The following is a 54,564-nucleotide window of genomic DNA, read 5'->3' on the forward strand; positions in this document are numbered from 1 at the left end:
TACCGCGCTGCGCCGCAAGGACTCGAACCGCTTGTGACCTGGATCGATCATTACGGTGTCTTCTGGCGCGAGCGCCTCCAGAACCTGCGTGACCTCTTGAAGGAGATCGACCCGTGAGTGCAGCCGCGCTGAAAGCCGAAACCAAAGATATCGTGATGGACGAGGTGCTCCCTCACGCGCCGGAGACGGTCTGGAAGGTGCTGACATCTGCCCAGCTGATCGCACGCTGGCTGATGCCGCCGACCGGCTTCGAGGCTGTCGAAGGCAATGTCTTCACCTACCAGACCAAGCCGGGCGGCCACTGGGACGGCGTCATCCATTGCCGCGTTCTGGAAGTCGTCCCTAACAGGCGTCTGGTCTACGCCTGGAAGGGCGGCGACGAGCGTAACGTTGGCTACGGCGCGCCGCTCGACACTGTCGTGACCTGGTCCCTCACCCCCGTCGAAGCCGGCACGCGCATTCAGCTGGTTCATGCCGGCTTCGTCATGCCGAGGAACGACAGTGCTTACACCGTCATGAGTGGCGGCTGGAAGAAGGTGATCCGGCAGCTCGACGAAATCAGCGGCGAAGACAGTTGAGGAGTTATTGCGATGACCAAGCCCTATACCGGCGGCTGCGCCTGCGGCGCGATCCGCTATTCAGTCGTCGGCGAGCCCATGTTCTCCAATCATTGCCAATGCCGGGACTGCCAGCGCGAAAGCGGCACCGGCCACGGCTCCTACGCCACCTTCCCGCGCGCCGGCGTCACGGTGACGGGCAAGGCCAAGACATGGGACATGACCGGCGACAGCGGCAACGTGAAGACGCGCGCCTTCTGCCCTGAATGCGGCGTCGCTGTCTACATGACCTTCAAGGTCATGCCCGACATCTTCACCATCCGCGCCGCCAGCCTCGACGAGCCCACCCGCTACAAGCCGCAAGCGGTCACCTACGCGGTGCGTGCGTATGACTGGGATCCTCTCGATTCCGGCCTGACGAAATTCGAGAGGATGCCGCCCGGTTGAGGCGCTCGAACACGCTTTAGCCAAAGTCGAGCACCATGCGGCCGTCGATCTTGCCAGCCTTCATCCGCTCGAACACGTCGTTGATTTGCGAAAGCGGCACTTTCGTCACCTCGGCTTTCACCTTGCCGTCGGCAGCGAACGCAATGGCCTCGTCGAGATCCCTGCGGGTCCCGACGATGGAGCCGCGCACGGTGATGCGCTTGAGCACGACATCGAAGATCGGCGTCGGGAATTCGCCCGGCGGCAGGCCGACGAGGCTGACGGTGCCCTTCCGCCGCACCAGCTTCAACGCCTGCGCGAACGCGGCAGTCGACACCGCCGTGACCAGCACGCCGTGAGCCCCGCCGCCGGTCGCCGTCAGCACCTTGTCCACGGCGTCTTTTGCGAGCGCGTTGACCGCAAGATCGGCGCCAGCCTCGCGCGCGAGCTTCAGCTTGTCCTCGGCGATATCGACGGCCGCGACCTTGAGCCCCATCGCCTTGGCGTACTGGATCGCGACATGGCCGAGCCCACCGACGCCCGAGATCGCAACCCACTCCCCGGGTCGCGCGTCCGTCTCCTTCAATCCCTTGTAGGTGGTGACGCCGGCGCAGAGGATCGGCGCCACGGCCGCGAAGTCGATCGTGGCCGGCAGCCTTGCCGCGAAGGCCGCCGAGGCGATGACATATTCGGCAAAGCCGCCGTTCACGCTGTAGCCGGTGTTGTGCTGATGCTCGCACAGCGTCTCCCAGCCGGTCTCGCAATATTCGCAACTCATGCAGGCGTCGTGCAGCCAGGCGACGCCGACGGCATCGCCGACCTTCAGATTTTTGACGCCGGGCCCGAGCGCCGCGACGATGCCGGCGGCTTCATGGCCGGGAATGAACGGCGGCACCGGCTTGACCGGCCAGTCGCCCGAAGCGGCGTGCAGGTCGGTGTGGCAAACGCCGCAGGCCTTTACCTTGACCAGGACTTCACCGGGACCGGGCTGCGGTACCGGTACATCCTCAATCACCAGCGGCTTGCCGAATTGTTTGACAACAGCGGCTTTCATGGTCGGCATTGCTCTGCTCCATTGCATGACGCAAGCAGACTAGCAATGCCGCACAGCTCTCACTTGATTGGAGTCAAACAACGCAGGTTTATTGGTCGCGTGGCGGAGCGCAGAGCGCGCGCGGCAGCGAAGAGCGCGCCTGGCAGCGAAGAGCGCACCTGGCGTCAGCTATGGAACTTCAATCCGTCGACGATCTTATCGATCAGCTTCCGCTCGGCGCGCATTGCGATGCCGACGAGATTGAGATCGCCGCGCGCGACCGCCCTCACGACCTCGCGATTGGCGGCATCATGCGTGGTCTTGAACATGTCCTCGGTATAGACCGCCGGCCTGACGTTGCGCGTGAGCGCACGATCGAGTGCGCGCGACAACGCCGGGCCATCCGCACCATAGATCAGGATCGGCTGGCCGATCAGCGCAAGATACTTCGTGCTTGAAGCGTCCTCGTAGGCCTCGCCGATGCACTCCGGAAAGGCAGCCGCGACGCCGCTTGTCAGGAATGACGCAACATTGAGCTTCTGCCAGGCCTGGAGGTCGTTGCGAATGACAACGGCAATCTTGGTATCGAACTGCATGAATTCTCCCGCGCACATCCAAACATCTGGCAAGCGCCTGGAAAGAAAAGAAAATCCCGAGCGCTGCGACTGGTGATGAAATGTAACGCGAATTCTCCGAGCGATCACAGCGCAGAAATTTCAATGCGGGATGCGATCGGCTATGCTTCTCTCCGCCGGTCAAGTCGGATATACGTCGATGCCCTGTCACTGAACTGACATAAAGCTACCAATGTCCGAAACCGGCGCCATCAAGCGAGCACTCGAACCGGTGCGGCGTCTCGCCGGGTCAAACGATCAGCACGTTGCAATCAAGAACGCCGCGGCTTCCGCTGCGGAACAAAAACCTGGTTCCAAAATCTCCGACATCGAGCCCCCGCGCAGTGGACCACGTCCCGCCGGCCTGCCCGCCGAGGATATCGGCGCCGAAGCGACGACGCCGGATGTCTCTTCGCCCCGCGATGTTGCGCCTCACGCGAGCGAAATCGAACTCAAGCTGCTCGTGGCTTCCGATCGTCTGGCGGATTTCAACAATGCGCCGATCATCGCAGCGAATGCGCGCAACAAGGGGACGCGCAAGCATCTCAAGGCTGTCTACTACGATACGCCCAAGCGCGCGCTTCGGCGTGACGGATTCAGCTTCAGGGTGCGCCAAAGCGGCACGCGATTCACGCAGACCGTGAAAACGGAATCCAGCAACGATCCGCTGCGACGTGGCGAGTGGGAGGCAGCCGTGCCGTCGATGGCGCCCGACATCGCGCTGGCCATGCCGCTGGTGTCGGACAAGCTGCGCACTGAGCTGGAGCGTCACCCGGTCGAAGCCGTCTTCGGCAGCGACATCCACCGGCATCAGCGCCTCGTCGACTTGCCGTCGGGCACGGTCGAACTCGCCTTTGATCATGGCCATCTGACCGCAGGCGATCGCTCGTTGCCGGTCAGCGAGATCGAGCTGGAGCTCAAGAGCGGCAGCCCGTCCGCGATCTGGGAGCTCGCACTGCGGCTCGCCGAGCATGGTTCCGTGAAACCGTCGATCCGGACAAAATCGGCGCGCGGATTTGACCTCGCGGCCGATGCGCCGCCGCGGACCCCGAAGCCGCCGAAGCTTCGTCTCGATCCATCGATCTCGCTCGACGAAGCCTTCGCCGAGATCCTGCGATCCTGTCTGTTGCATTTGCTCCAGTCGTTGCCCCTAGCCGAGGACGGTCGCGACCCCGAGGGGATGCACCAGCTTCGCGTCGCGCTGCGCCGCCTGCGCTCCGCGCTCGACCTGATGCGGTCGGTGGTATCGCTTGCCAAGCTCGACCTGATGCGCGCTGAAGCAAAATGGCTTGCGGGATGTCTCGCCGGCGCGCGTGACTGGGACGTGTTCCGGCAGGAGACGTTGCGAACCGTCGCGGACGGCTGTCCGTCGGTCACCGGCTTCGACACGCTCGGCGCGCTCGCAGACGAACGTCGCGCAGCCTGTTACGATGCGGCCCGCCTCGCCCTCGCCGACCGACGCTGCCAGTATTTCGTGATCGGGCTCGGCGCCTTTATCGAAGCGCGCGGCTGGCGCAGCGACGTTGCTCCCGAAGGCCTGGCGCAACTGGCGGAGCCGGCGATCAACTTCGCACGCAACATCCTGTCGGCGCAGCATGCCAAGGTGCTGAAGCGCGGCCGCAGATTCAAATCGCTGACGACCGAGCAACGGCACCGCGTCCGCCTCGCCGCGAAGAAGCTGCGCTACTTCGCCGACTTCCTGCTGCCGCTCTGCGGGCACGGCAAATCCGCAAAGCGCTTCTCGCGCAAGCTCGCGGATCTCCAGCAGGAGCTCGGAATCTACAACGACATGGCGACGACGTCGTCGCTGCTCGCCGACGTCAATGCCGGCGCGATCGGCAGCAGCATGGCCGCGGCGGCGATCACGGGCTGGCAGGCCCATGCGACGGTCGGCGTCAAAGCGCGGCTGCTAAAGGCCTGGTCGGAATTCGCTGGGGCCAAGGTGCCCTGGTCAGTGGACGCGGCGGAGCAGCCGATCAAGCTGGTGCGAACCAGCGCGGGCTGGCTGCGCTAACGGCAGTTCGATCCTTGATTAGCCTTTGGCGTCGCACGCCCAGGCCCGGATCACGCATTCCTTGCCGCCATATTTGTAGCATTCGCGGGTCGCGGCATTGAGCGAGGCCGAGATCTTCGGCTTCACGGCGTAGCCATAGGCGCCACAGGGATTGGTCATGTCGACTGACATGGCCGCACAGGCCCGCCTCATCGTCACTGTCGTGCATTCGCCCTTGCACTGCTTTTGAGCGGCGGCACGGGCCTCGTGCTCGGCGCCGTAATCATAGGCCTGGCCATACGCGCCGCACTTGCCAACGGCAAGGGCGCCGGCCGCATGAGCCTCGGTTATATGACGGGCGCCGGCGACACAGACCGACAGCGCAAAGAAAAACATCGCGCAACGGCGCGCGACGACGGTCGTAACCATGGAAAAAACCCCTCACCCCCAAGGCAAGCGGCGGCAACTCTAAGCGGCGGTCGTTTCCAGATGGTGAATGGGTGGTTGAAGCCATGACGGAATAGTGACGCTGCATAACACACTTTATAGTTGTAATTTTTCATAGCGTTATTTAAGGTCGTATAGCGTCAAGCAGAGAGGCAGGGGAAACGTTCATGCGTCCAATCAATTCAATGCTGTTCGGAATCGTTGCGGCGGCCTGTCTGATCGGGCCCCTGCCTGCGCGTGCGCAGTCGGTGAACTGGACCTGGACCAACCAGTATGGCTCGACCCTGGCCATCACCAGCTTCAACCAGAACACGGGCGCGATCGCGGGGACCTACACCAACAACGCGGCGAGCAGTTGCGATGAAGGCAAGCCGCAGGGCGTGACCGGCTGGCTGGCCTACGGCAATACGGGCACCGCGATCAGCTTCTCGGTGAATTACCTCGGCTGCGGGTCGACCACCGTCTGGACCGGACAGCTCAACAACTCGGCCGGATTCCAGGGACTGTGGTATCTGTCCCTCGGCGAGGCCGTCGCATGGAACGGCATCAGCGCGGGCGCCGACACCTTCACCTTCAGCAGCGGCGACAAGACCCTGCTGACGAAGAGCGGCGTCGATCTGAAGGCCGCCAGCGAGAAGCTGTCGAACACCAAGAAATAGGCAAGCAAGGACCCGTAGGGTGGATTAGCGAAGCGTAATCCACCAATGTGTCATCGCAGAAAAGGAAGTGGCGGGTTACGCCAGCGGACCGCGCTTCGCGCAGCCGCTGTCTAACCCACACTACGAAGTTACAGCACCTTCAACCGCGCCTTGCCGCTTCCAGAGCCTGCGGCGTGTCGATGTCGAGGAAGGCACTCTCGCCGTCGACGGGCACTTCCGCGACCGCCTCGGTGTGTTTTGCGATCAAATGCCGCGCGCCGACGTCGCCGTCGAGCGTCATCAATTCCTTGAAGAAGCGACGCGACCACAGCACGGGATTGCCGCGGCGGCCTTCGCTGACGGGCACGACGATCAGATTGCCACGATCAGGCGCAAAGCTGTCGATCAGGCGATCGATCAGGCCGGCATCGATCAGCGGCATGTCGCCGAGGCAAATTACGGCGCCGTCGCTGGCGTCGGGCACGGCCGCAATGCCTGCTTTCACGGAGCTCGCGATGCCGCCGGCGAAATCAGGGTTCTTGACGAACCTTACGTTTAGGCCTTGCAGCGCCTGCTCGACCAGCTCTGTCTGATGTCCGGTGACGACGATCACCTCGGATGCTTTGGAGGCCAGCGCCTGTTCGGTGGCGATCCGCACCAGCTTCTTGCCGTCGAGCTCGGCGAGCAGCTTGTTCGGCCCGCCCATGCGGGTGGAGCGTCCGGCCGCGAGCACGATGGCCGCGACCTGGCTGTTGCCCTCGATCTCGGGTTTGGCGCGCGGCTGCGGCCGCGTCACGATCTCCATCAGCAGGCCGCCGACTCCCATGCCCATCAGCTCGGAGCGTGTCACCTTGATGCCGGCGAGCAGACGCATCAGCACCCAGTCGAATCCGTTCTCCACCGGCGAGCGCGCGCAGCCCGGCGCGCCCAGCACCGGCACGCTGCCGGCGCGCGCGATCAGCAGCAGATTGCCGGGATCAACCGGCATGCCGAAATGTTCGATCTCGCCGCCGATTCCGGTGACGGCAGCCGGAATCACATCGCGGCGGTCGGCAATTGCGGAAGCACCAAACACGATCACGAGCTCGGCGCCAAGCGCGAGCAATTCCTTGATCGCCGCCGACAGCGCACGCTCATCGTGCGGAACCCGCCGTTCGGCGACGATGCTGGCACCGGCCGGCGCGAGGCGCTCGGCGGTGACGCGCAAGGTCTTGTCGACCACCTTGGACGACAAGCCCGGCAGCAGCGTCGAGACCACGCCGACACGCTTGATGACATAGGGCGCGATTTTCAGCACGTCCTTGCCGGCCGCCTTCACCGCGGCATCGCGCAAGCTGCCTTCGACACCGAACGGGATGATCTTCACCGTGCCGACCATCTCGCCTTCGACCACCGGCTTGTAGGCGGGGAGCGTGGCAAAGGTGATGGCCTCGTCGACATTGTTGATGCGGTCGACCGCGGCGCGGTCGATGACCAGCACGCCCGGCCGCGCGGCGAACAAATTGGCGCGGCCGGTAAAGGCGCGCTCGACATGGATGCCCTCGCCCCCGATGGCAAGCGCGATGCTGGCGGCCGCGACGTCCTCGGAAACGTCGCCTTCCTCCATGCGCACCACCACGATGTCCTTGATGCCGGCGCGCTCCAGCTGTTCGACCTCGGCAGGCCCGATCGTCGTGCCTTTCTTCAGCACCAGCGGTCCCTGGCGCAGGGTGTGGACGGTCACCCCGCCGATCGCATCCCTGGGGCTCGCGGGGCCGAACTTCATGCCGCTTCTTCTTTTTCCTTGGGTGGCAGCCGCAGCACCGCCGTGATCTCGGCCATGATCGCCACCGCGATCTCGGAGGGCGAGACCGCGCCGATCGCAAGGCCAATGGGCGCGTGGATGCGCGCGATGTCGCTTTCCTTGGCGCCCTGCGCCCGCAGCCGGTCAGCGCGCTTGGCATGCGTCTTTCGCGAGCCCAGCGCGCCGATATAGAAGCAGTTGCGCTCAAACGCATGCAGCAGCGCGGGATCGTCGATCTTGGGATCATGCGTCACTGCGACGAAGGCGGTGTAGGCATCGACATTGAGCGGCGGCAGCGCGGTCTCGGGCCATTCGGCGACCAGCGGAATGTCGGGGAAGCGCTCGGGGCTGGCAAAGGCCGTGCGCGGATCGACAACGGTGACGTCATAACCGAGCGAGCGCGCCAGCGGCGCCAGCGCCTGGCTGATATGGACCGCGCCAATGATGACGAGCTTTGCGGTCGGCGCGTAGACGTTGAGGAACAGTTTTTTACCGCCGGCCTCGACATTGGCGCTCTTGCCCATGCGAAGCTGCTTGTCCAATTCAGTACGCAGAGGGTCCTTGGCGAAGTCGGCCGCCTTCACCAGGCGCTGCTCGCCGCTCTCGGTGTCGGTCACCAAAATCACCGGCCGGCGCGCGGCGCGCTCGGCATTGAGTTCGTGCAGAATTGAGAGCTTCACGGTCAGCCGACCTTCTCGACGAAGACGCGGATGGTGCCGCCGCAGGACAGACCGACATTCCAGGCGGTCTCGTCGGCGACGCCGAACTCCAGCATCTTCGGCTTGCCGCTCTCGATCACATCCATGGCCTCGGTGACCACGGCGCCCTCGACGCAGCCGCCGGAGACGGAGCCCAGGAACGTGCCCTCGTCATTGATGACAAGGCTCGAGCCCGCCGGGCGCGGGGCCGAACCCCAGGTTTCGACAACGGTGGCCAGCGCGACGCCGCGCCCGGCCTTCTGCCAGTCCTCCGCCGCCTTCAGGATGTCCTCGTCGCGATCGAGCATGGCTAGCCTCTCAAGCTGCGGAGCGGATCAGGCTGCGGTGATGCGGCGGCAGCGGCCGGGAGAGCGTCGTGATCAGCTCCTGGATCGAGCTCAAATTATGTACCGGGCGGAATTCGTCAACGTGCGGGAGCATCATTTTGATGCCCTGGGCCTTGGCCTCGAAGCCCCCGAACCGAAGCAGCGGGTTGAGCCAGATCAGCCGCCGGCAGGAGCGGTGCAGCCGGTCCATCTCGAAGGCCAGCTTGGAATCTGCCTCCCGCTCCAGCCCGTCGGAGATCAGCAGGACGATCGCGCCCTGGCTCAGCACCCGCCGTGCCCATAATTTGTTGAAGTTGTGCAGCGAGGCCGAGATCCTCGTGCCGCCGGCCCAGTCCTCGACTGCCGCCGAGCAGCTCGCCAGCGCCTCGTCGGGATCGCGCTGGCGCAGCGCGCGTGTCACATTGGTCAGGCGGGTGCCGAACAGGAACACCGAGACGCGCTTGCGCGCATCGCCGATGGCATGCAGGAAATGCAGGAACAGGCGGGTGTACTCGCTCATCGAGCCGGAGATGTCGAGCAGGGCCACGATCGGGGCCGGTTTCTCGATCCGCCCGAGGCGATGGATGTCGATGATATCGCCGCCGGTGCGCAACGACGCCCGCAGCGTTCGGCGCATGTCGAGCCGCAGGCCACGCGGATCGGGCAGATAGCGGCGCGTCAAAAGCTCCGCCTGCGGCAGGTGCATCATGTCGATGGCGCGGAGCGCCTCTGCGATCTCGGCCGCACTCATTTGCGCAAAATCCTTCTTCTGAAGGATCTCCTTGTCGGAGACCGACAGGCGCAGATCCTGCTCCTGGTGCTGCGGCGTCTCGGTCATGCGCGGCTGCGACATCGCCTCCTGGACGCGGCGCGAGCCGGCCTGGGGCTTCTTCTTGGCCTGCTCCGGCAGCGGCACCGAATCGAGCAGGTGCTTCCACTCTTCCGAGGCGCGGAAAAACAGGTTGAAAGCCTGCTTGAAGATCAGCGCATGCTCATGGCGCTTGACGAAGATCGCCTCCAGCGTGGTGAAGACGTCGGCGCGGTTGCCGATGTCGATCACCTGCAGCGCGCTCATGGCATCGATCACCGCGCCGGGGCCGACCGGCATTCCGGCCGCGCGCAGCGCGCGCGCAAAGCCGACGATGTTGTCGGCGAACTGCTCGGTCTGCTCCGGGGCAAGGTGGTTGATGGCCATGCTGGTACTCATCTTCTCGTCATTCCGGGGCGCGAGTGAAACCAGAGAACCCGGAATCTCGAGGTTCCGGGTTCGATGCTTCGCATCGCCCCGGAACGACGACGACTAATTCTCGCTCGTCGCTTCCTTCAGCACCTTCTGCAGGGTGTCGCCCTGCATCCGGGTGATGTCGTCCTGGTATTTGAGCAGCGCGCCCAGCGTGTCGCCGACCACTTGCGGGGTCAGCGAGCGGGCATCGAGCTCGGACAAGGCGGTGGCCCAGTCGATGGTCTCGGCGACACCGGGCGACTTGTAGAAATCCTGGTTGCGCAGCGCCTGCACGAAGCGGACGACCTGCTGCGACAGCTTGACCGAGATACCGGGCACGCGCGTCTTGACGATCGCAAGCTCGCGCTCCGCAGCGGGATAGTCGACCCAGTGATAGAGACAGCGCCGCTTCAGCGCATCGTGAATTTCGCGGGTGCGATTGGAGGTGATGATGACGATCGGCGGATGCGGCGCCTTCACGGTGCCGAATTCGGGGATCGTCACCTGGAAGTCGCTGAGGATTTCCAGGAGATACGCCTCGAACGCCTCATCGGCGCGGTCGAGCTCGTCGATCAGCAGCACCGGCGGTCCGGCAACGTCAGGCTCCAGCGCCTGCAGCAGCGGCCGCTTGATCATGTAGCGGTCGGCGAAGATGTCGCTCGACAGCTGCTCGCGATCGGTGTCGCCGGCGGCTTCCGCCATCCGGATCGCGATCATCTGCGCGGCGCTGTTCCACTCATAGACCGCGGAGGAGACGTCGAGGCCCTCGTAGCACTGCAGGCGGATCAGCTTCCGCCCCAGCGCCGCCGAGAGCACTTTTGCGATCTCGGTCTTGCCGACGCCGGCCTCGCCTTCCAGGAACAGCGGCCGGCCCATGCGCAGCGACAGATACGTCACCGTCGCCAGCGACCGCTCGGCCAGATAGCCGCGCGAGGTCAAGAGTTCGAGCATCGCATCGACCGATGCCGGCAGGGTCGCTGAAGTCATGAAAGTGCCAGTCTCGTTAGGCCCTCGCTAACGGGCAAGTCTCGGGCCAAGGCGTGAGGTCCACTCACTCCTTGGCATTGGCCGCGTCGACGGCGCGCCGTGTCAGCACGCCGATCAGATGCGCGCGGTATTCGGCGCTGCCGTGGATGTCGCTGTTGAGCCCTTCCGCCGGCACGTCGATGCCTTCAAGCACCTTGGACGAGAACCGCTTTTTCAGCGCTTCCTCGAATGCATCGACGCGGAACACACCGTCCGAACCAGCACCGGTGACGGCGACGCGCACATCCGACGGACGCCGCGCCACGAACACGCCGACCAGCGCGTAGCGCGAGGCCTGGTTGCGGAACTTGATATAGGCAGCCTTCTTCGGCAGCGGGAACATTACCTTGGTGATGATCTCGTCGGCTTCCAGCGCGGTCGAGAACAGGCCCTGGAAAAACTCCTCGGCCTTGAGGCGGCGCTTGTTGGTGACGATGGTGGCGCCGAGCGCGAGCACAGCGGCCGGATAGTCCGCGGTCGGATCGTTATTGGCGAGCGAACCGCCGATCGTGCCCTTGTGGCGCACCGCGGGATCGCCGATCTGGCCGGCGAGATTGGCGAGCGCCGGAATGGCTTCACCGACGACAGCCGAGGTCGCGACCTCGGCATGCCTGGCGGTGGCGCCGATCACCAGCGAACGGCCCTTCGTCTCGATCGTGTTCAGCCCCTCGATATGGGAGAGGTCGACCAGATGCGGCGGGCTTGCGAGCCGCTGCTTCATGACCGGAATCAGCGTGTGACCGCCGGCGATCAGCTTGGCGTCCTCGTTCTTCACCAGGAGATTGGCGGCCTGCCGGACGGTGCCGGGGCGGTGGTATTTGAATTCGTACATGGGGGTATCCTGGGGGTGTCCTGATCGCGGAGAGCGCGCGGTTACGCGAGATCGGATTTCGCCATCGCCTTCGCGCCGGCGGCGATCGAGGCGACGATATTCTGGTAGCCGGTGCAGCGGCAGAGATTGCCTTCCAGCTCTTCCCGGATGGTATGGTCGTCGAGCTCGTGGCCCTTGCGATGGACGATGTCGATCGCGGTCATGATCATGCCGGGCGTGCAGAAGCCGCATTGCAGGCCATGGTGCTCGCGGAAGGCTTCCTGCATCGGATGCAGCGGCGCGCCGTCGGCGGCCAATCCCTCGATCGTCTTGACCTCGTGGCCGTCGGCCATCACGGCGAGCGTCGTGCAGGACTTCACGGCCTTGCCGTCGAGATGCACGACGCAGGCGCCGCACTGCGAGGTGTCGCAGCCGACATGTGTGCCGGTCAGGCGCAGATTCTCGCGCAGGAACTGCACGAGGAGCGTCCGCGGGTCGACATTGCCGGTAACAGGATTGCCGTTCACGATGAGGGAGATTTTTGCCATAAGCACTCTCTGTCAGCGCCCCGACGGGTCCCGTCGAAGCGGTTCTTTCTTATAATTATTCCAACCCATCATATGGGCCATTATGGCCGGGGGCAACATTGCCCCAAGCGCAAGGTGCCATGACGGAAAGCGAGGGCGATCAGCCCTGTACCGCCTTGGCGAAATTCGCGAAAAACTCGTCGGCCAGCTTCTTGGCGGTGCCGTTGATCAGGCGCTGCCCGAGCTGCGCCAACTTGCCGCCGATCTGCGCCTCGACGTCATAGGAGAGCAGCGTGCCGCCATCCTTCTCCGCGAGCTTCACTGCGGCGCCGCCCTTGGCAAAGCCGGCCACCCCGCCCTCGCCCTCGCCCGAGATCTTGTAGCCGTTCGGCGGGTCGAGATCGGAGAGCATCACCTTGCCCTTGAAGCGCGCCGAGACCGGACCGACCTTCATTTTTGCCGTTGCACGGAAGCCGCCGTCCTCGGTCTTCTCCAGCTCCTCGCAGCCGGGGATGCAGGCCTTCAGCACCGCGGGATCGTTGAGCTTCTCCCATACGGCCTCGCGCGGCGCCGCAAGCTGGACTTCGCCGTTCATTGTCATGGCCATGGGGCGCCTCCGGGGTCGCAAAAGGTGGGATGCTCAAGTAACGCAGGGAGACCGCAAAGAAAAGGGTCACCCATGGTCACGTGGAATGCATATTCGCACCTGCAAAAAGTCTTGTGCCGATCGTCAGGGATTGGCAGAGCCTGATCATGATGATTAGGTCTCTTTACCGGACTTGCGCAACATGAGCACAGCCCTCTCCCCCCTGCTTGCGCCGATGCTGTCGAGCGCAGCCATGCGCGCCGTCTGCGACGACCGGACCACGCTGCAGAACATGCTCGATTTCGAGGCAGCCCTGGCCCGGGCCGAGGCCGCCACCGGTGTGATTCCCGCATCCGCAGTGGGCCCGATCGAAACGGCCTGCAAGGCCGATGCCTTCGACATGACCGCGCTGGCCATGGCTGCGACCCGGTCGGGCAATCTCGCGATCCCGCTGGTCAAGATGCTGACCGCCAATGTCGGCAAGGCTGACGTGGAGGCCGCGCGCTATGTGCATTGGGGCGCGACCAGCCAGGACGTCATCGACACCGCGACCATGCTGGGCTTGCGCGCCGCCATCGATGCGCTGGATGCCGACCTCGGCCGCGCCATCAAGGGCTTCGCCGCACTCGCGCGCGCCCATCGCAACACCGCGATGGTGGCGCGGACCTGGCTCCAGCACGCCCTGCCGATGCCGTTCGGATTGAAGGCCGCTGAATATGCCTCGAGCCTCGCCCGTGCCCGCTGCCGTCTGCGGCGGCTCCGCCGCGAGGGTCTCGCCCTGCAATTCGGCGGCGCCGCCGGCACGCTCGCAGCCCTCGGCGACAACGGCCTCGCAGTCGCCGAACGATTGGCGCAGGAGCTCAGCCTGCCGCTGCCCGAGGCGCCCTGGCACACCCATCGCGACCGCATTGCCGAAGCTGCATCAGCCTTCGCGATCCTCGCCGGAAGCTGCGGCAAGATCGCGCGCGACGTCTCGCTGATGATGCAGACCGATGTCGGCGAAGCCTTCGAGCCCGCCGGCGAAGGCCGCGGCGGCTCCTCGACCATGCCGCACAAGCGCAACCCGGTCGCGGCCGCAAGCGCGCTCGGCTGCGCGACCATCGCCCCGCAGCTCACCGCTACGATTCTGGCCGCGCAAGTGCAGGACCACGAGCGCAGCGCCGGGCCCTGGCATGCGGAATGGCCGACACTGCCGCAATTGATGCTCGTCACCTCGGGCGCGCTCGCCGCGATCGTCGACATCGCCGAAGGCCTCGAGGTCGATGCCGCGCGCATGCGCAGCAATCTCGATACAACGCACGGGCTGATCATGGCGGAAGCCGTCACCTTTGCGCTCGCCGACAAGATCGGCAAGAGTGATGCGCATCATCTGATCGAGGTCGCGAGCAAGCGCGCGGTCGCCGAGAAGAAGCACCTGCGCGACATCCTCTCCGCCGATTCGCAGGTCACCGCGCATCTGACGCCGGAGAAAATTGCGGCATTGTTCGAGCCGATGGCCTATCAAGGTGCGTCACAGGCCCTGATCGATCGCCTGCTCGCTTCGTTGGATCTCTCCTGATGTCATTGCCAGGCTTGACCCGGCAATCCATCATCCAGGATAGATTCACCTTCTAGATGGATGCGCGGGTCAAGCCCGCGCATGACAAGGAACATGCAATGCCCATGATCGATGCCGACGGTTGCCTGATCAACGTCTCTGTCGAGGGCCGTGACGGCGGGCCGACCCTGATGCTCTCCAACTCGCTCGGCTGCACGCTGCAGATGTGGGAGCCGCAGATGAAGGCGCTGACGCAGGTGTTCCGCGTCATCCGCTACGACCGCCGCGGTCATGGCAAGTCCAACGTCCCGCCCGCCCCCTATACGATGGAGCGCTTCGGCCGCGACGTGCTCGCGATCCTCGACGACCTCAACATCGAGAAGGTACATTGGTGCGGCCTGTCGATGGGCGGCATGGTCGGGCAATGGCTCGGCGCCAACGCGCCGGAAAGATTCGGCAAGATCATCCTCGCCAACACCACCTGCTACTATGCCGAGCCGACCAGATGGCTGGAGCGCATCGACGCCGTGAAGAAGGGCGGCATCGCGGCGGTCGCCGATGGCGTGATCGCGGGCTGGCTGACGCAGGATTTCCGCGAGCGCGAGCCCGAGATCACCGCCAGGATGAAGGCGATGCTGCTTGCGACCCCGGTCGAAGGGTATCTGGCCTGCTGCGAGGCGCTGTCGACGCTCGACCAGCGCGCGCTGCTGCCCAAGATCAAGAGCCCGACGCTGGTGATCGCCGGCCGCCACGATCAGGCCACTCCGATCTCCGCGGGCGAGCTGATCCGCTCGAGCATTCCAGGCGCCAGCATGACCATCATCGACGCCGCCCACATTTCCAATGTCGAGCAGCCGCACGCGTTCACCGACGCGGTGGTGGGATTCTTGACGCAACGGTAGTTGTTATCACCGTCATTCCGGGGCGCCGCGAAGAGGCGAACCCGGAATCTCGAGATTCCGGGTTCGATGCTTCGCATCGCCCCGGAATGACTGATCCGGAGGAAACAGCATGGACGACCAGAAGCGCCGCGATGCCGGCATGACCGTACGCCGCAAGGTGCTGGGCAATGCCTGGGTCGACAAATCGATCGCGAACCGCAACGCCTTCAACACCGATTTCCAGGACATGATCACGCGCTATGCCTGGGGCGAGATCTGGACCCGGCCGCATTTCGACGAGCGGACGCGGCGCGTGCTTGTCATCGGCACCATGGTCGCGCTCGGACAATGGGATGAATTCCGCCTGCACGTGCGCGCGGCGCTGGCCGAGGGCGGCTTCACCCCCGACGACATCAAGGAAATCCTGCTGCAGCAGGCGATCTATTGCGGCGTCCCGGCGGCGAACCACGCCGTCAAGGAAGCCTCAGCGATTGTGCAGGAGCTCGGCCTTATCAAAGGCTAGCGCCGCGGTATCCGGAACGGCAACCGTCTTCGGCGCTCCGTCCGGCCGCTCGATCAGCAGCACGATCGCGGCGCCAAGCAGCAGCAGCAGCTCCGTGGCGTGCAACCGAAGGGCGGCCATCTCGCCGACCTTGGAGGCCATGACCATGCTTGCGAACGAGATCAGGCTGCCGATTGCGAGCGCAATGCCGAGCGCCTCGTCGCTGGCCCCGCTCCTGCGGGTGCGCGGAATGACCAGAAGCGCAAGACAGATCGCAAAGAACGCCACCACGGTCAGCCGTCCCAGCGCCAGCAACCAGGCGGCGCGCACCGTGCTCAGGCCGGACATCTGCAGCTGGTCGCTGAGGAACAGCGCCACCGCGACGCTCGGCCGCTCGTAGAGACCATGCACCGGCGCGACCATGATGTTGAAGGCGACCATCGTCCAGGCCGGGATGAAATAAGCCGCCAGCAGCGCGCCGTTGACCGAGCTGATCCGCCAATTTTTGAACATGCCGCTTCCCGCTTCGTCTACTCGCCTTCGTGGTAAGGCCTTGCCGGGAGCTAACTCGCACCGGACTGCGGCGGCAATTTAAACTCTTTGTTTACCTTAACTGGCCTGTTGACAGGCCGTTGTTCCGGGATGGTGCGTGAGCACCAGACCTCAGGTGCGCAATTGCGCACCGGGGAACCTCGAGATTGCGGGCTCGGCTGTTCGAGCGCCCCGGAATGACGCCAGACAAAAAAAAAGGCCCCGCCTCTCGGCGGGACCACGTTGCGCTACTCCCAGGGGGTCAATCCAGTCTGTTGTCCTGCTTGCCGCCCTGCTGCTGGCCGGGCTTGTCGCCCTGGCGCATCGGATCGTGCTGCTGCTGCTGTCCGGGTTTCTGGCCGCCGCCCTGCTGCTGCCCTGGTTGCTGGCCCGGGCGCTGCTGGCCGGGGCTTTGATTCTGCTGGCCCGGATTCTGGTTCTGCTGCTTCGTCATGGGGGAAAGCTCCCTTGTTGGACGTCAGTTGGGAGATAACCGCCGGTGTTGATTTTGGTTGCCTTGCGGAACCCGGTTCCTCGCAGGTGCGGAACCGGGAGCCGGCATCCGAAGCCGAAATCAACTCTGTACAAGCGCTTGTGCCAGGGCATCCCCAGTTGCGGCCGCCAGTTCCCTCCTGTTACAAAACGGGAAGAAGACGGGGCTGCCGGGGCCCGAGAAGAAACCAAGCACTCTCTCGAATAGCTCCCTTTCAACGTCAGGTTCGGTAACGGCAGCCCATGGATTACTTCGCCCAGCAGCTCATCAACGGCCTCGTGCTCGGTTCCATCTACGGTCTGATCGCGATCGGCTACACGATGGTCTACGGCATCGTCGGCATGATCAATTTCGCCCATGGCGACATCTTCATGATCGGCGGCTTCATCGCACTGATCACTTTCCTGCTCCTGGTCTCGCTCGGTCTGACTGCGATCCCGCTGATCCTGCTGCTCGTCCTGCTGGTCGCGATGGCGGTCACCGCACTCTATGGCTGGACGGTCGAGCGCATCGCTTATCGGCCGCTGCGGCACTCCTTCCGGCTCGCACCGATGCTGTCGGCGATCGGCATGTCCTTCGTGCTGACGAACTATTCGCAAGTCGCGCAGGGCGCCCGCGTCAAGCCCGTGCCGCCGATCATCACGGGCGGCTACACGCTGCATGAAGGCGCCGAGGGGTTTGCGGTGCAGCTCTCCAACATGCAGATCATGGTCGTGCTGGTCACCATCGTGCTGCTGGCCATGTTCACCTGGCTCGTCTCGCGGACACGGCTCGGCCGCGACATGCGGGCCTGCGAGCAGGACCAGACCATGGCGGCGCTGCTCGGCGTCGACGTCGATCGAACCATTTCCATGACTTTCGTGATCGGCGCGGCGCTCGCCTCGGTCGCGGGTATGATGTACCTGCTCTATTACGGCCAGGTCGATTTCAACATGGGCTTCGTCGCGGGCATCAAGGCCTTCACCGCGGCCGTGCTGGGCGGCATCGGCTCGCTGCCCGGCGCGGTGCTGGGCGGGCTCGCGATCGGCCTGATCGAGACCTTCTGGTCGGCCTATTTCTCGGTGGAGTACAAGGACGTCGCCGCCTTCTCGATCCTGATCATCGTCCTGATCTTCATGCCGACCGGCTTGCTTGGCCGGCCCGAAGTCGAAAAAGTCTGACGGGCCCTCGCGTGACAGCTCTTTCAACCGAAACTATGCAGGCCAGCCGCACGGCGGGCATTCCGTTCATTCTGAAAAAAGCTTTCCTCAGCGCATGCGTTGCGCTGGTGCTATTCTCGCTGATGATCGGCATCCGCACTGAGGCCGGTCCCGACGGGCAGCTGACCTGGTGGACGCGTTTCGGCGATCTCGCCTCCATCGTCGGCCTCGTGTTCGGCGGCTCCATCATCATTGAGCTGCTGCGGCAATGGCTCGGACCGATCGGCGCGGAAAAGCTCGTGCCAGCGCCGGTCCAGCGCGGCCTGTCACTGGCGGGCCGCTTCCTGGGTCCGGCTCTGCTCGTCTTCACCCTGCTCGTGCCCGTCATCTTCTACAATCAGCGCTATATCCTCGACCTCGCCATCCTCGTGCTCACCTATGTGATGCTCGGCTGGGGCCTGAACGTCGTGGTCGGGCTCGCCGGCCTGCTCGACCTCGGCTATGTCGCCTTCTACGCGGTGGGTGCCTATTCCTATGCGCTGCTTGCCACCAATTTCGGCTGGTCGTTCTGGGTCTGCCTGCCGCTCGCCGGCATGCTCGCCGCGATCTGGGGGGTCATGCTCGGCTTTCCGGTGCTGCGGCTGCGCGGCGACTATCTCGCCATCGTGACCCTCGCTTTTGGCGAGATCATCCGGCTCGTCATCCTCAACTGGCAGAGTCTGACCGGCGGACCCAACGGCGTATCCGGCATTCCCCGCCCCACCTTGTTCGGCATTCCGCTCGACAACAGCGATGACGGGCTCGCCGCCAAGCTCGGTATCGACTACTCGCCGACCCATCGCATTGTCTTCCTGTTCTATCTGATCCTGGCGCTCGCGCTGCTCACCAACTGGGTGACGATCCGCCTGCGGCGCCTGCCGATCGGCCGCGCCTGGGAAGCGCTGCGCGAGGACGAGGTCGCCTGCCGTGCGCTCGGCATCAACACCACGACCACCAAGCTCACGGCCTTCGCCACCGGCGCGATGTTCGGCGGCTTTGCCGGTGCGTTCTTCGCAACACGCCAGGGCTTCATCAGCCCGGAATCCTTCACCTTCCAGGAATCGGCGCTGGTGCTCGCCATCGTCGTGCTCGGCGGCATGGGCTCGCAGCTCGGCGTCGCGCTCGCCGCCCTCACCATGATCGGCGGCTTCGAGCTGTTCCGCGGCCTCGAGACCTACCGCATGCTGGTGTTCGGCATGGCGATGGTGCTGATCATGATCTGGCGGCCGCGCGGCATCATCGGCCATCGCGCGCCGACCGTATATCTGACCAAGGCGCAGGCGATCTCCTCCGACCTCGTCAAGGAGGGCCACGGATGAGCGGCGAACCAATTCTCAGCGTCGACGGGCTCACCATGCGCTTCGGCGGCATCGTCGCCGTGCACGACCTGTCGTTTGCAGCCGAACGGAAGCAGATCACCGCGCTGATCGGACCGAACGGCGCGGGCAAGACCACGGTCTTCAACTGCATCACGGGCTTCTACAAGCCGACCGGCGGTACCATTCGTCTCACCCAGGACGACGGCAGGCAGACCGCGCTGGAGCGGCTGAACGATTTCCGCATCGCCAAGCAGGCCAAGGTCGCGCGCACCTTCCAGAACATCCGCCTGTTTCCCGGCATGACGGCACTCGAGAACCTGATGGTGGCGCAGCACAACACCTTGATGCTCGCATCGGGCTTCACGGTTCTCGGCCTGATCGGCGTCCCCACCTATCGCGACGCCGAAAAGCGCGCGATCGCGCTCGCGACCGACTGGCTCAAACGGATCAATCTGCTCGACCGCGCCGACGATGCCGCAGGCAACCTCGCCTATGGCGACCAGCGCCGGCTCGAGATCGCGCGCGCGATGTGCACCGAGCCCGCCCTGCTTTGCCTGGACGAACCCGCCGCCGGCCTCAATGCACGCGAGAGCGCCGCGCTGAGCGAGCTGTTGCAGTCGATCCGCGGCGAGCTCGGCACCTCGATCCTGCTCATCGAGCACGATATGTCGGTGGTGATGGAGATCTCGGACCACATCGTGGTGATGGACCATGGCGTGAAGATCGCGCAAGGAACGCCGCGGGAGGTGCGCGACGACCCGAAGGTGATCGCCGCCTATCTTGGCACCGACGAGGAAGAGGCTGCGGCCGTGATGGAGAGCGGATCGTGACGGCTGCCACCCCCTTGCTCGCGATCCGCGGCTTGCGCGCCGCCTACGGCAAGATCGAGGCTCTCAAGGGCGTCGATGTCGAGATCAATGCCGGCGAGATCGTCGCGCTGATCGGCGCCAACGGCGCCGGCAAGTCGACGCTGATGATGACGATCTTCGGCAAGCCGCGCGCCCGCGCCGGCCAGATCCTGTTCGACGGCAAGGACATCTCCGCTGTCCCCACCCATCAGATCGCGCATTTGCGCATTGCTCAGTCGCCGGAGGGCCGCCGCATCTTCCCGCGCATGAGCGTCGCGGAAAACCTGCAGATGGGCGCGGACGTCACCGACAGCACGGAGGCGGAGCGGGAAAGCACCCGGGAGCGCGTGTTCGCACTGTTCCCCCGGTTGAAGGAACGCGTCATGCAGCGCGGCGGAACCCTGTCGGGCGGCGAGCAGCAGATGCTGGCGATCGGCCGGGCGCTGATGAGCCGCCCGCGCCTGCTGCTGCTCGATGAACCCTCGCTGGGGCTCGCGCCCCTCATCGCGCGGCAGATCTTCGATGCGATCCGCGCCCTGAACCGCCAGGACGGCCTGACGGTCCTCATCGTCGAGCAGAACGCCAACCATGCACTGAAACTCGCCCACCGCGGCTATGTCATGGTCAACGGCCTGATCACCCTGGCCGGGACCGGCGCCGAGTTGCTGCAGCGCCCCGAGATTCGCGCGGCCTACCTGGAAGGCGGCCGGCACGCCTGACGGCCTTGGCGTGCGGCCGAATATGGCGAGATATCTTTGCAATTGCCCGTATTTTGCCGGTGACTTCTCGAAAAATTCATTGAACAATGGCGCCGGTTTGAACCGGGCTTGCCCGGCAACTCCCACAGACGATCACCCGCGAGGTATCTCATGAAATCACTGAAACTCATCGGTCTGGCATTCGGCGCTTCCGTTGCGCTGTCAACGGCGGCGTTCGCAGACGACCTCACCATTGCAGTCGCGGGCCCGATGACCGGCACCGAATCCGCCTTCGGCCGCCAGATGAAGAACGGCGCCGACCTGGCGGTGGCCGACCTCAATGCCGCCGGCGGCGTTGCCGGCAAGAAGCTGGTCCTCGATGCCGAGGACGATGCCTGCGATCCCAAGCAGGCCCGCTCTGTTGCCGAAAAGATCGCGGGCGCGAAGATCCCGTTCGTCGCCGGCCACTTCTGCTCGTCGTCGTCGATCCCGGCTTCGGAAGCCTATGCCGACGGTAACGTCCTCCAGATCACGCCCGCCTCGACCAACCCGCTTTTCACCGAGCGCAAGCTCTGGAACGTGGCGCGCGTCTGCGGCCGGGACGATCAACAGGGCCTGATCGCCGCGCAGTACATCGCGAAGAACTTCAAGGGCAAGAACGTCGCGATTCTCAACGACAAGACCACCTACGGCAAGGGTCTGGCGGATGAGACCAAGAAGGCGCTCAACAAGGCCGGCATCACCGAGAAGCTCAATGAGTCCTACAACAAGGGCGACAAGGACTTCAACGCGATCGTCTCGCGCCTGAAGAAGGAGAACATCGACCTCGTCTATGTCGGCGGCTATCATCAGGAGGCGGGCCTGATCCTGCGCCAGATGCGCGACCAGGGCATGAAGACGGTCCTGATGTCGGGCGACGCGCTGGCCGACAAGGAATACGCCTCGATCACGGGCCCGGCCGGCGAAGGCACGCTGTTCACCTTCGGTCCCGATCCGCGCAACAAGCCGACCGCGAAGAAGATCGTCGAGGCCTTCAAGGCCAAGGGCATCGATCCGGAAGGTTACACGCTCTACACCTATGCCGCGATGCAGGTCTGGTCGCAGGCGGTCAAGAAGGCCGGCACCACCGATGCCAAGAAGGTCATGGAGACCATCAAGGCCGGCAAGTGGGATACGGTGCTTGGGCCTCTCGAATATGACGCCAAGGGCGACATCAAGCAGATCGACTATGTCGTCTACAAGTGGGACGCCAAGGGCGGCTACGCCGAGCTCAACGCCCACGGCACCTAAGACAGGTCGCCTGATCTTTTAACCAGCTTGACGTCAACGCCCCGGCTCGCCGGGGCGTTTTGTTTTCGCAAGCCGGTCAAACGGCAGCAGACAATTCGCCGCCAGCCGCTGTCTGCGCCTTCCGGAGCGCTTGCAGCAGATCGTTCGGCCGAAACGGCTTTTGCACGCAGATCACGCCGGCGAGACCCGGCGCCTCACGGATGAAATCCAGTGTCGTCATCCCCGATACCGCCACAATCGGAAATCCGGGAACACGCTCGCGAATAGCCGCCATGACCTCGATACCGCTGATGTCGGTCAGGAAGATGTCGACAATGGCCGCGTCGAAAACCTCTTCGCCAAAGGCCTTGAGGCCAGCCACACCGCTCTCGGCTTCAACTACGTCAAATTGGTTGACCCGAAGGACGATCGAGACCATGGCGCGGACGTCCTTCTGGTCATCCACAACAAGGACACGGGGCATGGGAACAACTCCCGGATTCGCATCATTAATTGGTTTCAATTCAAACGGCGACGTACGGCAAGGTAGTATGAGCCCGTCAAGTAAAGCCAACCTTACCGATTTCCTATTCCGATTCCCCGTCCGAGTTAAGTAAGCTGTAACCCTCGGTTGAGTCGTGGGCATATCCCCTCGGGACACGCGCCCAGAGCGGGTTACCATGGAGGCCAAGGCCGAGACGCCAGGCCAGTACCCGAGGCGGCCGGCCGATGAAGTCACGTGGACTACCCATGCCGTCCCTGCGAGAGGTCAACGTGCACGCCAGAAACGACCGAAGCACATTCCTTTCAACCTTGCCGGCCATGCAGAGCGATCGCACTGCAGCGTTGGCGATCGTCGGGATCTCCGCGATCCTGTTCGCACTGGCTGTCCCCTTCGCGGCGACTCCCCTGGTCCAGATGCCGGCCTTCGTGGCCAGCTACCAGTCGGCGCTGGCCGTCAGCGATATCATTACCGCTGTTCTGCTGCTGTCGCAATTCTCGGTCCTGCGCAGCCGCGCGTTGCTGCTGCTGTCAATAGGGTATCTGTTCACCGCAGCGGCGGCGGTGACACACGCCCTCACCTTCCCCGGACTGTTCGCGCCGACGGGATTGCTGGGCGCCGGCACCCAGACCACGGTCTGGCTCTACATGATCTGGCACGGCGGATTCCCGTTGTTCGTGCTGGCCTATGGCTGGTTGAAGGACGGCAACGGCGGCAACAAGATCGAGGGACCGACGCAGCGGTCGATCGTGGTCGCCGTGCTCGGCGTCATTGTCGCGATGATCGTCATCGGTTGGTTCGTCACGGCGCGGCACGATTTGCTGCCGGTCCTGCTGAGGGACGGCCGCTACACCACCACCATGATCGGCGTGGTGTCTTTTGTCTGGTCCTTGAGCTTCGCGGCGCTGATCACGCTCTGGCTCCGCAGGCCGCATACGGTGATCGACATCTGGCTGATGGTCACGATGTGCGCCTGGCTGTTCGACATCGCGCTGTCGGCGATCGTCAATGTCGCCCGCTACGACCTCGGCTTCTACGCCGGCCGCATCTACGGCCTATTCGCCGCGAGCTTCGTGCTCGCCGTGCTCCTGATCGAGAACGTCCGCCTGCAGGCGAGCACGATAGGCCTTGTCGGCCGGCTGCGCGAGCAATCGGCCTTCGAGCGCGACTATTACGGCAAGCGTCTCGCGCTCTATGGCGCCGTGGTCGAATCCTCCAACGATGCCATCATCACCGAATCGCTCGACGGCCGCATCACGGGCTGGAACAGAGCTGCCGAGCGTCTGTTCGGCTATTCAGCCAACGAAGCCATCGGCCGATCGATTGATCTCGTGGTGCCGGAGGACCGTAGGGCCGAAGCCAGGGGTCTTCTCAACCGCATCAGCAGCAACGAGTCGATCGCCCAGCACGAGACCGTTCGCATCCGCAAGGACGGCCGGCAGATCGACGTCGTCCTGAACGTCTCGCCGCTGCGATCCGACAATGGCGAGATCATCGGCGCCTCCAAGATTGCCCACGACATCACCGAGGAGAAGCAGGCGCGGGAGAAGCTGCGCCGCGAGATCGAGGAGCGCGAGCGCATCTTCGAGACCTCGCAGGACCTGATCCTGGTCACCGACGGGTACGGTAATTTCATCCAGGTCAGCCCGAGCGTGAAGGACATTCTCGGCTTCAACCCGGAGGACATGATCGGGCACAGCGCGATCGAATTCATCCATCCCGACGATCTGGACAGGACGCGCGAAGAGATGCGCGCTGCGCGGCGCGGTCAGACCAAGCGTAGCTTCGAGGCGCGCTATTACCACTATGACGGGCACGAGGTCTCGCTGAACTGGGTCGGAAACTGGTCGGAGCCCGTCAAGCGCCATTTCTTCATCGGCCGCGACCTCACCGACAAGCAAGCCGCAGAAGCCCAGCTGCGGCAGGTCCAGAAGATGGATTCCATCGGCCAGCTGACCGGCGGCGTCGCCCACGACTTCAACAACGTGCTCACCGTCATCACCGGCACGATCGGCATTTTGTCGGACGCGGTCGCCGACCGGCCCGAGCTTGCCGCCATCACCAAGCTGATCGACGACGCTGCCGAGCGCGGTGCGCAGCTGACCAAGCATCTGCTCGCCTTCGCCCGCAAACAGCCGCTCCAGCCCCGCGAGATCGACGTCAATGCGCTGGTGCTGGAGGCCGCAAAGCTGCTGCATCCGACGCTCGGCGAGCAGATCACGATCATGCCGCAGCTCACCGAAGACGCCTGGCCTACTCTGGTCGATCCAGGCCAGCTTTCGACTGCGATCCTCAATCTCGCCCTGAACGCGCGCGACGCCATGCCCGACGGCGGCACCCTGGTGCTGGAGACCCGCAACATCTTCCTCGACGACGGCTATGCCAGCATGAATCCCGATGTCGTCGCCGGCAATTACGTGATGATCGCGGTCAGCGACACCGGCTCGGGCATTCCGGCCGCGCTGCTCGAGCGGGTGTTCGATCCGTTCTTCACCACCAAGGAGGTCGGCAAGGGCACAGGCCTTGGCCTCAGCATGGTGTTCGGCTTCGTCAAGCAGTCCGGCGGCCACATCAATATCTACAGCGAGGAAGGCCACGGCACGAGCGTGAAGATCTACCTGCCGCGGTCCACCGGCATGCAGGAGACCGAGTACGAACAGCCTCAGAACGTGCCCATCACCGGCGGTAACGAGAAGGTCCTGATCGTCGAGGACGACGCGCTGGTGCGGCAATATGTCGTGACCCAGGTCAAGAGCCTCGGCTATGCCGCGCTCGAGGCGGCCAACGCCGCCGAAGCCCTCGTCATCATCGATGCCGACAAGGACATCGACCTGCTCTTCACCGACATCATCATGCCCGGCAACATGAACGGCCGCCAGCTCGCCGATGAGGCGACACGGCGGCGACCGCAGCTGAAGACGCTGTTCACCTCGGGCTACACGGAAAACGCCATCGTCCATCACGGCCGGCTCGATTCCGGCGTGCTGCTGCTGGCCAAGCCTTACCGCAAGTCGGAGCTCGCCAAGATGCTCAGGACCGCGCTGGCGAGTTGAGCCCGCCGCTCGCGTACGCTATCGCTGGGACCGTGCCAGCCGCATGGGAGTGCCGTCCTTGAAAAACCTGCTCACCGATATTGCCGGCGTCCGCGTCGGTCATGCCGATGACGCAAAACTTGCCTCGGGCGCAACGGCCATCGTGTTCGATCAGCCGGCGGTCGCGGCGATCGACATCCGCGGCGGCGGACCCGGCACGCGCGAGGACGCGCTGCTTGGCCTTGCCAATACCGTCGAGCGCGTCGACGCGATCGCGCTGTCCGGCGGCTCTGCCTTCGGCATCGAGACCGGCGGCGGCATCCAGGCCTGGCTTGCCGAGCAGGGCCGCGGCTTCCGCGTCCGCGAGGCCCTGATCCCGATCGTGCCGGGCGCCATCCTGTTCGATCTGCTCAACGGCGGCGACAAGGCCTGGGGCCGCTTCGCGCCCTATCGCGATCTCGGCTATGCCGCAGCCGCCTCAGCCGGGAGCGAGTTTGCGCTCGGCAGCGTCGGGGCCGGCTTTGGCGCCACCACAGCGACGTTCAAGGGCGGCCTCGGCTCGGCATCCGCCGTGACCAGCAGCGGCGTCAAGGTCGCGGCGCTCATCGCCGTCAACGCGGTCGGCAGCGCCACCGTCGGCGACGGACCCTGGTTCTGGGCGGCGCCGTTCGAGCTTGGCGGCGAGTTCGGTGGCCGCGGATTGCCCGACAAGTTCACCGACGACATGCTCAAGCTGCGCATCAAGGGCGGCCCCGCCGCAACCGAGCGCGAGAACACCACGATCGGCGCCGTCGTCACCGATGCAGTGCTGAGCAAGCCCCAGGCCAAGCGGTTGGCGATGATTGCGCATACCGGCTTTGCGCGTGCGATCTATCCGGTGCATGCGCCGACCGATGGTGACGTGCTGCTCGCCGCCGCAACCTGCGCAAAGCCGATTGATCCGATCGTCGGCCTCACCGAGCTCGGCATGGTCGCCGCCAATGTGGTTGCCCGCGCCATCGCCCGCGGCGTCTACAACGCGACCGCGCTGCCGTTCCCGGGCGCGCAGCCCGCGTGGAAGGATCGGTTCGGAGTGTAACGAGAGCGCCTCTCTCCCCACGTCGGGTGTCATCGCCCGGCGAAGACCGGGCGATCCATTATTCCAAAGATGATTGCGATTGAAATGAGAGGCCGCGGCGTACTGGATGCCCCGGTCCCGGCTCCGCTAGGCTACGCCGGGCCTGCAAGGAGCTCGGCCGGCGAAGCTTCAGCGAAGACGGCAAGCCGGGGCATGACAGCGGATGCGCCCCTTACACGCTCATGGACATCGACGAAGCCGCGGAACCGGCCGCGGTCTGGGTCTGGCGCTGCATCATCTGGCCGAACCAGTCATAGGGCGAATTGGCGCTGGAGGCGCCCGGCACCACTGTCGTCATCTTGAAACCGTCAGCATAGGTGACGGTTGTGGTGGTCGAGCCGTCGGCGGCGGTCGTGGTGGTCGAGGTCGACCCGCCGCTCGGCGATGACGAGGAATCCGAGCCGTTGCGCGACGCACCGCCCGAGCCGCTCGGCGCGTGCGCATCGTGGTGGCCGCCATGATGGCCGGCGCCCTTCAGCGCCTTGGACATCTCGTCCAGGCTGACGCTGCCGTCCGAATTGGTATCGAGCTTGGAGAACACGTCGTCGGCCTGCGCCAGATTGGTGCCGCCGGCGCCGAGCGCGTTCTCGAACTCCGATTGGGTGATCTTGCCGTCGCCATTGGCGTCGATCTGCGAGAACAGGTCCTTCAGCGCTGCGTCGCGGCTGCTCGAAGTCGCGTTGCCCGTGCTGGCGGTCTGGTCCGTCGACTGGCTTTGCGCGGCGAACAGCGCATTCATCGTCTCCGGCGAGATCTGCGGATAATAGCCAGGATTCGCCGACGGAGCTGCACTGCTTGACGTGCTGCTGGTGCTGCTGTCGATCGCGAATGGGTTGGCCGCGCCTTGCGACGAGCCAGTCTGCTGCGTCGAGGACGATTTCGAGCTCGTCAGCGATTGAATGGCATCAAGCGCAGTCGCGACGGCACCAAGCGCAAACAACATTGCACAACTCCAAACCATGCGGCATGCCGCGGCCAATGTTCTGGCCGTGAGGTCAGCAAGCGACGTGCCAGCGCGAAAAGCTCAATGAAATCCATATCCGCCGGGCCTTGCGGGGTGCGGGACCATCGGCAATTCATGCCCGCTGGCGGCAGAAATTTCCGCCCACAGGAAGCTCAACCTCCCTGCATTGCCCGGCCGGGAGGCCCATGTTAGGCGAGGCCAACAGCCCCCATGCCGCCCCGGGAAACAGCGCCATGACCCAAGCCTTCGCCCCCCGCCCCCTGGCCATCGCGCCCTCGATCCTGGCCTCGGATTTCTCGAAGCTCGGCGAGGAGGTCCGCGCGGTGGATGCTGCCGGCGCCGACTGGATCCATCTCGACGTGATGGACGGGCACTTCGTGCCCAACATCTCCTACGGCCCTGACGTCATCAAGGCGATGCGCCCGCACACCAGGAAGGTGTTCGATGCGCATCTGATGATCTCGCCCTGCGATCCCTATCTGGAGGCCTTCGCCAAGGCCGGCTGTGACCACATCACCGTGCATGCCGAGGCAGGTCCGCATTTGCACCGCTCGCTCCAGGCCATTCGGGCGCTCGGCAAGAAGGCGGGCGTCTCGCTCAATCCGGGCACGCCGATCAGCGTGCTCGAATACGTGCTCGACCTGGTCGATCTCGTGCTGGTGATGTCGGTCAATCCCGGTTTCGGCGGCCAGGCCTTCATCCCCTCCGCCATCGGCAAGATCCGCGACATTCGCGCGATGACGGCGGGGCGTCCGATCGATATCGAGGTCGATGGCGGTGTCGGCCCCGATGTCGCCGGCGCGCTTGCGGCCGCCGGCGCCAACGCCTTCGTCGCCGGCACGTCCGTGTTCAAGGGCGGCACGCAGGATGCGTACAAGAACAATATTGCAGCGATCCGCAACGCGGCACTCGCGGCGCGCGGCGAGGCGATCTGACCGGCGCTACGCCGGCAAAACTGCGGCCTTTACGGGCATTGCGACGCGCAATGACTAAAATTGCAACCTAAATCCGTACTCCTCCGGACTTCCCTGATTCGTGCAAATCATCGCTAGTGATTCCTGCCTGATTTGACAGGAGCACATCATGACGACGACCCTGGTTTGGACTGGCGTGGCGTTGTGGATCGGTTTTTGTGCGTTCGTTGTGTTCGGCCCATCGGCCGGACCGGTGCAGGTCCCGGCGCGTTCGACCCGCATCATCGGTCGCCGCCGCTATCCGGGCTGACGCCATGCAGATCGCCCTCGTGAAGCGTCAGCCGAAACGCAGGTGCCGCATCCCGCGCCGCCCGCATCCGAACCTCGACTATTTCTTCGGTCGGCTCGAACGCACCGAAGGCAACATGCGCGACGATCCGGGCGCCGAGACTGTAGACCTGGACCACTCGTTCCGGTCACCGCGCCGGCATTGAAATCCTTTTCTGGACTCAACCAATGAAACCGCACTGCCCGAACTGCCTGAAGGAAATGACCAAGGCGTCCGCGTCGCGTAACCTCTTCAACTGCGAGCCCTGCCGCGAGATCATTCAGTACTTCGGCGGCAGCGCGGATCACGGCGAGGCCGGCCCGCACTTCACCTGGCCGATCCGTCGCAAGCGTTCGATGCACACCGCGCACGCGGCGTGAATCTTTCCTAGCCCCACACCACGCCGGCGTCCGGTTTGGCAACAGCCATGCGCGGCGGCCGCACCACGGTGACGGTGCAGGTCGCCTCCGCCGCCACCTTGGCCGAGACGCTGCCAAGCAGCGTGCGCCTGAACGAGCTCTGCCGCGCGCCGATGACGACATGGTCGACCTGGTTGACCTCGGCGAATTCCAGCAGCGCCGTGGCGGGATCGACCGCCTCCAGCACGTGAACCGACAGCCGGCTTTCATCCAGCTTCAGCGGCGTCGCCCAATGCCGGAGCGCGACCAGGCGGTCGATATGCTTGTTGGAGCCCTGGTCGTCCAGCGTCTTGTCGATGGCGATGCGGTTGAGCTTCAGCACATTGACGCAGGCAAGCCGCGCTGACGGCAGCGTCGCGAGAATGCGCTCCGTGGTCACACGCAGCGCCTCGTTCAGCTCCGGCTCACCTTCCACCGTGTCAAGCGCGACTGCGAGGATCGGGCTCGAGGCAATCTGCTCGGCAACATCCGCCTTCGCCCGCGGCTGCATGGCGTCCTGGTTGAACCGGCGCCGCCAGGCCACGCTCAAGGGATCGCGCTTGATCCGCTCCGAACGCGCGGTCAGCCTGACCTGGTTCGGATGCGCGAGATCGAAGGCGAGCTGGGTCGCGGTCGGGTAGCGCCGGACCGGCTCGATCTCGAGACACCGCAGCACCACTTCCTGGAGCCAGGGCGGATAGTCGGCGCGCAAGCTCCGCGGCGGATGCGGATCGCGCCACAGCCTCCGCCGCATCGCGCGCAGTGTCTCGCCCTCGCCGAACGGACGTTCGCCGGTCGTGAAGAAGTACAGCAGCACACCGAGCGAAAACAGGTCGCTACGCGGATCGTCGCGCACGCCCAGCAGCCGTTCCGGCGCCATGTAGGGCGCTGTGCCATAAGGCAGACGAAACTCCGCCTGCAGCAGGTCGGGCAGATGATCGTGGTGCGACAGGCCGTAATCGATCAGCACTGCCTCGCCGCTCTCGCGGAACATGACGCTGCTTGGCTTGATGTCGTGATGGATCACGCTCTGCCGATGCAGATCGGCGAGCGCAGCCGCGATCTTGGCAACCAGCAACCGCGCCTCCTCGTAAGGTAGCGGCAGATCGGGCAGCCGCTTGTAGAGCGTTGTGCCCGGAATGCGCTCGATCACGGCATAGGCCTGGCGGGCAAAATCGCCGGTGCCATAGCAGTGCGGCACGTGCGGGCCGGCCAGCCGCGGCAGGATCATCATCTCCATCTCGAACGAAACGATTGCCGCGGGGTCCTCGCCTTCCGACGCCCGCGGGACCTTCATCAGCAGCGGCACCTCGATGCCGGGACGGGTGACGGTCCACAGCGTCGCCATGCCGCCGGCATGGACGCATTCGCCGATCGTGTAGCCGTCGATGACAGCGCCTGATTTGACCAGGGATTTGGGCATCGGCCTCTAGCGCCCCTGCGACAGCCGATCGGCGAGCCAGGGCGGCAGGCCGTTCTCGCGGATCTTGCTTGCCGCGCTCGCGATGTCATAGGGCACACGGCAATAGGTGATCTGGCACGAGACCGTGTCGAACAGCACGAAAGATGCCGACGGATCGCCATCGCGCGGCTGGCCGACCGAGCCGAGCACGGCGAGCCATTGCCGGCCGCGCAGGAGCTGCACCGGCACATCGGTCTTGGGCACGAAGCTCGTCATCTTCGCCGTCACCGACATCGAATAGAGCGCGGGCCGATGAATGTGGCCGCAGAACGTGACGTGAGCCGGCGTTGCGATCAGGCTCCTGGCGGCATCCGCCGTCGAGCGGACATAATGCCAGCGCTTGGGGCTCGAGGCTTCCGAATGCACGAACAGCCGATCGCTGTCGTCCACCAGCATCGGCAGTTCGGCCAGGAACCGCCGCTGTGCCGCATCGAGCCGCCCGCGCGTCCACTCGATCGCGATCTGCGCCTCGTTGTTCATGTTCTCGGTGGTGGTGTTGACGGCTTCGTCATGATTGCCGCGCACGGCGACGGCACCATGGGCGACCAGATCCATGGCGGTGTCCACGACCCATTCCGGGTCGGCGCCATAGCCGACGAAATCGCCGAGCAGGATGAACCGCTCCGCAGCCCTGGCGCGGGCCACCTTCAGGCACGCCTCGAACGCCTGCCGGTTGCCGTGGATATCCGAGAAGACAGCGAGAAGCACGCACCCTCCACCCTCAATAGTCTTATTTTAAGCCGATAAAGCCAATTTGAGGGAGGTCAACAAGATGCGCCAGCGCAAGGCGGTTGACCAGCGCCACGCGGCCGCAATGGTGAAGAGCCTATTGCTCGTCCTTGGGCGGCATCCGAGGTGGCGGCAACGGCGTGAAGACGGCGCCTTGCGCGCCTGATGGCGGGGCATTGAACTCCCCGGTCGAGGAATCGCCGCCGCTGGTCTCGAGGATGGCCTTGGGCGTCACATACTCCCTGATCATGTCGACCAGGCTGCCCTCGCCGCCGCCAAAGTCCGCCGCACGCCCGCCCTGCGGATGGCCCGCCGCGATCTCGTTCTCCGCCGCATGGGTCTTGTCGGCCAGGGTGTCGTTATAGGGGACGCGGAAGGCCCGTGGAATGCCGCTCGGACGATGATCCGCATCGAGTTCCTCCACCCACAGATAGATCGAGCCGGGATCGCCCTCCAGCGAATGCGGCTCGACGATCCGCGCCGCCAGCAGCTTGAAGGACGCAGGGAGCCTGTCCGTGCTGGCCCAGCCGAGCAACCCGCGCATGTCCGTGAAGCTGACGACGTAGAAGGCACTGGTCACGACGACGGCGACCGCCTTCAGCGACCAGTGCAGCCGCGCATAGACCAGCACGACCAGCAGCAGCGCGCCGATCACGGCATAGGCGACCGACAGCGAGAGGATGACCGTCTGCTGATTACTCACGGCGCACCCTTACCCGCGTGTTCGGGTCGATATCGGCGCCATTGCGCCAGGTGCTGCGGAAGGTCTCCATCAGCGATTTCGGCCGCTGGCTCACATCGATAACCTTGCCCTCGGCATCGAGCCGGAACCGCACCGCGGTCTTCTCGTCACCGGTGTGGTCGAGCGTGAACTTGTTGTCGAAGACCACCTGCGCGGTCGGATTGAGCTTCTGCACCTTCACATTGGCCGTGACGGGCTCGCCGGTCGTGGCGACGAAATGCGAGACGTTGACGGTGTATTCGCCGGGGACGATGCCGCGCAGCGTGACGATCTCCTCACGGATGGGGGAAGCGATCTTCTTACCATTGACCATGATGAAGTCGTTGGCCCCGCCCCGGTCGTCGCGGTCGAGCGTGAGGAAGCCGGCCTCCCGGTGGCGATACCAGGCGATGTTGCCGGCGGGATCCTGCACGAACAGGTCGAGATCGTCAGGATGATTGTCCGGCCAGTCCAGCGTGATCATGAACTCGGCCTTGGAGTCGATCTTGCCATCCTTGGCATCGGGCGAGACCGCAAGCAGCGCGAGGAAGAACAGGAAGGCGACCACCTGAAGCGCCTTGAACAGCATCACGCCCAGGGGATCGAACGGCTCCTCGCGCGGATAGAGGCCGAAATCATCCATCATGACGGCGTTCCAGCACCTTTACGCTCGAGAACCGGCGTCACATAGGTCTCGGTCAGCACCACCGCATCCGAGAACACCCGCTGGGTCGCGGCATCGAGCATGTAGTACTGGATCCGGACCAGGATGGAGCCGACGAGGCCCGCGAGCGTCGTGTACATCGCGACCGCCATGCCGTCGCTCATCAGTCCCATCGAGGAGCGCATCGCGACCTTGTCGGCGGCGTCCAGTCCCGCGATCGGCGCCAGCATGATGATGAAGCCGATGATGGTGCCGAGCAGGCCGAGCTTCATCAGCGTGTCGGAGACGAACGCACCGAACCCGTTGGAGCCGCGCAGGCGGTCCGCGAGCGTCCGCAGCAGCAGCGTCTGGTCGACCGGACGGTAATCCTGCGCCGCCGCTTTCGTCACCAGGCTTTCGATGTGATCGCGCACCAGCCCGCGCGGCAGCGCGGTGGCGCGCGCACCGAGCACCTTGCTGCCCTCGGGCGCCGCCAGCACCGCGCGGCAGCGCCGGGCCGCCGCACCTTCACGGGCAATCGCTCGCGTGCGCAGGAAGCAGTGACCGCAGGTGACGAGATAGAGCGCCGCGATCACGCTCGAAATGTAGGTCCGGTCTGATGTGAGCATCAGATGGATCAGGCCGAAACGCCACAGCAGCACCACGGCGAAGATCGACAGTCCCGTGAAGATCATCCAGAACAGCAGAGCGCTGCGCTCGGATGGGTCGGCAGTCGAGGGCGCGATCGGTCCAATCGTCATCGAACTCATGCTGCACGCTCCTCACCTTGCAGGGATTGGCCTGCGATGTTTCCACCCCGATCAAATCAAAGCCGCCGCTGCAGGTCCAAAGAGCGATGCCCAATCGGGCTTGGGAAATTTGCCCGAGCTGCAATCGGGCCCAATCCCTGCAATTGGCAAGACGCGGCGGCGTTGTTAGGCTGAGCTTATCAAACTTTGGGGTGATCGCATGCGCCTCGTGCTTCAGACGGTCCAGAACTACCACTATCTGATCAGGACCAAGACCGGCGCGCGCACGGACGCGCAGCTGGTGCGGCTTGCCGCGGCTTGCGAGTTGACGCGGATTTAGCAGCGGCCCTGCCGCAATGCCTCGAATGAGATGAAATTTCTCATTCTGCCAAGCGGATAGGAACGGAGGCTATTGTGTTCCAGTTAGCAGGGTGAAGGAGTAGAAGTCATGAGTAAGGGTCACCACAAGGCAGTCGCCCATCCCCCCGTCATCACGGTAGGCGATCTCATCGACGAACTCTGCCGCCTCCCCGATACCGCCGTGGTCCACTTCCGCTGTCCTGCCCTCGATCAGGAACTGGCATTCGAGCGCCTTCGAAAGCGATCGAAGGACGACGTCGAAATCGCGATCAGCGCCTATCCGGAGAGTCCACCGGTCGTCCCATCGTCCGACGGCGCTTTCCGCGCACGTACGTCCACGCCATCGGTCCGCAATGGCGTCGTTCTCAACAAGGTTAGAAGTTGATGGGACGGCGCGTGTATCGAACGGCCACCGCGGTCTAGCAGGCCTTCAACCCGCGCAGCAGCAGCGCGAGGGTGGCGTCCACGCGCGCCGGCAGATCGGCATCCTTCCACTCGTCGGCATGGGCTGGATGATGGAAGCGGCAGGTCGCGTCGAACAGCGCGCGCGCCGCCGTCTTGACGTCGTCCACGGCGAACTCGCCCTGCTTGACACCGTCGGCCAGTATCGCCGCGATCTGGTCGATCATGGTGTCCTTGTGGCACTTGACGGCCGCGCACGCCTCGCGCGCCAGCGTCAGATAGGTCTCGAACATCTCGGGGTCGTCGAGCACACGCGAGCGCTTGGCCGCGAACAGGGTACGCAGCCAGCGGTCGAGCCTGTCGGGCGCCGGCCCCTGCTCATTGGCGATCGCCAGCAGCGGCGCGTCGATCCGGTCGAGCCAGCGTTTGGCGACGGCCTCGCGCAGCGAAGCCTTGCTCGGGAAGTGGCGATAGACGCTGCCGTGGCTCACATCGAGCGCACGGGCAACGTCGACCACGGTGGCCTTGGCAAGTCCGTAGCGCCGCAAGACATCCTCGGTCACTTCGAGGATCCGCTCCGGCGTCAAGACAACAGCTTCGTTCATGCCAGCACCATGTTCCCGTTCAGGGTCCAGTTCCCCGGCGAAGGATGCTTACCGAAGCGCCCTTGACCGGTCGTTTCGGAAAGCTCTCGCCTTAATGAGGCAGTTTTGCAGCTTGCGCCGCGATCTGGCGCGCAACCAGCAAATTGAGCCAATGCCCAATCGTGCCGGTGAAGTTGATGATTTCGGTCGTCATTGTCGTAAGTCTCCATTCGTCCGCGGTTCCCACCCCAAAATGACGCGCCTCGATCCGCAGGCATTTCGGACCTCAGGCTCCGGGAGGGATGGCCGCGGGACGCCCAATCGGAGCGTCCGGGAACGGATATACATGTCTCGCTGACAGATTTCAATATCTGTCAGTCAATGATCCGTGATTGACAGTTAATTTTTGAGACGGGATCTGCCTTTCGCCCGGGCCTCGTGGCGGGCTACGCTGCGCCCATTCGCCCTACCGAGAAAAACGGACCCGACGCCCATGCCCATCGTCAACCGCATCGCCGCCCTCTCCGACGAAATGGCCGCCTGGCGCCATGACTTTCACGAGAACCCGGAGTTGCTTTACGAGGTCCACCGCACGGCCGGCATCGTCGCCGACAAATTGCGCGAGTTCGGCTGCGACGAGGTGGTGACGGGCATCGGCCGCACCGGGGTCGTCGGCGTGATCCGTGGTCGCAAGTCCGCCTCAGGCAAGGCCATCGGCCTGCGCGCCGACATGGACGCGCTGCCGATCATGGAAACCGCCGAGGTGCCCTACGCCTCGAAGATCCCGGGCAAGATGCACGCCTGCGGTCACGACGGCCACACCGCGATGCTGCTGGGCGCGGCAAAGTACCTCGCCGAGACGCGCAATTTCGACGGCACCGCGGTCATGATCTTCCAGCCCGCCGAGGAAGGCGGCGGCGGCGGCAAGGCCATGGTCGAGGACGGGCTGATGACGCGCTGGAACATCGACCAGGTCTACGGCATGCACAACATGCCGGGTCTCGCCGAAGGCCATTTCGCCACCACGCCGGGCCCGATGCTGGCCTCCTCCGACAACATCCAGATCACCGTGCGCGGCAAGGGCGGCCATGCCGGCGCCACCCCGCACCAGGCCATCGACAGCGTCCTGATCGGCTCGCAGATCGTGGGCGCGCTGCAATCGATCGTCGCGCGCAACGTCAATCCGCTGCAGTCGGCGGTGGTCTCGATCACGCAATTCCACGCCGGCACCGCTTTCAACATCATCCCGGAGACCGCCGAGCTCTGCGGCACCGTGCGCTCGCTCGATCCTGAGGTGCGCGATCTCATCGAGCGCCGGATCGGCGAAGTCGCCGACAGCGTCGCCCGCGCCTTTGGCGGCTCGGCGGAGACGAAGTACACGCGGATGTATCCGGTGACCTTCAATCATGCGCGTGAAGCCGGCGTCGCCGCCGACGTCGCCCGTGACATCGTCGGCGCCGAGCGCGTCAACGACCGCATCATCCCGATGATGGGGGCAGAAGACTTCTCCTTCATGCTGGAAGAGCGCCCCGGCGCCATGGTGCTGGTGGGCATGGGCGAGAGCCCTGCGTGCCACCACCCGGCCTACGTCTTCAACGACAACATCCTCGGCCACGGCGCCTCATTCTGGGTGCGCCTGATTGAAACCGCGATGCCGGCGTAAAACGTCTGCCGCGTGGGCGAGGCTACGCCTGTACCACCTCGTGCCGCATCACGAACGGCGCGAGCAGCGTGTGCACCTCGCCGGCGACGATGTCGCGCTGGTCGGCCGGCAAGCCCGTCAGTGTCACCGTCGCGATCGAGCCGTGGCTGCCATGGGCGCCGACTTTCACCTTGCAGTCGATACCGCGCTCGACGAGTGGCCGCAGCACGTTGGTGAACACGCGCTGCGCCGCGTCCCAGCGCAATTGTGGCTTGAAGACCTTGCCGACGCCGGTCACCGGCATCGGGTCGATCGGAATGACCTGGACCGGAACGGCGGCGCGCTCCGGCGTGCGCTCGCGCACCCACGCTTCGAGCTCGCCCGGCTCGACGGACGCGCCGGGCTTCAACTGCACGTAACCGACCGGCAGCTCGCCGGCATAGGCATCGGGCTGACCGACCACCGCGGCAAAGCCGACGGCGGGATGGCGGAACATGATCTCCTCGATCGGAGCCGGATCGATATTGTGACCGCCGCGGATGACGAGGTCCTTGGCGCGCCCGGTGATCCAGAGATAGCCGGCGGCGTCCAACCGGCCGAGGTCGCCGGAATTGACCCAGACCTTGTCGACAAAGGCGCCCTTGTTGTGGGCCTCATTGAGATAGCCGCCGAACACGCCGGGACCGGCCATGATGACGACGCCGATCTCGTCCACCTTGCAGTCGCGGATCAAATTGCCGTCGGCATCCAGCTGCACAATACGCACGCGGGAATACGGCATGGGAAGGCCGACCGAGCCGAGCCGGATCGGCCGTGACGGATAGGCCAGCGTATGCACGCTCGAGGTCTCTGTCATGCCGTAGACTTCGACGACCGGCAGCTTGAGTTTTTCCTGGATCGCAGATCCCACCGCGACAGGGATCGCCGAGCCGCCGCCGGCGGCATATTTCAAACTGGAGATGTCGGCATTTCCCGGCGGCACCGCGAGTGTTGCGGCGAGCACCGTCGGCACGCTGGACAGGGCCTCAGGCCTGAAGCGCTCGACCAGGCCCCAGATATTCTTCACGGCGTTGGGATTACGCCAGCCGCTCGGCGACAGCACGACCAGCGAGCCGCCGGCTGACAGTGTTCCGAGGACCTGCGTCAGTGATCCGCCGACATGAAACAGCGGCATGCCAAACAGCAGGTTGGCGCCGGGCTTCGCTTTCAGCAGCAGGTTCAGCGCCCAGGCCTGATAGACCTGGTTGGCATGGGTGTGCCGCACCAGCTTTGGCGTGCCTGTCGTGCCGCCGGTGTGGAAATAGGCGGCGATGTCGCTGCCGAGAATCTTGCGCCCGCTGACAAGCCGGTCCGCCGGCTGCTGCTTGACCAGATCGTTGAACGCAAAGATGCCCTTGTCCGGATCGCCGCCGCCAGCCACCTGCACGATCGCCTTGAGGTGCTTGAGCTGCGGGCGGATCTGCTCGACCTTCTGCCAGATGTCGGTGCCCGGCATCGGCCCAAGCACCACCAGGATCTTCGTGTTCGCCGCTTCCAGGATTTCCGCGATCTGATGCGGCTCGAGCAGCGGGTTGACGGGATTGGCGATGCCCGCGGCTTCGGCCCCGAACAGCGTCACGAAGGCATCGGGCAGCAGCGGCAACATGAACGAGATCACATCGCCCTTCTCCGCACCGAGCGCGTGAAACATGTTGGCCGCCTGCGTGACCCGCGCGATGAAATCGCGGTAGGTGACCACGACAGCCGTGTCGGCAGGATCGGCATTTTGCAGAAACTGGATCACCGCGCCGTCGGGGTTGCGTGCGGCCCCAAGCCTGATGGCGTCATAGGTGCTCTCGGCCGCGACCCGGTCGGCATAAGGGACCTGCTCGAAGGCCCGGACCTCCTCGTCCGTCAAGAACTCCGGATAGTTGTCGCCAATAAGCCGATCGAGCGTGTGGATGCCCGCCATGGAATTCCGTCCTCCCTCAGGTCGTCCCTCGCCGCCTGTCTTTTGACATTTCGTGCGGCGGGTCCTCCCGACCGATTGGCCGGCCGGGCGGGACTACAATGATGGATGATTTGGCGTTCGTCCATTGCCGACCGGCTACGGCGATAGACCTCGCCCGAGCGGCTTTTGAACCTTCCTGGCCGATCCAGGTACCAAGATCAGGCACTGGACTCTTCTGCCAGCGTCCCGCCGATGGACTTGAGGTGATGATGACCACGCCCCTGCGGGACCGCGCCACACGGCTGATCCTCGCCTTCGCCTTGGCCTCGATGATCGTCCTGCCGCGCGCAGCGCTCGCCGATAGCCAGCTCGACAAGATGCGCGCCAAGCTCGCGGCCTTCGTCGTCGACAAGATGGAAAAGCTGGGCGGGTCTCGGATCATCTACAAGGTGGACGGCGACGGCCTGCGCGAGAGCGTTGTCACCGATCTGCGCGACGACGTCTACAAGGCCTTGCACGACGGCCATATCGCCTTCTCCAATCTCGCGATCCGTGACGGTGGCGTCGATGTGAAGATCGCCGACGCCAAGGCACGCGACCAGCTTGCGCGCAAGCTCGCCGCTGCCGCGGACGGACTGCCGTCGCATGCCATTTCCGTGACCGACGGTGGCGACGGAGCGGTCCGGCTCGCGCCGACCGATGCCGCATCCGCGGCACGGCTGCATGAGCTCGTCGAAGATTCCATCGCCATGATCGAGCAGCGTCTCAAGGACACCGGCATCAAGCTTGTCAGCGCCGTCCCCGACGGGACTGACCGTATTCGCATCTTCCTGCCCGGCGTCACCGATCCCGAGCACATCACCGCGATCTTCGCCCGGAGGGTCAAGGTCAGCCTCCGCCAGGTCGATGTATCGATGCCTCCGGAGCAGGCGCAATCCGGCAAGCCGCCCGAGGGCACGGAGGTCTTGCTCGGGTTCAAGGACAAGCGGCCCTATTTGGTCGCCAAGGAAAGCACGCTCGACGGCGAGGACATCAGCGATGCCGCGCCAAGCTTCGCCCCCGGGACGAAGGATCCGGTTGTCTCCTTCCGCTTCAACGGACGCGGCACGCGGCGTTTTGCCCATCTCACGGAAGAGAATATCGGCAAGCCCATCGCCATCGCGCTTGACGACACGGTGATCTCCGCCCCCGTGATCCGCGAGCCCATCACCGGCGGCTCGGTTCAGATCTCGGGCAATTTCACCCTGGAGGAGGCCAACAGCGTCGCCATGCAGCTGCGTGCCGGCTCGCTGCCCGGGCACCTGACCCTCGTCGAGCAGCAGGTCGTCCAGCCTGGCGTCAAGCCGTAGGCCCACCTTCTGTCCTTTTTGGCGCCCAGCGCCACTTCCGGACGCTGAAGTCCACCGGGGCCGTCCCCGAATCACGGGGCGGCCGGACCATGCGCGCAACGAACGGGCAATTGCCGAAACGACGGTTCGGGCTAAAATTTGCCTGTTGCGGAACGGCGACCGAAGGTTTCATTCAAGCGGTCGTCGTTCCATTTCGGCTATAGGTGTCGAGCCTACCGCCCAGGACTGAAGGCCTTACGCAGGGATAGTACCATGCCGTCCGGCAGCGCAGACGTCTCCTCGATCCTTGACCGCATTCTCGATGCGGCCACGGACAATCTCAGGATCGCGAAGATCCTGGTCCAGATGGGCCTTGACCCCAACAACGTCACCTGGGACGCGATCTTCAACCGGCTGCTCGAGATCTTCGTCCACAACATCACGCTGGCCAATCTATTTGCGACGATCGGCGCCGGCTTCTTCGTCGCCACCCTCCTGATGCGGACGATGGTGCCCTTGCGCGTCGCCAACATGATCGGCTGCGCCTTCTTCGCCATTTTCGGCGCGCTCTCCGCCAATGTCTCGACGTTCCTGCTCTATCTCCTGATGCTTCCGATCAACGCCCTCCGGCTTCGTCAGATGCTCAAGCTGGTCAAGAAAGCGCGGCACGCCGCCGAAGGCGACATGTCGATCGAGTGGCTCAAGCCATTCATGACCGAGCGCAAATATCGCCGCGGCGACACCCTGTTCAAGCTCGGCGATCCGGCCCAGGAGATGCTCCTCACCGTGACCGGCAAGTTCCTGGTCAAGGAGATCGGCGTCGAGATCGGGCCCGGCGCGCTGATGGGAGAGCTCGGCTTCCTCACGCCCGACAACCGCCGCACCGGAACGATCGAATGCATCGAAGACGGCCAGGTGCTCACGATCACCTATGACCGCCTGCTCGAGATCTACTTCCAGGATCCGCAGTTCGGTTATTATTTCCTGGTGCTGACCAGCCAGCGCCTGCTGCAGAACATCGATCGCCTGCAGAAGCAGCTGGCCGCAGCGCGAACGGCGACCACGAACAAGATCGCCTGATCGTCCGCTCAGCTGAGCAGCAGCGCCATGCCGGGATCGCCCTTCTCCATCGCCCGACGATAGGCCGGACGCGCACTGACGCGGCCGAGATATTTGACCACGTTCGGACAACGCTGGAGATCATAGGGCTGGAAATAACGCATCGTGGTGAGCGTGAAGACCGTCATGATATCGGCCGTGGTGAAGTTGCTGCCTGCCAGATATTCGGCTTCGCGCACGCGCGCGTCGACAAGGTCGAAGGCACGGTCGACACGCGCCCTGATCGCGACCAGCATCGGATTGTCGTCAGTGAGCTTGAGCCGGTTCAGCAGCATCAGCCGGCCCATGCCGGCCTGCAAGGTGCCGTTGGCAAAGTGAAACCAGTACAGGAACTGCGCGAAATCGGGATCATCAGCGCGGAGCACGAGGCGGCCGTTGCCATATTTGGCGATGATGTAGTCGACGACGGCGCCGGATTCGGCCAGCACCAGATCGCCGTCGGTGATCACGGGCGCAGCGCCAATCGGATGCAGCGCCTTGTAGTCGGGCGGCGCCAGCATGGTGACGGAATCGCGCGCATAGCACTTCAGCTCATATGGGATCGCAAGCTCCTCGCAGACCCAGACGATGCGTTCGGATTGCGATTTGCCGAGGTGGTGGACGGTGAGCATAACGTCTCCTGAAGAGATGAAGCAAAACTGGCGCCACATCCTACCCTGTCATTGCGAGCGCAGCGAAGCAATCCAGACTGCCGCCGCCGTGGCTGACGCGGGCTGCGATCTTCTGCCAGCGCAAGGACTCGGTCGGCAGCGCCGGGGTCGCGTTGGTGATGCGCCAGGTCAATCGCAACACTGTGAGCAGCAGGATCACGTAGCCGATATCGGCGTGGATCGAGCGGTAGAAGAACTTGTCGGCGCGCGCCGGGATGTGATTCATCCACCAGCCGAAGCCGATCATGCCGATGATCGCCAGCGCCAGGCCCCAGTGAAACCACCGGGCGACGCTCCCCCAGCCATTCCCAGTGTTTCTGATCATGTCGGCTCCCGAAAACTTACGGGTATCCCAATCGCAGCGCAGCACGGCTGATAGCGGGTACAGGCGGCAGAGGTGAAATTGAATCGTTCCAAACTGGGCGCCGGCCGCCCCCGCCGCAAAACCGCCCCAAAAACCGAATGGTAACCATGGGGTCTTAAGGTAGCGACGTGACCAATTCCCCGACGATCCTGGTATTCGATTCCGGTCTTGGCGGCCTCACCGTGTTGCGTGAGGTCGTGGCGGCGCGCCCGGATGCGCATTATACCTACGTCGCCGACGACGCCTTCTTCCCCTATGGCCATCACAGCGAGGACGAGATCATCGCCCGCGTCGTGCCGCTGATGGGGGAGCTGATTGCCACGCACAAGCCCGACCTGGTGGTGATCGCATGCAACACCATGTCCGTTTCAGTCATGAGCCATTTGCGCGCCGCTTATCGCGTGCCGTTCGTCGGCACAGTGCCGGCGATCAAGCCGGCCTGCGCGCAGTCGAAGACCCGCCGCGTCTCCGTGCTCGGTACGAAAGCGACCGTCAAACGCGAGTACACCCAAGCGCTGATCCGGGATCACAGCCAAGGCTGCGAGGTGACGCTGGTCGGTTCGCCCGAACTCGCCACGCTCGCCGAGGCTGCGCTCAGCGGCACCACAGTCGACGACAGCGACATTTTCGCTGAGCTGAAACCTTGCTTCGTCGGAAACTCCGAGGATGCGACTGCGCGCACCGACACGATCGTGCTGGCCTGCACTCATTATCCGCTGCTGCTCGACCGGATGGAGCGGCTGGCGCCCTGGCCGGTCCAATGGATTGATCCGGCGCCTGCGATCGCCCGCCGCGTTTCCGACCTTCTCGGCCCGTACGGCTGCGGCATCGCGCAGACGGGCGCTGAGATGATTTTCACCTCGAACCGCGCGCATGGCCTTTCCGCCACGCTGACACCGTTCTTCGGCGGGCGCGCGGTCGCCTGACTTTGCGCGCCGGCGGCGTGCTGCTAGGCTTCGCGCATCGTTACCCCCGCGCAGGTCTTCACATGTCGGTCCCCGCAAAGCCGCTCAATCGCCTTCGCCAGATGTGGAGCGAAGGCCGCCCCGCCTTCGGCGCGATCGCAACGATCCCGAGCGTGCAGATGGTGCAGATCATGGCGCGCTCGCTCGACTGGATCATCGTGGATCTCGAGCACGGCCCGATCGGCCTCACCGAAGCGCATGCCATGATCGCCGCGACGACGGGAACGCCGTGCACGCCGCTGGTCCGGATCGCCGCGAACGAGCCGTGGCTTGCCAAAGCACCGATGGATATCGGCGCCTTCGGTATCAATTTCCCGATGATCACCAATCGCGACGAGGCCGAGAAAGCGGTGCGCAGCGTGCGCTATCCGCCGCGCGGCGACCGGCTCTGGGGGCCGTTCCACGCGCCGTTCCGCTGGGGCCAGTCAATGCCTGACTACATGGCCTCAGCCGATGACGAGATGATCTGCATGATCACCATCGAACATGTCGATGCCGTCAACCGCATCGACGAGATCATGGCGACACCAGGCGTCGATGTCGCGGTGATCGGCCCCGGCGATCTTGCCACGTCCATCAACAAGCGTGGTCAGATGGACGATCCGGAATTGCTGGCGCTGATCGCGCGGGCCGAGGCCGGCATCCTCAAAAGCGGCGTGCCGATCGGCGGCGTGGCGCGCACCGCCGACCAGGCCAACCAGCTCATTGACCGCGGCTACCGCGCCATCGCACTCGGCTTCGACTGGTCGCTGTTCCAGCGCGGCATCATGGCGGCGTTCGACGGGATCAGGCGCTGAACCGCCTGCCGGAGCCCGGGGTGGGCCGTGCCAGACGGAACAATGCTCAAGAAATGCTCGTTCTCGCCTTCAGCCGTCGCGGCGTGCTAGAGCAGGCGGCGCGCGGGGCCCCTCGCCGCCAGTCCCATGTGAGTCCGCGGGAACCGAAGGAACGATGCGCGGTCAACCCAAGAACATTTCCCTGCCGCGTCGCCTGATCATCGACCTGATGCACGCCTCGAGTGGCGTGCCGTTCGTGTCGCTCTCCCGCGCGCTCAATATCCGCCCCCTGCAGGAGGCCCGCGCGGGCGCGAGGGCGCCGGCCGGCTGGGCGGCCATGTTCGTCAAGGCTTTTGCCCTGGTGGCAAGGGATGAGCCGGTGCTGCGCACCGTCTACGCCAAATGGCCCCGGCCGACGCTCTATGAGCTCCCCAATAGCGTGGCGTCGGTGGCGATCGCCCGGCTCGAGAATGGCGAGGAATGCGTCATGCCGCAGCGGATCGCTGCGCCAGAGGTGATGACCCTGGTCGCGATCGATACCGAGATCCGGCGCGCCAAGACGGCCCCGGTCGCTGATATCCCCATGTTCCGTAAGGTCATGCGGGTCACCCGGCTACCGCTGCCGCTGCGGCGCCTGTTCTGGGCGGTGGGCCTGAATTTCGGCCGGCAGCGCGGCAATTGGTTCGGCAGCTTCGCGGTCAGCTCGGTGGCCGCCTATGGCGGCGGCGAGCTTCATCCCATCACACCCGGCCCGTTCATCGTCAGCTACGGCCTTGTCGAGCCGGACCAGACCATCCAGGTCGTAATCCGCTGGGACCACCGGGTGACGGACGCTGCCCCTATCGCCCGGGTCCTGACCCGGCTGGAACAGGTCCTGAACACTGAAATTGCTGCGGAATTGCGCGCGGCGGGCACCAAGCCGATCCGGGCGGTTGGGACGTGATCGTAGCGGTCATCCCGGGGCGGTGCGCAGCACCGAACCCGGGATCTCGAGATTCCGGGTTCACCCTGCGGGTGCCCCGGAATGACCGGGCTAAAGAATTGACAGCCAACCCCAAATTCCCCTAAAAGCCGCCTGCTCGCGGGCCGGTTTCGGCCCGCGAAGCGTTTCGCGACCCGTGGTCTGGTCCCTTAAGCTTTGGGGATCGGACCTGTCGGTGCCGGGAATCATCCCGTCACACAGGAGGGCGCGTTTCCTCAAACCATGCAACCGAAGAGGACGCGATGACTAAGCGCAGTGAGGCGAAGTACAAGATCGATCGCCGTATGGGCCAGAACATCTGGGGCCGCCCGAAGAGCCCCGTGAACCGCCGCGAGTACGGCCCCGGCCAGCACGGCCAGCGCCGCAAGGGCAAGCTCTCGGACTTCGGCGTGCAGCTGCGCGCCAAGCAGAAGCTGAAGGGCTACTACGCCAACATCTCCGAGCGCCAGTTCCACGGCATCTATGTCGAGGCCAGCCGCCTCAAGGGCGACACCGGCGAGAACCTGATCGGCCTGCTGGAGCGTCGTCTCGACGCGGTCGTGTATCGCGCCAAGTTCGTCTCGACGATCTTCGCCGCACGCCAGTTCATCAACCACGGCCACATCAAGGTGAACGGCCGCAAGGTCAACATCTCGAGCTACCAGGTCAAGGTCGGCGACGTCGTCGAGGTCAAGGAAGCCTCCAAGCAGCTCGCCCACGTTCTCGAAGCCAGCCAGCTCCCCGAGCGCGACACCCCCGACTATCTCGAAGTCGACCACGGCAAGATGACCGCAAAGTACGTGCGCATCCCCGCCCTCTCCGACGTGCCGTTCCCGGTGCAGATGGAGCCCCATCTGGTCGTCGAATTCTATTCGCGCTAAGATTTGAATGTCGAAAGGCCCCGGTTCGCCGGGGCCTTTTTGCTTAAGAGCCACATTTCAGTGGCCGCATCGCTTGAGGAGCCGTCGCATGCTCTACACCCCTCCCCCCGTCGATCCCAAGGCGCCGCCGGTGCGCATCAATCTGCTCTCGGACACGCAGACGAGGCCGACGGCTGCGATGCGCGAGGCGATGGCGCGGGCCGAAGTCGGCGACGAGCAGGTCGGCGACGATCCGACCGTGAATGCGCTGTGCGAGCGCGTCGCCGCGCTGATGGGTAAGGAAGCGGCGGTCTACATGCCGTCAGGGACGATGTGCAACGTCACCGCGACGCTGGTGCATTGCCGGCCCGGCGACGAGATCCTGGCGCATGAGACCGCGCACATCATCGCCCGCGAAGGCGGCGCGCATGCCGCGATCGGCGGCTTCCAGGTCACGCAGCTCAAGGGCCCCGACGGCCAGTTCACGCCGGAGACGCTCCGCAAGGCGCTGCATCCGCGCACGCGCTACCAGCCGACGCAGCGGGTCGTCAGCGTCGAGCAGACCGCCAACATCGGCGGCGGCACGATCTGGAAGAAGGCCGCGCTCGACGAGATCGTCGCGATCGCCAAACAGCACGGCCTTGTGACGCATATGGACGGCGCGCGCCTGCTGAACGCGACAGTGGCAAGCGGCATCTCGCCGCGCGACATGACCGCGGGCTGGGATTCGGCCTGGATCGATTTCTCCAAGGGCCTCGGCGCACCGATCGGCGGCGTGCTCGCCGGCACCCGCGAATTCATCGACGCGGTCTGGCAGTGGAAGCAGCGCCTTGGCGGCTCGATGCGGCAGGCTGGAATCTGCGCGGCCGCCTGTATCTACGCGCTCGACCATCACGTCGAGCGCCTCGCCGACGACCATGCCAATGCGCGCGCGCTCGCGCGCGGCCTGTCGCAGATCGCCGGCATCGAGGTCCAGGAGCCCGAGACCAACCTCGTGTTCTTCAAGCCCGACGGCGCCGGCATCCCCGGCGACAAGATGGTCGCGGCCCTCAGGCAGCGCGGCGTGACGCTCGCGATGATGGACGGCCGCATCCGCGCCTGCACCCATCTCGACGTCGACGCGGCGAAGATCGAGGAAGCCATCGGCTACGTGCGCGAGATCGTGCGCGCGGCGTGAGGCCTGGCCCCGCAGCCCGGATCGAGCGCAGCGAAATCCGGGACAGTTTCAGCGGCGAGAGTCCCCGGATTGCGCTTCGCTCCATCCGGGCTACGAAGGCAGCAAGACTACGTTCGTCGCCGCCCCATCGCCCGATAGATCAGTGTCTTCAGAGAGCGAGCGCCGCGAGGAGCGCGCGGCGCGCACATGTCAATTCTCCATGGCCTCATAGACCAAAAGCTTCAATGTCCGTTGGATGCGCTGGCGCTCGGTCGGGGTCTGCTCCAGCAGCACAAAGAACATGTCCTGCTTGCGATCGACCACCAAATAGCAACCGCTGGCGCCGTCCCACTTCAATTCGCCGAGATCGCCGGGCGGCGGCGGCTTGGCATTACCGGGATCGGTGCGCACGGCAAACCCAAGTCCCATGCCAAAACCGTCACCGGGAAAATAGAAGTAGTCCCGCTCAACGCCGGAGTCCTTGCCGGCATGGTCCGATGCCATCAGCTCGAACGTCTTCGGGCTGAGATAAGTCTTGCCCTCGAACGTTCCTCCATCGACCAGCATCTGCGCAAAGCGCGAAAAGTCCGCCATGGTCGAGACCATGCCGCCGCTGGCGGATTCCCACTTCTGGCGAACCTCAGTCCTGTACTCGCGGCCGACCCGGAAATTGCTGTCGTTCGGCAGCGGCTGGGCGAGCCGTTTCAGCCTCTCCGGTTCGGTGACGAAGAAGCCTGTATCGGTCATACCGAGCGGATCGAGCAGCTTTTCCTTCTCGAGTTCGAACAATGTCTTTCCGGACACGATCTCCATGATCCGCGCCAGAATGTCGGTGGAATGGCCGTACTGCCAGAGCGCGCCAGGTTGATTGTGCAGCGGCAGCTTGGCGATCCGCTCGGCAAACTCGGCGAGATCGAATTCGCCCGCGTAGATGTTGGCGTCGCGATAGGCCTTGCGAACCAGACTGTCGCCATAGAAGCCGTAGGTGATCCCGGAGGTATGGCGCAGCAGGTCGAGAATGGTAATGGGCCGGACCAGTGGTACCAGCTCGAGCGTCTTGGTGCCGTCTTCGGCCTTCTTCTCCTCACCGACCTTCACATTTGCAAAGGAGGGAATGTATTTCGAGACGGGATCGTCGAGCTTGATCTTTCCGTCCTGGATCAATTGCATCGCCACAACGGAGGTGATCACCTTGGTTAGCGACGACAGGCGGAAGATGGTCTTGTCGGTGATCGGCGCCTTGCTGACCACGTCCTGCACGCCGAAGGCTTCGTGATAGACGGGCTTGCCGTGCTGCTGGATCAGCACGGTCGCGCCGGCGATCTTGCCGGTCGCGACCTCGTTCTTGAAGAACTCGCTGACCTTGGCGAGCTTGTCCTGATTGAAATGTGCGCCGGCCGGAATCTCGTAGGTGCCCTCCGCGCGCGCCGACATCGTCCCAAACGAGACAAGCGCACCGCAGGCCAATGCAAATCGTCCAAAACGTGAAATCATATCCCCTCCCGGAACATGGCTGGCGGAGTGTACTGACCCAATTGTCAGGCACAAGGGCTGCCGTGCCGGGCCAGAACGTCCGCATGCAGGGCGGCGCTTGCCTCCGAGAAGCAGCAAAATATGACGTGGCCGACCGAGGGGGAGGCCGGCAGGGCTCCAATGGTCGTTTCGATCGCAATCTTCGCGGCCCGGCCGGCAGGAAAGCGGTAAATGCCGGTCGAAATCGCGGGGAAGGCCGCCGACGACAACTTGTGCTTGCCGCACAGTTCCATTGAGCGGCGGTAGCAGGAGGCGAGCAGATCGTCCTCACCCAGCGTACCACCGTTCCAGACCGGTCCCACGGTGTGGATCACGTGCGCGGCCTTGAGCCGGTAGCCTTTGGTGATCTTCGCATCGCCCGTCTTGCAGCCGTGGAGCATGCGGCATTCGGCCACCAGCTCCGGGCCGGCCGCGCGATGAATCGCACCATCGACGCCGCCTCCACCAAGAAGAGACGAGTTGGCGGCGTTGACGATGGCGTCAACGCCGAGGGTCGTAATGTCGGCGACGATGATTTCGAGCTGGACGTCGCCGATCCGGCGCCTCAGCACTGTCACGGATCAGGCCGCGACGACGACGCCCTTCTCGGAGAAGAGCTGCTGCAATTCGCCGGCCTGGAACATCTCACGCACGATATCGCAGCCGCCGATGAACTCGCCCTTCACATAGAGCTGCGGGATCGTCGGCCAGTTCGAATATTCCTTGATGCCGTTACGCAGCTCGGCGGATTCGAGCACGTTGAGGCCCTTATAACCGACGCCGATGTGGTCGAGGATCTGCACGACCTGGCCGGAGAAACCGCACTGCGGAAATTGCGGCGTCCCCTTCATGAACAGAACCACGTCGTTCGACTTCACTTCGTTGTCGATGAATTCCGCGATGCTCATATCCGTGTCCTTCTGGGGCAGAGCCCTCAATTATCAATCCGGGCCGGCTCAGCCGAGTTAACCCGATACCTGCCTATATATGTAGCCCAAACCGTTGTGCATCCAAAGTAAAATGGCAAAGAGCAGTCCCTGGACGTCAGGCCAGGGCGGCCCCGGCGCCATTGCATGATGACACGAATATCATCGCCGGGGAGGACTTTCATACCGTAACGGAGCCCCTATCTAGGACGAACCTTGGTTTTGGAACCTGGGTTCGCCAACAACGTTCTTTTGTCCTGTCTGGAGAAAAACGTGACGAAACAAGCCTCCGCTACGGCCGATCAGCCGCTTTCGTCACCCCCGGCCACCCCTGATGGCCTCGCGCAGGCGCTGGAGAGCGCGTTTCTGGCCGTTCGTGCCGAGACTGAGCGGCGCGCCGCGCCGCTCTCACCCGAGGACCAGCAGATCCAATCCATGCCGGACGCGAGCCCGGCGAAATGGCATCGGGCCCATACCACCTGGTTCTGGGAGCAGTTTCTGCTCGGCGAGCACGCGCCCGGGTACCGCCCCTTCCATCCCGACTTCGCCTTCCTGTTCAATTCCTATTACGTCAGCGCCGGTCCGCGCCACGCCCGCAATCATCGCGGCGACATCACGCGGCCCAGCGCCACCGAGGTCGGTGCCTATCGCAGCTATGTCGATGCCGCGATCGTCCAATTCTTCCGCAAGGCCGGCGAGGACAAGCTCCGCAAGATCGCGCCCCTGGTCGAAGTCGGGCTGAACCATGAGCAACAACATCAGGAGTTGATGGTCACCGACATCCTGCACGCCTTCGCGCAGAACCCGGTCTATCCGGCTTACGACAAGGACTGGCGATTTCCGGCCGGGACGCGCGCTGGCGAGGACTGGCTGACGCTCACCGAAGGCATCCACACCGTCGGCCATGTCGACGACAGCTTTCATTTCGACAACGAGAAGCCGGCGCATCGCGCGCTGGTCGGCCCGGTCAAGATCGCCCGCAATCTCGTCACCAACCGCGAATGGCTCGCCTTCATGCGCGACGGCGGCTACCGGCGTGCGACGCTGTGGCTGATGGACGGCTTCGCCGCGGCCAGCAAGGAAGACTGGCAGGCTCCAGGCCATTGGCGTGAGATCGACGGGCAGTGGCATGTGATGACGCTTGCCGGCGTCAAGCCGGTCGATCCGGACGCGGCGGTCTGCCACATCAGCTATTACGAGGCCGATGCGTTTGCGCGCTGGGCCGGAAAGCATCTGCCGACCGAGATGGAATGGGAGGTCGCGGCGCGCGCGGGGCAGCTCAACGATGCCTTCGGCATCGTCTGGCAATGGACGCGGTCGTCGTATTCGCCCTACCCCGGCTACCGCTCCGTAGAAGGCGCGCTCGGCGAGTACAACGGCAAGTTCATGGTCAACCAGCTGGTCCTGCGCGGCTCCTCGCTGGCAACACCTGACGGTCACAGCCGCGTCACCTACCGCAACTTCTTCTATCCGCATCACCGCTGGCAGTTCACGGGATTGCGGCTCGCCGACTACGACTAGTTCTCATCCGACGACAATACGCGCCGGACAGCGCGTTCAGGAGAGTATCATGAATGTGCACGCCAGCGCTTTGGCCGAAGCCCATCTCCCCGACGAGCAGACGACCGCCTTCGCCCGCGAGGCGATCGAGGACCTCTCGCAGCAGCCGAAGAAACTGTCGCCGAAATATTTCTATGACGCGACAGGATCTGAGCTGTTCGAGGCGATCACGCGACTGCCGGAATATTATCCGACGCGCACCGAGCTATCGATCCTGAGGGAACGCGGCAGCGAGATCGCAAAGATCATCCCCGGGAATGCCGCCCTGGTCGAGTTCGGCGCAGGCTCCACCACAAAAGTCCGCCTGCTGCTGAACCAGGCCAAATTCGCCGCCTATGTCCCGGTCGATATCTCCGGCGATTTCCTGCAGGCGCAGGCCAATGGGCTCAAGCGCGACTTCCCCTCGCTCGGGATCTATCCGGTTGCCGCCGACTTCACCACGCCGTTCGAGCTGCCGAAGGCGGTCGCATCAATGCCGAAGGTCGGCTTCTTCCCGGGCTCGACCATCGGCAATTTCGAGCCGCACGAAGCGCAGGCGTTCCTGAGGAGCGCCCGCCAGATCCTTGGCCAGGGCGCGCAGATGGTCATCGGCGCCGACCTGGAGAAGGAGGAGCGCCTGCTTCACGCCGCCTATAACGATGCGGCCGGCGTCACCGCGCGGTTCAACCTCAATGTGCTGGTGCGGATCAACCGCGAGCTCGGCGGCAATTTCGACATCTCCGCGTTCACCCATGGCGCGATCTACAATCACGAGCGGCACCGCATCGAGATGCACCTGATCAGCAAGAAGAGCCAGACCGTGCGCCTGCTCGGCACCAGCTTCTCGTTCCGGCCCGGCGAGAGCATTCACACCGAGAACAGCTACAAATACAGCCTGGAGCGCTTCGCCGCGCTGGCGCAAGGCGCCGGCTGGCGCGTGCGCGAGAGCTGGACCGATGCGGCGAAGATGTTCTCGGTGCACGCGCTGGAGGTCGCGGAGTAAAAGCTGCGGCGCGAGCATCCTGCGGCACATCCTTCGAGACGCCCGCCTGAGGCGGGCTCCTCAGGATGAGGACGGAGTATGCGGCACCAGTTTCAGCGGCACCGACGCCGGTTAGCCTCATCTTGAGGAGACCGCGCAAGCGGTCGTCTCGAAGAACGAGGAGCTTGTTCAGGTGGCCCCCGAGTCCTCAACCTCCTCCACCTTCGATCCCAGCGACACCGATTCCCACACCGCGACCACGATCATGATCACGCTGGTCGCGACCGACAGCCAGAGCGGCGACAGGTCCGCCGCGAACCACCACAGCGCCAGCAGCAGGATGATGCCGATGCCGTGGGAGAGCTGGAGGAAGCCGCGGATCGAGTGCTTGAACAGAATGGTGCCGACCAGAAACACCAGGGGACCGCCGATCGTGCTGACGACGGTGCGGACATCGGGATGCCCGGCGGGGTGCTTCAGCACCAGCTCGTCCGAGACGGCGGTGAGGATGATACCGGCGACGATCGGCATGTGCAGATAGGTGTAGGCAAGCCGCGCCACCCGGCCGGATTCGGCCGCTTTCGAGATCACCTCGGAGCCGGCTTCGGCGCCCTTGTGGAAATAGATCCACCACATCGCGATGCTCCCGACCAGGCACGTGACGAAAGCCAGGATATTGTCCGCGCTCCAAGTCAGCTCGGCGAAGGCCGCGCCATTGACGACGACGGCCTCGCCGAGTGCGATGATGATGAAGCCGGCACAGCGCTCGGCCATGTGGCCGCCCTCGACGGCCCAGGCCTCGACCGACGAGAAGCCGAGCTTGGGGACCCAGAAGCGGACCGCGGGCGAGACGTATTCGATTCCGAGCGCCACGATCCAGAACCACAGTCTCTCCTCGCCCTGGGCAAGACCGCCCAGGATCCAGAACACCGCAGAGCCGCAGAGCCAGACCAGAATGCGGATCGCATTGTGCCGCACGGCGGTGCGATGGCGAGGAGTCGCAAACAGCCAGAACGCGGTACGTCCAACCTGCATGGCCGCATAGGCGATGGCAAACCACAGGCCGCGGCCATCGAAGGCGGTCGGGATCGTGGTCGACAGCACGAGGCCGCCCAGCATCATCAGGAAGATCAGGATGCGGACCGGCGTCAGGTCGGGGTTGAGCCAGTTGGTGACCCAGGCCGTGTAGACCCACACCCACCACACCGCCAGGAACAGCAGGGTGACCTCGACCGCGCCAAGCGGCGTGAAGTGGTTCAGCAGCGTGTGCGAAACCTGCGTGACGGCGAAGACAAAAACCAGGTCGAAGAACAGCTCGGCATTGGTGACACGGCTCGGCCGGTTCGGCACGATGACGCGAAACATCGCGCCGCGCGGATTGTCCGCAGCCATCAGCGTCCCCGTCGCGCGATCAGGTCAGGTGCAATCTATTCAAGCACTTGGTACGCCGGTTTGCAGCGCCAGCGCATGCAGCACGCCGCCCATCTGGCCCTGCAGGGACCGATAGACGATCTGGTGCTGCTGGACGCGGGACTTGCCGCGGAAGGATTCCGAGATCACGGTCGCGGCATAGTGGTCGCCATCACCGGCGAGGTCACGGATGGTCACCTCGGCATCGGGGATCGCTGCCTTGATCATCGCCTCGATATCGTGGGCGTCCATGGGCATTCGGGTCTTGCTCCTTATGTCGGCTTACAGCGTGACGACTTGCAGCCTTGGCGTCGAATCATTTGCCGGGGTCCGGATCCGTAAAGCCGAACTTGCCGGCAGGACCAAACTTAGCGTGAACGGCCTTCTACGTCACGCTTTCCGGCACTATATCCCTGATCCCATCAGGATAAAGGCACGACAAAGTGCCGCGCGCGGCAGATTGATCGAAAAGGCGTGAAATCATGAAGCTTCCAGGCCCCGACCACCCCATCACCATCACCCAAAATCCCCGCCGCGTCCGCGTGACGGCGGGCGACATCGTGATCGCCGAGAGCACCAAGGCACTGACGCTGAAGGAGGCCAGATATCCGGCAGTTCAATATCTGCCGCGCGAAGACGCCAACATGGCGCTGCTGGAGCGCTCCGAGCGCACCACCCACTGCCCTTACAAGGGGGACGCCAGCTATTACAGCATCAAGGCCGACGGCAAGACGCTCGACAACGCCATCTGGACCTACGAGACGCCCTTCCCCGCGATGGCGGAGATTACGGGCCATCTCGCTTTCTATCCGGACAAGGTGAAGATCGAGGAAGTGGGGTAGTTGTTTGGTGCCGTCATTCCGGGGCGCGTCCTAGACGCGAACCCGGAATCTCGAGATTCCGGGTTCGATGCTTTGCATCGCCCCGGAACGACTCCTGTCGCTACGCCCTGAACACCGTAAGCCCGAGTATCAGCAGCACCAGGAAGATCACGACGAAGACGTAGAACAGGAAGCGGGCGATGTCGGCGGAGGCGGCGGAGATGCCGGTGAAGCCGAGCACACCGGCTACAATCGAGATCAGCAGGAATATCAGGGCCCATTTCAGGATCGTCATCGCCAGCTCCGCAACATTGGTGACCGCAATCGGTGGCCGCTCACCGTTTCGGGAACGCTAACTGCGTTGCGCGGAACTGGTTCCTAAGGCACGATGGAAGAATGTCGCGGCGCAAACTGCGCTTGCTGAATCGGGGTCCCGGCGCTAGGTCCGGCCGGGACGGAAACGCGACTGGGGCTGCCATGATGACCATGTCAACTTCTGCGACGATTGGCGCGGAAACGTATGCCGAGCCGAAGGCCAAGACGCGGAATTTATCGCTCGATCGCGCTCGCACCTTTCTGACGCTGGTGGTGCTGCTGCACCATGCCGTTATCCCCTACACCTATTTCGGTCATACCGACCCGAAGTTCTTCTTCGGCTTCGACATGGTCGTGCTGGCGACCGACAGCTTCTTCATGGCGATGTTCTTCTTCCTGTCGGGCCTGTTCGCCTGGTCGGGAATCGCTCGCAAGGGGCCGGCGAGCTATCTCGCCGACC

At 64.4% G+C, this 54,564-nt stretch carries 61 protein-coding genes and 2 pseudogenes (2 of these 63 cut by a window edge); 33 read left to right on the forward strand and 30 right to left on the reverse strand.

The window, feature by feature from the left end; genetic code table 11:
- The 3 genes in view from XH98_RS05710 to XH98_RS05720 are tightly spaced (at most 12 nt apart) and all read left to right on the forward strand, a layout consistent with a single transcriptional unit that may run on beyond the window.
- Positions 1–117 carry the 3' end of an ArsR/SmtB family transcription factor gene (locus XH98_RS05710; protein WP_057748836.1) on the forward strand. 219 nt of this gene lie to the left of the window's left edge, so only the last 117 of its 336 coding nucleotides appear in the window; its start codon lies beyond the left edge, outside the window; it ends in the stop codon at positions 115–117.
- Positions 114–578 (forward strand): SRPBCC family protein, encoded by a 465-nt coding sequence (locus tag XH98_RS05715; RefSeq protein ID WP_271597045.1) that lies wholly within the window; start codon positions 114–116, stop codon positions 576–578. Before XH98_RS05710 ends, XH98_RS05715 begins: the two co-directional genes overlap by 4 nt.
- Before the next feature lie 12 nt (positions 579–590).
- Entirely contained in the window at positions 591–1,004 is a 414-nt protein-coding gene (locus tag XH98_RS05720; protein WP_271618051.1) for a GFA family protein, read from the forward strand.
- Positions 1,005–1,020: 16 nt separating this feature from the next.
- On the opposite strand, the gene adhP is transcribed toward XH98_RS05720, so the two are convergent.
- Complete coding sequence (gene adhP / locus XH98_RS05725) at positions 1,021–2,046, reverse strand: alcohol dehydrogenase AdhP (protein ID WP_271597046.1); 1,026 nt, start codon at positions 2,044–2,046, stop codon at positions 1,021–1,023.
- A 155-nt stretch (positions 2,047–2,201) separates the two neighbouring features.
- Positions 2,202–2,612, reverse strand: a complete 411-nt coding sequence (locus tag XH98_RS05730; RefSeq protein ID WP_271618052.1) for a DUF2000 family protein — start codon at positions 2,610–2,612, stop codon at positions 2,202–2,204.
- Between the two features lie 211 nt (positions 2,613–2,823).
- Here XH98_RS05730 and XH98_RS05735 point away from each other — a divergent pair, with 211 nt between their 5' ends.
- Positions 2,824–4,644, forward strand: a complete 1,821-nt coding sequence (locus XH98_RS05735) for a CYTH and CHAD domain-containing protein (protein WP_271618053.1) — start codon at positions 2,824–2,826, stop codon at positions 4,642–4,644.
- Between the two features lie 18 nt (positions 4,645–4,662).
- On the opposite strand, the gene XH98_RS05740 is transcribed toward XH98_RS05735, so the two are convergent.
- On the reverse strand, positions 4,663–5,052 hold the full coding sequence (locus XH98_RS05740) for a DUF4189 domain-containing protein (RefSeq protein WP_057748850.1): 390 nt from the start codon (positions 5,050–5,052) through the stop codon (positions 4,663–4,665).
- Positions 5,053–5,237: 185 nt separating this feature from the next.
- On the opposite strand from XH98_RS05740, the gene XH98_RS05745 reads away from it, so the two are divergent.
- Positions 5,238–5,729, forward strand: coding sequence for an avidin/streptavidin family protein (locus XH98_RS05745; RefSeq protein WP_271597049.1), 492 nt, complete (start codon positions 5,238–5,240; stop codon positions 5,727–5,729).
- 139 nt (positions 5,730–5,868) lie between these two features.
- On the opposite strand, the gene XH98_RS05750 is transcribed toward XH98_RS05745, so the two are convergent.
- From XH98_RS05750 to XH98_RS05785, 8 genes are all read right to left on the reverse strand, one after another.
- The gene (locus XH98_RS05750; RefSeq protein ID WP_271618054.1) at positions 5,869–7,473 is read right to left on the reverse strand and encodes a molybdopterin-binding/glycosyltransferase family 2 protein; all 1,605 of its coding nucleotides are present in this window, start codon (positions 7,471–7,473) and stop codon (positions 5,869–5,871) included.
- Positions 7,470–8,171 (reverse strand): XdhC family protein, encoded by a 702-nt coding sequence (locus XH98_RS05755; protein WP_057748862.1) that lies wholly within the window; start codon positions 8,169–8,171, stop codon positions 7,470–7,472. Before XH98_RS05755 ends, XH98_RS05750 begins: the two co-directional genes overlap by 4 nt.
- Before the next feature lie 2 nt (positions 8,172–8,173).
- Complete coding sequence (locus tag XH98_RS05760; protein ID WP_008564652.1) at positions 8,174–8,497, reverse strand: XdhC family protein; 324 nt, start codon at positions 8,495–8,497, stop codon at positions 8,174–8,176.
- A 10-nt stretch (positions 8,498–8,507) separates the two neighbouring features.
- Complete coding sequence (locus tag XH98_RS05765) at positions 8,508–9,710, reverse strand: vWA domain-containing protein (protein WP_271597051.1); 1,203 nt, start codon at positions 9,708–9,710, stop codon at positions 8,508–8,510.
- A 105-nt stretch (positions 9,711–9,815) separates the two neighbouring features.
- Complete coding sequence (locus XH98_RS05770; protein WP_057748868.1) at positions 9,816–10,724, reverse strand: AAA family ATPase; 909 nt, start codon at positions 10,722–10,724, stop codon at positions 9,816–9,818.
- 64 nt (positions 10,725–10,788) lie between these two features.
- Positions 10,789–11,595, reverse strand: a complete 807-nt coding sequence (locus XH98_RS05775) for an FAD binding domain-containing protein (RefSeq protein ID WP_271618055.1) — start codon at positions 11,593–11,595, stop codon at positions 10,789–10,791.
- Positions 11,596–11,636: 41 nt separating this feature from the next.
- Positions 11,637–12,122 carry a (2Fe-2S)-binding protein gene (locus XH98_RS05780; protein WP_057748873.1) on the reverse strand — a complete coding sequence of 162 codons (486 nt, stop codon included), beginning with the start codon at positions 12,120–12,122 and terminating at the stop codon, positions 11,637–11,639.
- 139 nt (positions 12,123–12,261) lie between these two features.
- The gene (locus XH98_RS05785) at positions 12,262–12,708 is read right to left on the reverse strand and encodes an SRPBCC family protein (protein ID WP_057748876.1); all 447 of its coding nucleotides are present in this window, start codon (positions 12,706–12,708) and stop codon (positions 12,262–12,264) included.
- Between the two features lie 181 nt (positions 12,709–12,889).
- Between XH98_RS05785 and XH98_RS05790 the strand changes: the two genes are divergently transcribed.
- The 3 genes from XH98_RS05790 to XH98_RS05800 all read left to right on the forward strand — a co-directional run bounded on the left by XH98_RS05790 (position 12,890) and on the right by XH98_RS05800 (position 15,628).
- On the forward strand, positions 12,890–14,245 hold the full coding sequence (locus XH98_RS05790; protein WP_271618056.1) for a 3-carboxy-cis,cis-muconate cycloisomerase: 1,356 nt from the start codon (positions 12,890–12,892) through the stop codon (positions 14,243–14,245).
- 98 nt (positions 14,246–14,343) lie between these two features.
- Complete coding sequence (pcaD, locus tag XH98_RS05795) at positions 14,344–15,126, forward strand: 3-oxoadipate enol-lactonase (protein ID WP_271618057.1); 783 nt, start codon at positions 14,344–14,346, stop codon at positions 15,124–15,126.
- Positions 15,127–15,235: 109 nt separating this feature from the next.
- Complete coding sequence (locus XH98_RS05800; protein WP_057748880.1) at positions 15,236–15,628, forward strand: carboxymuconolactone decarboxylase family protein; 393 nt, start codon at positions 15,236–15,238, stop codon at positions 15,626–15,628.
- On the opposite strand, the gene XH98_RS05805 is transcribed toward XH98_RS05800, so the two are convergent.
- On the reverse strand, positions 15,590–16,120 hold the full coding sequence (locus XH98_RS05805; protein WP_271597054.1) for a hypothetical protein: 531 nt from the start codon (positions 16,118–16,120) through the stop codon (positions 15,590–15,592). The two genes, XH98_RS05800 and XH98_RS05805, sit on opposite strands and share 39 nt — an antisense overlap.
- Positions 16,121–16,400: 280 nt before the next feature.
- Positions 16,401–16,592 (reverse strand): hypothetical protein, encoded by a 192-nt coding sequence (locus XH98_RS05810; RefSeq protein WP_057748885.1) that lies wholly within the window; start codon positions 16,590–16,592, stop codon positions 16,401–16,403.
- A 281-nt stretch (positions 16,593–16,873) separates the two neighbouring features.
- On the opposite strand from XH98_RS05810, the gene XH98_RS05815 reads away from it, so the two are divergent.
- The 5 genes from XH98_RS05815 to XH98_RS05835 all read left to right on the forward strand — a co-directional run bounded on the left by XH98_RS05815 (position 16,874) and on the right by XH98_RS05835 (position 21,964).
- Positions 16,874–17,791, forward strand: a complete 918-nt coding sequence (locus tag XH98_RS05815) for an ABC transporter permease subunit (protein ID WP_057748888.1) — start codon at positions 16,874–16,876, stop codon at positions 17,789–17,791.
- An 11-nt stretch (positions 17,792–17,802) separates the two neighbouring features.
- Positions 17,803–19,128: a high-affinity branched-chain amino acid ABC transporter permease LivM gene (livM, locus tag XH98_RS05820; RefSeq protein ID WP_057748891.1), complete on the forward strand. Its 1,326-nt coding sequence runs from the start codon at positions 17,803–17,805 to the stop codon at positions 19,126–19,128.
- Positions 19,125–19,958: an ABC transporter ATP-binding protein gene (locus tag XH98_RS05825; protein WP_057748894.1), complete on the forward strand. Its 834-nt coding sequence runs from the start codon at positions 19,125–19,127 to the stop codon at positions 19,956–19,958. Before livM ends, XH98_RS05825 begins: the two co-directional genes overlap by 4 nt.
- Positions 19,955–20,695, forward strand: a complete 741-nt coding sequence (locus XH98_RS05830; protein WP_057748898.1) for an ABC transporter ATP-binding protein — start codon at positions 19,955–19,957, stop codon at positions 20,693–20,695. Before XH98_RS05825 ends, XH98_RS05830 begins: the two co-directional genes overlap by 4 nt.
- A gap of 150 nt (positions 20,696–20,845) precedes the next feature.
- Positions 20,846–21,964 (forward strand): branched-chain amino acid ABC transporter substrate-binding protein, encoded by a 1,119-nt coding sequence (locus XH98_RS05835; protein ID WP_271597055.1) that lies wholly within the window; start codon positions 20,846–20,848, stop codon positions 21,962–21,964.
- A 76-nt stretch (positions 21,965–22,040) separates the two neighbouring features.
- Here the strand turns inward: XH98_RS05835 and XH98_RS05840 are convergent, their stop codons facing one another.
- Positions 22,041–22,427: a response regulator gene (locus tag XH98_RS05840; protein ID WP_271597126.1), complete on the reverse strand. Its 387-nt coding sequence runs from the start codon at positions 22,425–22,427 to the stop codon at positions 22,041–22,043.
- Positions 22,428–22,693: 266 nt separating this feature from the next.
- On the opposite strand from XH98_RS05840, the gene XH98_RS05845 reads away from it, so the two are divergent.
- Both XH98_RS05845 and XH98_RS05850 read left to right on the forward strand, forming a co-directional pair.
- Complete coding sequence (locus tag XH98_RS05845; protein WP_271597056.1) at positions 22,694–25,498, forward strand: PAS domain S-box protein; 2,805 nt, start codon at positions 22,694–22,696, stop codon at positions 25,496–25,498.
- A 58-nt stretch (positions 25,499–25,556) separates the two neighbouring features.
- Positions 25,557–26,555 carry a P1 family peptidase gene (locus XH98_RS05850; RefSeq protein ID WP_271618058.1) on the forward strand — a complete coding sequence of 333 codons (999 nt, stop codon included), beginning with the start codon at positions 25,557–25,559 and terminating at the stop codon, positions 26,553–26,555.
- 211 nt (positions 26,556–26,766) lie between these two features.
- On the opposite strand, the gene XH98_RS05855 is transcribed toward XH98_RS05850, so the two are convergent.
- Complete coding sequence (locus XH98_RS05855) at positions 26,767–27,537, reverse strand: EF-hand domain-containing protein (protein WP_271618059.1); 771 nt, start codon at positions 27,535–27,537, stop codon at positions 26,767–26,769.
- Between the two features lie 254 nt (positions 27,538–27,791).
- On the opposite strand from XH98_RS05855, the gene rpe reads away from it, so the two are divergent.
- The 4 genes from rpe to XH98_RS05875 all read left to right on the forward strand — a co-directional run bounded on the left by rpe (position 27,792) and on the right by XH98_RS05875 (position 29,180).
- Positions 27,792–28,493 carry a ribulose-phosphate 3-epimerase gene (gene rpe / locus XH98_RS05860; protein ID WP_271618060.1) on the forward strand — a complete coding sequence of 234 codons (702 nt, stop codon included), beginning with the start codon at positions 27,792–27,794 and terminating at the stop codon, positions 28,491–28,493.
- Between the two features lie 148 nt (positions 28,494–28,641).
- Complete coding sequence (locus XH98_RS05865) at positions 28,642–28,782, forward strand: hypothetical protein (RefSeq protein ID WP_271597060.1); 141 nt, start codon at positions 28,642–28,644, stop codon at positions 28,780–28,782.
- 4 nt (positions 28,783–28,786) lie between these two features.
- The gene (locus XH98_RS05870; RefSeq protein WP_271597061.1) at positions 28,787–28,966 is read left to right on the forward strand and encodes a hypothetical protein; all 180 of its coding nucleotides are present in this window, start codon (positions 28,787–28,789) and stop codon (positions 28,964–28,966) included.
- Between the two features lie 22 nt (positions 28,967–28,988).
- Entirely contained in the window at positions 28,989–29,180 is a 192-nt protein-coding gene (locus tag XH98_RS05875; RefSeq protein ID WP_057748915.1) for a hypothetical protein, read from the forward strand.
- Positions 29,181–29,187: 7 nt separating this feature from the next.
- Here XH98_RS05875 and XH98_RS05880 read toward each other — a convergent pair whose 3' ends face one another.
- The 5 genes from XH98_RS05880 to XH98_RS05900 all read right to left on the reverse strand — a co-directional run bounded on the left by XH98_RS05880 (position 29,188) and on the right by XH98_RS05900 (position 33,523).
- The gene (locus XH98_RS05880; RefSeq protein WP_271597062.1) at positions 29,188–30,621 is read right to left on the reverse strand and encodes a serine/threonine protein kinase; all 1,434 of its coding nucleotides are present in this window, start codon (positions 30,619–30,621) and stop codon (positions 29,188–29,190) included.
- A 6-nt stretch (positions 30,622–30,627) separates the two neighbouring features.
- On the reverse strand, positions 30,628–31,368 hold the full coding sequence (locus XH98_RS05885; RefSeq protein ID WP_057748922.1) for a metallophosphoesterase family protein: 741 nt from the start codon (positions 31,366–31,368) through the stop codon (positions 30,628–30,630).
- Positions 31,369–31,486: 118 nt separating this feature from the next.
- The gene (locus XH98_RS05890; RefSeq protein WP_271597063.1) at positions 31,487–32,092 is read right to left on the reverse strand and encodes a hypothetical protein; all 606 of its coding nucleotides are present in this window, start codon (positions 32,090–32,092) and stop codon (positions 31,487–31,489) included.
- Complete coding sequence (locus tag XH98_RS05895; protein ID WP_057748927.1) at positions 32,085–32,756, reverse strand: hypothetical protein; 672 nt, start codon at positions 32,754–32,756, stop codon at positions 32,085–32,087. The genes XH98_RS05890 and XH98_RS05895 overlap by 8 nt, the downstream gene beginning before the upstream one ends.
- Positions 32,753–33,523, reverse strand: a complete 771-nt coding sequence (locus tag XH98_RS05900; RefSeq protein WP_271618061.1) for a MotA/TolQ/ExbB proton channel family protein — start codon at positions 33,521–33,523, stop codon at positions 32,753–32,755. The genes XH98_RS05895 and XH98_RS05900 overlap by 4 nt, the downstream gene beginning before the upstream one ends.
- Before the next feature lie 211 nt (positions 33,524–33,734).
- On the opposite strand from XH98_RS05900, the pseudogene XH98_RS05905 reads away from it, so the two are divergent.
- Positions 33,735–33,842: pseudogene (locus XH98_RS05905) on the forward strand (DNA-binding response regulator); the annotation flags it as partial.
- Positions 33,843–33,950: 108 nt separating this feature from the next.
- Entirely contained in the window at positions 33,951–34,247 is a 297-nt protein-coding gene (locus XH98_RS05910; RefSeq protein WP_271597066.1) for a hypothetical protein, read from the forward strand.
- 34 nt (positions 34,248–34,281) lie between these two features.
- Here the strand turns inward: XH98_RS05910 and XH98_RS05915 are convergent, their stop codons facing one another.
- Positions 34,282–34,869, reverse strand: coding sequence for a TetR family transcriptional regulator (locus XH98_RS05915; protein ID WP_271618062.1), 588 nt, complete (start codon positions 34,867–34,869; stop codon positions 34,282–34,284).
- Positions 34,870–35,341: 472 nt separating this feature from the next.
- Here XH98_RS05915 and XH98_RS05920 point away from each other — a divergent pair, with 472 nt between their 5' ends.
- Positions 35,342–36,511 (forward strand): M20 aminoacylase family protein, encoded by a 1,170-nt coding sequence (locus tag XH98_RS05920; protein WP_271618063.1) that lies wholly within the window; start codon positions 35,342–35,344, stop codon positions 36,509–36,511.
- A gap of 22 nt (positions 36,512–36,533) precedes the next feature.
- Here the strand turns inward: XH98_RS05920 and XH98_RS05925 are convergent, their stop codons facing one another.
- Positions 36,534–38,441, reverse strand: a complete 1,908-nt coding sequence (locus tag XH98_RS05925) for an acyl-CoA synthetase (protein ID WP_271618064.1) — start codon at positions 38,439–38,441, stop codon at positions 36,534–36,536.
- A 248-nt stretch (positions 38,442–38,689) separates the two neighbouring features.
- Between XH98_RS05925 and XH98_RS05930 the strand changes: the two genes are divergently transcribed.
- Both XH98_RS05930 and XH98_RS05935 read left to right on the forward strand, forming a co-directional pair.
- Positions 38,690–39,769 (forward strand): SecDF P1 head subdomain-containing protein, encoded by a 1,080-nt coding sequence (locus tag XH98_RS05930; RefSeq protein ID WP_271618065.1) that lies wholly within the window; start codon positions 38,690–38,692, stop codon positions 39,767–39,769.
- Between the two features lie 252 nt (positions 39,770–40,021).
- Entirely contained in the window at positions 40,022–40,828 is an 807-nt protein-coding gene (locus XH98_RS05935; RefSeq protein ID WP_057748943.1) for a Crp/Fnr family transcriptional regulator, read from the forward strand.
- A gap of 8 nt (positions 40,829–40,836) precedes the next feature.
- Here XH98_RS05935 and XH98_RS05940 read toward each other — a convergent pair whose 3' ends face one another.
- Both XH98_RS05940 and XH98_RS05945 read right to left on the reverse strand, forming a co-directional pair.
- The gene (locus tag XH98_RS05940; RefSeq protein ID WP_271618066.1) at positions 40,837–41,478 is read right to left on the reverse strand and encodes a glutathione S-transferase family protein; all 642 of its coding nucleotides are present in this window, start codon (positions 41,476–41,478) and stop codon (positions 40,837–40,839) included.
- An 85-nt stretch (positions 41,479–41,563) separates the two neighbouring features.
- A pseudogene (locus XH98_RS05945) lies at positions 41,564–41,842 on the reverse strand (cytochrome b); the annotation flags it as partial.
- Positions 41,843–42,009: 167 nt separating this feature from the next.
- Between XH98_RS05945 and murI the strand changes: the two are divergent.
- From murI to XH98_RS05970, 5 genes are all read left to right on the forward strand, one after another.
- The gene (murI, locus tag XH98_RS05950) at positions 42,010–42,807 is read left to right on the forward strand and encodes a glutamate racemase (RefSeq protein ID WP_271618067.1); all 798 of its coding nucleotides are present in this window, start codon (positions 42,010–42,012) and stop codon (positions 42,805–42,807) included.
- A gap of 62 nt (positions 42,808–42,869) precedes the next feature.
- A complete protein-coding gene (locus tag XH98_RS05955; protein WP_271618068.1) occupies positions 42,870–43,643 on the forward strand; it encodes an HpcH/HpaI aldolase family protein in 774 nt (257 codons plus the stop codon).
- Between the two features lie 154 nt (positions 43,644–43,797).
- On the forward strand, positions 43,798–44,565 hold the full coding sequence (locus XH98_RS05960) for an acyltransferase (protein WP_271618069.1): 768 nt from the start codon (positions 43,798–43,800) through the stop codon (positions 44,563–44,565).
- 281 nt (positions 44,566–44,846) lie between these two features.
- Positions 44,847–45,464 (forward strand): 30S ribosomal protein S4, encoded by a 618-nt coding sequence (gene rpsD, locus XH98_RS05965; protein ID WP_057747316.1) that lies wholly within the window; start codon positions 44,847–44,849, stop codon positions 45,462–45,464.
- 88 nt (positions 45,465–45,552) lie between these two features.
- Positions 45,553–46,620, forward strand: coding sequence for a threonine aldolase family protein (locus XH98_RS05970; RefSeq protein ID WP_271597074.1), 1,068 nt, complete (start codon positions 45,553–45,555; stop codon positions 46,618–46,620).
- 189 nt (positions 46,621–46,809) lie between these two features.
- On the opposite strand, the gene XH98_RS05975 is transcribed toward XH98_RS05970, so the two are convergent.
- The 3 genes from XH98_RS05975 to grxD are packed head-to-tail and all read right to left on the reverse strand — an operon-like array spanning position 46,810 to position 49,019.
- A complete protein-coding gene (locus XH98_RS05975; protein ID WP_271618070.1) occupies positions 46,810–48,093 on the reverse strand; it encodes a serine hydrolase domain-containing protein in 1,284 nt (427 codons plus the stop codon).
- 44 nt (positions 48,094–48,137) lie between these two features.
- Entirely contained in the window at positions 48,138–48,689 is a 552-nt protein-coding gene (locus XH98_RS05980) for an O-acetyl-ADP-ribose deacetylase (protein WP_271618071.1), read from the reverse strand.
- A 3-nt stretch (positions 48,690–48,692) separates the two neighbouring features.
- Positions 48,693–49,019, reverse strand: coding sequence for a Grx4 family monothiol glutaredoxin (gene grxD / locus XH98_RS05985; RefSeq protein ID WP_018647423.1), 327 nt, complete (start codon positions 49,017–49,019; stop codon positions 48,693–48,695).
- Positions 49,020–49,259: 240 nt separating this feature from the next.
- Here grxD and egtB point away from each other — a divergent pair, with 240 nt between their 5' ends.
- Positions 49,260–50,558, forward strand: a complete 1,299-nt coding sequence (egtB, locus tag XH98_RS05990; protein WP_271618111.1) for an ergothioneine biosynthesis protein EgtB — start codon at positions 49,260–49,262, stop codon at positions 50,556–50,558.
- A 49-nt stretch (positions 50,559–50,607) separates the two neighbouring features.
- On the forward strand, positions 50,608–51,579 hold the full coding sequence (gene egtD / locus XH98_RS05995; protein ID WP_271618072.1) for an L-histidine N(alpha)-methyltransferase: 972 nt from the start codon (positions 50,608–50,610) through the stop codon (positions 51,577–51,579).
- A gap of 168 nt (positions 51,580–51,747) precedes the next feature.
- Here egtD and XH98_RS06000 read toward each other — a convergent pair whose 3' ends face one another.
- Complete coding sequence (locus XH98_RS06000; protein WP_271618073.1) at positions 51,748–52,950, reverse strand: low temperature requirement protein A; 1,203 nt, start codon at positions 52,948–52,950, stop codon at positions 51,748–51,750.
- Positions 52,951–52,989: 39 nt separating this feature from the next.
- Positions 52,990–53,226, reverse strand: a complete 237-nt coding sequence (locus XH98_RS06005) for a BolA/IbaG family iron-sulfur metabolism protein (protein WP_057747323.1) — start codon at positions 53,224–53,226, stop codon at positions 52,990–52,992.
- A 224-nt stretch (positions 53,227–53,450) separates the two neighbouring features.
- Between XH98_RS06005 and XH98_RS06010 the strand changes: the two genes are divergently transcribed.
- Positions 53,451–53,810, forward strand: coding sequence for a DUF427 domain-containing protein (locus tag XH98_RS06010; RefSeq protein WP_057747324.1), 360 nt, complete (start codon positions 53,451–53,453; stop codon positions 53,808–53,810).
- A gap of 100 nt (positions 53,811–53,910) precedes the next feature.
- On the opposite strand, the gene XH98_RS06015 is transcribed toward XH98_RS06010, so the two are convergent.
- Positions 53,911–54,084: a DUF1328 domain-containing protein gene (locus XH98_RS06015; protein WP_083514194.1), complete on the reverse strand. Its 174-nt coding sequence runs from the start codon at positions 54,082–54,084 to the stop codon at positions 53,911–53,913.
- A gap of 182 nt (positions 54,085–54,266) precedes the next feature.
- On the opposite strand from XH98_RS06015, the gene XH98_RS06020 reads away from it, so the two are divergent.
- Positions 54,267–54,564, forward strand: partial view of an acyltransferase family protein gene (locus XH98_RS06020; protein ID WP_271618074.1) — the start only. Its footprint extends 893 nt past the window's final position; the window shows 298 of its 1,191 coding nt (coding positions 1–298); it begins with the start codon at positions 54,267–54,269; the stop codon falls past the right edge of the window.

The sequence above is a fragment of the Bradyrhizobium sp. CCBAU 51745 genome (assembly GCF_028128715.1).
GTDB classification, from domain to species: domain Bacteria; phylum Pseudomonadota; class Alphaproteobacteria; order Rhizobiales; family Xanthobacteraceae; genus Bradyrhizobium; species Bradyrhizobium manausense.

What these genes read in the sequence shown, in the direction of transcription:
- XH98_RS05800 (WP_057748880.1), top strand. Translation starts at nt 15,236, where the DNA reads ATGGACGACCAGAAGCGCCGCGATGCCGGCATGACCGTACGCCGCAAG.
- XH98_RS05880 (WP_271597062.1), bottom strand. Translation starts at nt 30,621, where the DNA reads ATGCCCAAATCCCTGGTCAAATCAGGCGCTGTCATCGACGGCTACACG.
- XH98_RS05825 (WP_057748894.1), top strand. Translation starts at nt 19,125, where the DNA reads ATGAGCGGCGAACCAATTCTCAGCGTCGACGGGCTCACCATGCGCTTC.
- XH98_RS05960 (WP_271618069.1), top strand. Translation starts at nt 43,798, where the DNA reads ATGCGCGGTCAACCCAAGAACATTTCCCTGCCGCGTCGCCTGATCATC.
- XH98_RS05875 (WP_057748915.1), top strand. Translation starts at nt 28,989, where the DNA reads ATGAAACCGCACTGCCCGAACTGCCTGAAGGAAATGACCAAGGCGTCC.
- XH98_RS05895 (WP_057748927.1), bottom strand. Translation starts at nt 32,756, where the DNA reads ATGATGGATGATTTCGGCCTCTATCCGCGCGAGGAGCCGTTCGATCCC.
- XH98_RS05835 (WP_271597055.1), top strand. Translation starts at nt 20,846, where the DNA reads ATGAAATCACTGAAACTCATCGGTCTGGCATTCGGCGCTTCCGTTGCG.
- XH98_RS05815 (WP_057748888.1), top strand. Translation starts at nt 16,874, where the DNA reads ATGGATTACTTCGCCCAGCAGCTCATCAACGGCCTCGTGCTCGGTTCC.
- pcaD (WP_271618057.1), top strand. Translation starts at nt 14,344, where the DNA reads ATGCCCATGATCGATGCCGACGGTTGCCTGATCAACGTCTCTGTCGAG.
- adhP (WP_271597046.1), bottom strand. Translation starts at nt 2,046, where the DNA reads ATGCCGACCATGAAAGCCGCTGTTGTCAAACAATTCGGCAAGCCGCTG.
- XH98_RS05900 (WP_271618061.1), bottom strand. Translation starts at nt 33,523, where the DNA reads ATGAGTTCGATGACGATTGGACCGATCGCGCCCTCGACTGCCGACCCA.
- XH98_RS05760 (WP_008564652.1), bottom strand. Translation starts at nt 8,497, where the DNA reads ATGCTCGATCGCGACGAGGACATCCTGAAGGCGGCGGAGGACTGGCAG.
- XH98_RS05845 (WP_271597056.1), top strand. Translation starts at nt 22,694, where the DNA reads ATGCCGTCCCTGCGAGAGGTCAACGTGCACGCCAGAAACGACCGAAGC.
- XH98_RS05970 (WP_271597074.1), top strand. Translation starts at nt 45,553, where the DNA reads ATGCTCTACACCCCTCCCCCCGTCGATCCCAAGGCGCCGCCGGTGCGC.
- XH98_RS05750 (WP_271618054.1), bottom strand. Translation starts at nt 7,473, where the DNA reads ATGAAGTTCGGCCCCGCGAGCCCCAGGGATGCGATCGGCGGGGTGACC.
- XH98_RS05910 (WP_271597066.1), top strand. Translation starts at nt 33,951, where the DNA reads ATGAGTAAGGGTCACCACAAGGCAGTCGCCCATCCCCCCGTCATCACG.
- XH98_RS05920 (WP_271618063.1), top strand. Translation starts at nt 35,342, where the DNA reads ATGCCCATCGTCAACCGCATCGCCGCCCTCTCCGACGAAATGGCCGCC.
- egtD (WP_271618072.1), top strand. Translation starts at nt 50,608, where the DNA reads ATGAATGTGCACGCCAGCGCTTTGGCCGAAGCCCATCTCCCCGACGAG.
- XH98_RS05955 (WP_271618068.1), top strand. Translation starts at nt 42,870, where the DNA reads ATGTCGGTCCCCGCAAAGCCGCTCAATCGCCTTCGCCAGATGTGGAGC.
- XH98_RS05730 (WP_271618052.1), bottom strand. Translation starts at nt 2,612, where the DNA reads ATGCAGTTCGATACCAAGATTGCCGTTGTCATTCGCAACGACCTCCAG.
- XH98_RS05810 (WP_057748885.1), bottom strand. Translation starts at nt 16,592, where the DNA reads ATGACGAAGCAGCAGAACCAGAATCCGGGCCAGCAGAATCAAAGCCCC.
- grxD (WP_018647423.1), bottom strand. Translation starts at nt 49,019, where the DNA reads ATGAGCATCGCGGAATTCATCGACAACGAAGTGAAGTCGAACGACGTG.
- XH98_RS05935 (WP_057748943.1), top strand. Translation starts at nt 40,022, where the DNA reads ATGCCGTCCGGCAGCGCAGACGTCTCCTCGATCCTTGACCGCATTCTC.
- XH98_RS05925 (WP_271618064.1), bottom strand. Translation starts at nt 38,441, where the DNA reads ATGGCGGGCATCCACACGCTCGATCGGCTTATTGGCGACAACTATCCG.
- rpsD (WP_057747316.1), top strand. Translation starts at nt 44,847, where the DNA reads ATGACTAAGCGCAGTGAGGCGAAGTACAAGATCGATCGCCGTATGGGC.
- XH98_RS05745 (WP_271597049.1), top strand. Translation starts at nt 5,238, where the DNA reads ATGCGTCCAATCAATTCAATGCTGTTCGGAATCGTTGCGGCGGCCTGT.
- XH98_RS05805 (WP_271597054.1), bottom strand. Translation starts at nt 16,120, where the DNA reads ATGTTCAAAAATTGGCGGATCAGCTCGGTCAACGGCGCGCTGCTGGCG.
- XH98_RS06000 (WP_271618073.1), bottom strand. Translation starts at nt 52,950, where the DNA reads ATGGCTGCGGACAATCCGCGCGGCGCGATGTTTCGCGTCATCGTGCCG.
- XH98_RS05930 (WP_271618065.1), top strand. Translation starts at nt 38,690, where the DNA reads ATGACCACGCCCCTGCGGGACCGCGCCACACGGCTGATCCTCGCCTTC.
- XH98_RS06015 (WP_083514194.1), bottom strand. Translation starts at nt 54,084, where the DNA reads ATGACGATCCTGAAATGGGCCCTGATATTCCTGCTGATCTCGATTGTA.
- XH98_RS05870 (WP_271597061.1), top strand. Translation starts at nt 28,787, where the DNA reads ATGCAGATCGCCCTCGTGAAGCGTCAGCCGAAACGCAGGTGCCGCATC.
- XH98_RS05790 (WP_271618056.1), top strand. Translation starts at nt 12,890, where the DNA reads ATGAGCACAGCCCTCTCCCCCCTGCTTGCGCCGATGCTGTCGAGCGCA.
- XH98_RS05765 (WP_271597051.1), bottom strand. Translation starts at nt 9,710, where the DNA reads ATGGCCATCAACCACCTTGCCCCGGAGCAGACCGAGCAGTTCGCCGAC.
- XH98_RS05775 (WP_271618055.1), bottom strand. Translation starts at nt 11,595, where the DNA reads ATGTACGAATTCAAATACCACCGCCCCGGCACCGTCCGGCAGGCCGCC.
- XH98_RS05740 (WP_057748850.1), bottom strand. Translation starts at nt 5,052, where the DNA reads ATGGTTACGACCGTCGTCGCGCGCCGTTGCGCGATGTTTTTCTTTGCG.
- XH98_RS05975 (WP_271618070.1), bottom strand. Translation starts at nt 48,093, where the DNA reads ATGATTTCACGTTTTGGACGATTTGCATTGGCCTGCGGTGCGCTTGTC.
- XH98_RS06005 (WP_057747323.1), bottom strand. Translation starts at nt 53,226, where the DNA reads ATGCCCATGGACGCCCACGATATCGAGGCGATGATCAAGGCAGCGATC.
- XH98_RS05865 (WP_271597060.1), top strand. Translation starts at nt 28,642, where the DNA reads ATGACGACGACCCTGGTTTGGACTGGCGTGGCGTTGTGGATCGGTTTT.
- XH98_RS05785 (WP_057748876.1), bottom strand. Translation starts at nt 12,708, where the DNA reads ATGGCCATGACAATGAACGGCGAAGTCCAGCTTGCGGCGCCGCGCGAG.
- XH98_RS05770 (WP_057748868.1), bottom strand. Translation starts at nt 10,724, where the DNA reads ATGACTTCAGCGACCCTGCCGGCATCGGTCGATGCGATGCTCGAACTC.
- XH98_RS05915 (WP_271618062.1), bottom strand. Translation starts at nt 34,869, where the DNA reads ATGAACGAAGCTGTTGTCTTGACGCCGGAGCGGATCCTCGAAGTGACC.
- XH98_RS06010 (WP_057747324.1), top strand. Translation starts at nt 53,451, where the DNA reads ATGAAGCTTCCAGGCCCCGACCACCCCATCACCATCACCCAAAATCCC.
- XH98_RS05735 (WP_271618053.1), top strand. Translation starts at nt 2,824, where the DNA reads ATGTCCGAAACCGGCGCCATCAAGCGAGCACTCGAACCGGTGCGGCGT.
- XH98_RS05720 (WP_271618051.1), top strand. Translation starts at nt 591, where the DNA reads ATGACCAAGCCCTATACCGGCGGCTGCGCCTGCGGCGCGATCCGCTAT.
- XH98_RS05940 (WP_271618066.1), bottom strand. Translation starts at nt 41,478, where the DNA reads ATGCTCACCGTCCACCACCTCGGCAAATCGCAATCCGAACGCATCGTC.
- rpe (WP_271618060.1), top strand. Translation starts at nt 27,792, where the DNA reads ATGACCCAAGCCTTCGCCCCCCGCCCCCTGGCCATCGCGCCCTCGATC.
- XH98_RS05855 (WP_271618059.1), bottom strand. Translation starts at nt 27,537, where the DNA reads ATGTTGTTTGCGCTTGGTGCCGTCGCGACTGCGCTTGATGCCATTCAA.
- XH98_RS05780 (WP_057748873.1), bottom strand. Translation starts at nt 12,122, where the DNA reads ATGGCAAAAATCTCCCTCATCGTGAACGGCAATCCTGTTACCGGCAAT.
- XH98_RS05840 (WP_271597126.1), bottom strand. Translation starts at nt 22,427, where the DNA reads ATGCCCCGTGTCCTTGTTGTGGATGACCAGAAGGACGTCCGCGCCATG.